Origin of the sequence: Streptomyces sp. NPDC006798 (genome assembly GCF_040635975.1) — a bacterium.
Taxonomy (GTDB): domain Bacteria; phylum Actinomycetota; class Actinomycetes; order Streptomycetales; family Streptomycetaceae; genus Streptomyces.
This window is the reverse complement of record NZ_JBEYIS010000001.1, coordinates 1-57,671: the sequence shown is the minus strand read 5'-3', so window position 1 is coordinate 57,671 and position 57,671 is coordinate 1. Positions and strand designations below refer to the sequence as shown.

The following is a 57,671-nucleotide window of genomic DNA, read 5'->3' as shown; positions in this document are numbered from 1 at the left end:
CGACATCAGCAGCGGTACGGGGATGACGTCCACGTCGGTCACGGCGGGCAGCAGCTCGGCGGTGACGTACACGCGGTCGACCCGGGCGTCGGGGCCGTGCGTGTCGCAGGCGTCCACCGTGGGGGCGAGGGCGTCGGCGGTTCCGTCCGGCCGGTCGGCGTGGTGCTGGGCGACGTCGTGGAGTCCGGCGGTGCGGAGGATTTCGTCCGGGCGGGTGTCCATGGACCGTCCCTGCGGGGTGAGGTGGGAGCGGTGGGCCCGGTGCGGCTCGTCGGCGATGTCGTCCAGGACCGGCAGCGGGGGTTCGTCCAGTCCACTGGGCTCCGGATAGCTGTTGGTGTCCCCGCCCAGCAGCGCGGGGATGCGTACGGTGTCGCAGTCCGGGGTGGTCCATCGCTTGTCGGCCCAGGTGGTCAGCCACTCGGTCTCGGCCATGCGGGCGGAGCTGGAGGCGTAGTTGAGGTGGAAGGAGCCGACGACCATGGGCAGGGCGTCGCGGCCGGCGGGCAGGTAGCGCATGGTGAGGGCGGTCGGCGGCAGGGTCCACAAGGGGCCGGTCTGCGGCCATTCCCGTACGGTGCGGAACGCGGTCTGGTCGGCGAAGACGGCGGTGCAGGAGCCGGGGCCGAGCCAGCCCCGCATGCCGAGGATCTCCTCCAGCTCGTACATGACCCCAGCGCCGTTCTCGTCCGCGCCGGGCATCTCCTGGCGGAGCACGAGCGCCGGGTTGTCCCTGGCGAGGAGTTCATGCGCCTTCCGGCGCAGGGCGGGGTCCTGCTTGCCGTTCCGTTCCAGGTTCCAGCAGTGTGCCGTGATCGTGGACATCCGGTTCCTTATCGGTTGCGGGTGTGGGTGGGTGCCGCCCCAGGGGTCCGGGACTGGTGTCAGCCGGGGCCCGGGGCGGCGGTTCAAGGGGGTACGGACGGGTTCCGTCAGCGCCGGGCCCGGTTGGTCTTGACCGCGATGCCGGCGTACGCCGGGGCGTCGAATGCGCGGGCGGGGTACGGGGTGAAGTGGCGGACGTTCGATCCATAGGCGGACCACTGGCTCACGGCCGAAAGCCCGGCGCCGAGGCGGGTGAAGCCGCCGAAGAAGGCGTCGATCTCGGTACGACTGCGCGGGCGTACCGGGATGCCGTGCCGCTCGTAGACGGAGACGACCTGAGGAACCTGGATGGGGTTGAGGTCGGAGGTGAGGTGGGTGACCGAGAGCGTGCTGCCCACCGGCAGCCAGTCCCTCAGCACGGTCATCGCATCCGCGACCGCGGCATCGTCCGTGTTCCACGGCAGCACGTCGTGCACCGTGACCGCGATTGGCCGCGTGAGGTCGAGCGCCCCGTGCAGCTCCGGCCGGGCGAGCAGTGCGCGCATGTCCATGAGGTCCGCCGCCACCACGGTCGTCCGGTGGGGTGGGCCGGGGTCGAGCCAGGACTTCGCGTGGGCCAGGACGCCGGGGTCGCGGTCGGCGTAGACGACGGGGCAGCCTTCCGGGACTAGGTGGTGGAGGTCGGGCCGGTTCGGCAGGCCGCAGCCGAGGTCGAGGAACTGCCGGGCGCCGAGGCGGAGCGCGGCTTCGGTGGCCACTTCGGTGAACCACCGGTTCGTCCGGGCGGCGAGCATCACCCAGGGCGCGACCATGTAGAGGTCGAGCGCCGCGTCGCGATCGCACTGGTACGTCTCGGCCCCGCCGAGCAGGACCTCGTACACCCGCGGTCCACGGGGGAAGGCGAAGTGCTCGGGCCCCAGCTCCTCCAGGCCCGCCGGGCAGGGCACCGTCGTCATGCCGCCACCCACACCATCTCCGGAGCCCTGTCCGGCGTCCCGCCGCCGGGTGGCGGTTCAGCCATTGGCGGCCAGCCCAGACGGCGCCGCAGGGCGGCCCACGCCTGCGCGTGCGGCGGGAGCCCGACCGCGGCCCGGCGATCGTCGAGCTGTCCGGGGTCCTCCACCAGTGCCGGCACCGGGCCGTCCGGCCCCATGCGGAACTGGGTGCCGTACCGCTGGCGGTCACCGGCGTTCACCGCGCACCGGTCGTGCAGGCGGGCCCACTGCTGGATGGTCGCCTCGCCCCGGGCGACCGCACCGCCCAGCAGCCCCAGCGCCAGGCGCTGAAAGTCCGCGAGCCCGTCGGCGCGCAGCGCGATCTCCCACGCGGCGGCCAGGGCCTCCTCGCCCACCAGGTCCCGGGTGGGCCATCCCCACTGCGCGACGACCCTCCGCAGCACCATGGCGTTCTCGTAGTCCTGGTGCCGGGCCCGCGCGGCCTCGACGGTCGGGACGCGGAGGCGAAGGAGCCGCTGGCTGTCCCGGCGGGCCAGCTCCACGCGGTGGACGAGGTCCTGGGCGATGTGCTGCCCGTCGGGCGGTGGGGTCATCGGTCGCCCCCGAACTCCAGGGCGTTCAGCAGACGACGGGCGGACTTGAGAGGGATGGGCCCGGTCGACACCACCGGCTCCCCTCCGCAGCGAAGGCAGTCGGAGAGGAAAAGCAGGTCGAGGAATCCGCCGCCCGTAGCCTCGCGGAACGCGCCCTGGAGCCGCGCGACGACCTTCTGCGCCTCGGGCCAGTCGTCAAGATCCCTGTCCGACCGGGGCGGTCGCGGGGGCGCTCCCAGGAGCTGGGCCAGCCGGTCCGCCGCCGCGACGGTGAGGTCGCCGAGCACGACCTCACCGTCCGCCAGACCGAGATCGGGAGCGTCCAGTCCATGGACTGCCAGCGCCCTCCGCAGCCGGTCGCGGGTCTCGTAAGCGCGCTTCATGCCCCTGCGCAACAGGTTCGTCAACTGGAGGACGGTGTCCGCATCGACGGTGCCCAGCTCGACCCGGCTCGCGGGATCGTGGGGGCTGGGATGGACCGAGAGGGGCAGCCCCACTTCCCGGCAAGCCGAGTTCAGGTCCCTGATCGCCCAAGGGAGAGACGTTGATATCGGGCGCGGTTGAGGGGCTAAGACGTTCACGCGGGTACTCCAGGTAGTGCCGGTTCGGGGAACGGAGGAATGCGCGAAGGCGCGGAGGAGGCCAGGGTTGCGAACCCGTCGGGCGACTTCGTCGGGGGCCGTGATCGTGCTGCTCAACGGCGGAGCACCGACGGCGCTTGTACGCGGAAGGCTCACGTCGCCCCCCGTCAGTCGTGTCGCCGACGATGTCCAGGAGGTCGCTGACGAGACAGGCCAGAAGCCGGGCGTACGGCTCGGTCGGCACGAACTTCGTCCCGCCGCCCTGGGCGTCGAGCCGGAACGCTGCACCGACGAGTTGACGAAGGAAGTCGTCCGGCCGGCCCTTCGCTCCGTGCAGTGCGTCGGTCACCAGCGGCCAGAGACATGTACGGAGAGTGCGGACGAGGTTCCGAGTCTCCTCTGGGGACAACGACTCGGCGCCCCAGCCGAGAACCCGTTCCAGAACATCGTCCACACCGTCTTCGATGAAGGACTTCCGCAGGCTGTCGCCCAGCCGTAGGAGCAGGTCCCGGGGTGCAGGCCGGGCGGGTTCGACCGGTCGTGTCTCGTCCATACCGTTTCGCACGGGCAGGGCACCGTCGTAGGTCGACACGGGTGCCACCCCGGGGGAGGGAGGGAGTAAAAGGTCGCGGGTCACTGCGCCCTCCTGGAAGTCTCCGGAAAAGCGAGTGAGCACCACTTCGTCCCTCCGCCGGCGCTCACTCCCCACGCCTTGGCCATGCTGGCGATCAGCGGGAGTCCACATCCGTTCTCACCGATCTCGTCGGCCTCGCCGAGCGAGGGGACCAGTTCGTCAAGTTGCTTGTGGAGACGTTGGGGCAGCTCTCGCATCATGGGACCGGTCACCCAGGGGCCCGCGCCCTTCACGGCTTCGAGAGTCGCCCGTGCCGCGCTGAAGGGGCCCGGCGGGTACATCCTGAGCGCCCCGAGCAGCCGCTGTAGAATTCCCTGGCCATGAGGCGACTGCCACTGCTTCACCTGCAGACGGCGCGGCTCGCGGCGGACCAGACCGTGATCGAGCCGCGTCATGCCGGCTCCCCCTGCCCGGCCTCGGCAATCCGGAGTTCGCACCAGGTACGGGTGCCGTCCTCGCTGGTCCCCCAGGCACTGGCCAGATACTCGATCAACACCATGCCCCGGCCGTGCTCGTCGTAGGAGTCGCCCCGCCTGCGGACACGCGGCCGGCTGTGGGACCCGTCGGCGACCTCGATACGCACGGTCGCCCCCGCATACGAGATCGAGAAGCCCACGGAGGAGCCGCTCCCGTTCTCGATGGCGTTGGTGACCAGCTCGCTGATGATCAGTTCGGCGCTGTCCACGGCCTGCCGCAAACCCCAACTGCGGAGGGCCGCACGTCCGATCCGGCGCATCTGCGAAACACGCCGCGCGTCGCCGGGGCGCATCTGCTCTCCGACTGCGGGGTGGTAGCACTCGAAATCGACGGCATGGCGTCCGGCTGGCAGACGGGGTCGCCGAGGGGCGGCAGCCGCTACGGCCGTCACCGTGCTCGCCTCATGAGGAACCTCCGGCTCGTCGACACTCCGATTCCCACCCGCACGGCACTCGGACGGCCACCGCTGGATGGCTCAGGCACAGGACCCCCTGCTGGTGGGCAGGCGGTACATCCCGTAGGCCGCCCTCTTCCGGGACAAGCCGGGATCAGTGCTCCCCTGGTCGTTGGGTTCGGGGTCCAGCGAAGCGCGCTGATCACCTGTGGTGAAGACTGCACCGGGGATGCACTCGGGCACGGGAGTGCACACAGGTTGCACGGCGAGGAGACAGCGATGGAGAGGGTGTATGGCGGATCGGTTCCTGGCTCAGCACGATCCCTCGAAGGCCGCCACTATGTGATCACTGGTGGTTCGCGTGGACTGGGAGCCACTGTCGTCCGGTCACTGCTCGGCGAGGGCGCCCGGGTGTCCGTGTGCGCCCGGCAAGCGGAGGGACTCGACGCGCTGAACGCCTCAGTCCAGCAGGACGGCCACCCTGCTCTGTTCACCCAGGCCCTGGACGTGGCCGAGCCGACGGCTCTGGAGGCGTTCATCGACGCCGCCGCAGCGGAGCACGGTGGGCTCCACGGCGCCGTGGCCTGCGCCGGCGGGGCCTCGGGCCGGGGTATCGGAGCGGCTTCGGCGGACGACTGGCGCAGGACCTGGGAGCTGAACGCGGGACACGCGGCCACCCTCGTCTCCAGCGCGGTGCCCCATCTTCGCGCTGCGGACGGCGGCTCCATCGTGGTGGTCTCGTCGATCTCCGGCTGGAAGCCCGGCCCCCAGGCCCAGTACGGCTCCGCCAAGGCAGCGCAGATCCATATGGTCGCCTCGCTGGCGCGTGAGCTGGGGCCGGACGGCATCCGGGTGAACGCGGTGTCCCCCGGCTCGATGCTCATCCCGGGCAAACGCTGGGACCGGATACGGCGGGAGGACCCCCCGGCCTACGAGCGGTTCCTGGACGAGTTCCCCGCGCGCTCCCTCGTCGCCCCGGAGGAGGTCGCGGAGGTGGTCACCTTCCTGCTGTCCGAGCGTTCCCGCGGTATCTCGGGGGCGAACATCCCGGTGGACCAGGCACAGAACGCCCCTACCGCTGACGGCTATTAACGGTCTGAACCATTCATGCAGGCAGCAGAGCAAGAAAGGTACCGAAAAAGTCGAGCGAAGAGTCGAGAAAGGTTGGGCAACGACCGAAGTTCAACCAGCGAATAGATGCCTGCCCCGCAGAGTCACGAGCAAGGGGATCCATTCAATCGGAATGCCCTATTCCGGTCCTTTGAGTGCGAATATTCCGCTGACCTCACCGACGAGTCGACGCACTTCAAGAGCCAACTTGAGGACCGGCGTTCTAATACTACCTGCAGCATACTCGGCCTCACATTTGGCAAGCAGTATCGGCCAAAGAAGTTCCGCTAGCCTGACCTTGTCTTCAGCCACTCGCAGCCGACCAAGGGGAACCTTGATGTCATAATTCCTGGCGCGAGCCTCCTGGAGCTGATCCCGAAGATCCTCTTCCCAATTCGACTCCTCAGCACGTGGATTCGATTGGTTAGTGGCAATTTTCGTAATGGCCGGAACTAGCTCATCATCTGAAAAGTTGGCAATCTCACACTTGTCGTCACCCCAAACGTGAACATGTACCAGCGCATCGAGCTCCCCTTGCCCAATATCAGCATCTTGATATCTCACTTCCTCCCGGATGGCCTCTTGCAGCTGCCGCCGCACTTTATCCCGCTTGGCTTGGGTTTCAAAATCATTCTCAGCATCCATAGCGATCACGAGCGCTGTCAGCGAGGCATCAAGCATCCACCGATCGTGAAGCCTGCGACCAATGCGTGGTGTGACACCATACCGCGCAATTAGATGTGCGTTAATCTTCGATCCCTTTGTCCGCTGCACTCGCACTTGCTGCGGCTGAGCGAGCCCAAATTCCGCCAAAATTCGCGGCACGTGGTTAAGCTCGGTTTCACCTTCGACTAGCAATATCACCTTCGGGTGGGGCGAAATACCCAGCTCAGCAAGCGCCCTCTCCAGGGTCTTCGCTTCCTCATAGCGAGGCGTCAATCGATCATGCTGTGGAGTCCACCATGACGCTCCCGTAAGATCCGGCAAGGGTTCGACAGCGCCACCTGCAGCAAGATCTTCATGTGCACGCAAGAGGACCTCCGCACCAACGCGTCGCCACATGGCCTCAAGCGGTTCCCCCCGCAATTTCGACCAACCCTTATAGCTGGCGTGACGCATAAGGGGCAACCATTTGACAAGCGGCTCACTATGGGCTTGCGCTAGCAGAGTATCCGCTTTCCCCTTCAGGCTGGACGGATCAACACCAGCACACCGAAGCGAATCACTCACGTTCAATACAGCCCTATACTGACGCAGACCATCTTCGTCTACACCCGTAGGCATCTTGATCTGACCAAGAATACCTGGCAGGTATCGCGTCGCCAAGGCCGCCAAGACAAGCGTCAAATTCCGTCGGCGCCTCCAGTTTGCATCACCAGAAGCGGGAACATGGCCCCGCTTGATGAAAGCGTAACGATTGAGGGCCATCTTTACGTCAAACAACTGCCAGGCCGAGTAGACGAAGCCATTCCACCAACTTCCATGCTCTTCAGTCGGCTGACGCCTGTAAGGCCAAGCTACCGAATACCCCTCATCGACTGGATCTCGGAGACGCCCATCAACCGCAGCTTCAGTAACCCAACCCCGAGGATTCATCTCATAAATGGGCTCGATAGCGATTCGACGACCTTCAGACGGCGTGTCACTTACACGATAGAGCGGCAGAAGCAAACGGTGACTGTGAAGCTGCTGAAGAATATCAAGTGAAAGCTTGTAGCCGCATTCTTTCGCCTTCTTGATAAACCCCTCAGCGGTTAGCAGGCCATCCTGAGTAAAGATGTACGGAATTCCGAGTAGAGCGAGAGATCCGCCAAGCGGCGGAACGGTACCTTGCGGCGCGTTCGTCACCATCACATCATAGAAGTCGCCAGCGAACGAGCCCGATCGAGAGACTTTCGCTTGGTGCGTCTACCGCGGCGGGTACCTCAGCAAGAAGACCATCAATGCAGGTGGACGCTGTCGCGCGAGAGAGACTTCGCGCCCCCTGCGGCCACAGTCGGTCGGTTTCGAAGCCGTCAGTGGTCACGGATTAGACAGCACACCGCAACCGCCCAGTTGGCCGCAGCCGACCCTGCTCATCGACGATCGCGCAGGTAGCCGGGCCCAAACGGCGCCAACCACTCAGGCGCTCACCCCGAGCACCGGCTTCGCTCTGCGCTCGAACTCGCGCACCGAGGGCTCCTGCCGGTGCGGGACAAGCCGCAGCCGGAAGTCCCGCAGGGCCTGGACGGAGCGCTCCGAGTGCACCCCTTCGAGGCCGTCCAAAGCCCGGGTGGCGGTTCCGAGCGCCTCGTCCAAGCTGCCCTGCTGGAGGCGGGCGGTAGCGAGCACGGATCTGCTGATCGCCTGCCGTCGGCGACGTTCCACGTTGGCGTCCACGGATGCCTCGGCGAGCCGTTCCGCCGACGCCGCCTCTCCGAGATCCCGGTGGCAGAGCGCGGCCTCGGCCTCCAGATAGTGGGCGTCGAGGAAGCGGACCCATACGGATTCCTGGGACGCGCCCCTGCTTTGGTCGAGGGCGTTGGTCGCCGCGTGCAGGGCCGTCGTGGCGGCCCTGCCGTCACCCAAGGACGCGTGCCCGCGGGCGGCCATGGCGTGCAGGCGCATCAGTCCGAGGGGGCTCCCGGCCGACTTGGCGGTGGCGAGGCCCGCTCGTGCCAGTGCCACGCCCTCCTGCGGGTGGCCGAGGCTGGTGCACAGGTGGGAGAGGCCGGCGAGGATCTGTCCGCCGAGTACACGGTCGCCGCCCTCACGGCACAGACGTAACGCCTGGGTCATGTGGCGCTGGGCGATGCCGTGGTCCGCCGAGTCGTACGAGCTCCAGCCCGCCATCGCCGCGAGCTTCGCCGCAGAGATGAAGAGCTGTTTACGCTGGTGGTGCGCGGTGCCTCGCTTCTGGAGCATCGGAACCACCTCGATGGTGAGGTAGTTGACGATGCTGGTGTGGACCCCGACCCCGCCGTACGTGTTGTCCATCTGGTCGAACATCTCGATCATCGCGTGGACCTGTTCCACCTGGCCGCCGCCGGCGACCACAGCCAGCGTGGGTGCCTGCTCTTCTTCCAGCAACCAGAGCAGCCATTGCCGTTGGGGTTCGACGAGCGCGGACGCGACGAAGGGCACGCTCCCAAGCAGACTCCGCCGGGAGACCGCGGTGGACCCGAGCTCCGCAAGCGTGTGCAGTGATTCACCCACGTCTTCACAGTAGGCGAGAGCACGCGCGACGACAGGTCTCTGGGCAGTGGTCGTCATGCCGATGTCTGTCGGGGTGACCGTCCTCTTCAGCATGTCCGAGAGAGCGGCGGCGATGAACTCGGGGGCTCTGCCCCGAGGCTGCATCCCCTGGAGCCACCGCGTGACGGACGCCTTGTCGTAGCGCATCACCACGCCTTGGCGGTGAGCGAGTTCCACGACCCGCCTGGCCAGAGCCGCATGCGAGCAACCGGCTTCTTTCAGTACGGCCTGAAGCGCCGTGTTGGCACCTGCTCTCGCTGTCCCACCGCTCATGTATCGATGATGCCCAACCGGCCACGCTCTGTCGTCGCCAGCCCACCGTTCGGGCCTGTTTACAACCCCCGTACAACCGAACAACCGCAGCGCCCTCTCCTAGACCGGAACGCTCCCGCTGAGACTGGGGCAGCCGGGCGTGACAGCACCGGCCATCGCGTGAGCGCACGCCGACAGCGAGGAGAGACGGGCATGTCGCGACCGGTCGCTGTGATCCTGGACTGCTTCACCGTGGAACCGAGTGGTCTGGGGGTTCCGCCGTACGTATCGACGTACGTGCGCACCGTCTGGTCCGCTCTGCGGGCGGCATGGCCCGAGGCGGACGTACGGTACGTGACCATCGATGACATCCGCTGGTGCCAGTCGGTAGGGATCCCCGGCGTACGGCCCCCGTTCTCCGACCCCCTCACCTACTCCGCGACGTTCAACCGGGACGGAGCGCTCGACCTCGTGCGGCGGGCTGCGACGGTCGTCGTCATCGCGGGTGACAAAGTCCCGTCGGTCCATCTGCACGCCGTCAACGCCGGGATCGAGGAGATCTCCGAGGCGCTGGAGGGTACTCCCGGCCGCCGCGTGCTCCTCGGCCCGATGGCGGCGTACGTCCTGACTCCTCCCCTCGCCGACGAGTACGCGGGGCTGTTCGACGCCGTGCACACGCATACCGTCACGGCGGCGAACCTCACCTCGGGCAGCCGGGCCCCGGCGGCGTACGGCGTTCTGCGAGGCCAGCGGGGAGAGTTCGCCGGGCTGGTGGAGCAGATGCGGTGGCAGCCGATCGCGGAGCTGGAGCTGTACCGCGGCTGCACCCGGAGGCGGTTCTGCTCGTTCTGCAACGAGCCCGGGAAGTCCCCGCTCGTGGCCTTCCGAGAGGTGGAGGACGTGATCGAGGAAGCGGGCCTCCTGTACGACGCGGGGGTGCGTAACTTCCGTCTGGGCCAGCAGACCTGCTTCTTCTCATACCGGAACCGCGACGAGGTCGCAATCCACGGGCTACTCTCCGGCATCCGGGACCGGTGCCCCGATCTTGAGGTCCTGCACATCGACAACGCCGACCCGCTGGCCGTCGCTGCGCCGGTCGGACTGCGGATCGCCAAGCTGGTCTCGGAGTTCTGCACGGAGGGCAACTGCGCTCCGATGGGAATCGAGTCCTTCGACCCGGTGGTCATCAAACGCAACGATCTCACCTGCTCGCCGACCATCCTGCGACGGGCGGTCCAGCACGTCAACGAGGCCGGCGCGGAGCGCGGACCGGGCGGGCTCTCGAAGCTCCTCCCCGGTCTGAACCTCATCTACGGTCTGCCGGGCGAGACGCATGCGACACACACAGCCAATCTCGATCATCTGACCGCGCTGCTGGAGGACGGGCTGCTGTGCCACCGGACGAACGTCCGTCTGGCCCGCGCCTTCCCGGGCACCCCGCTGGCCCGTGAGGGCATACCCGACGATCTTCCGTCCTCGAAGCACTACGACGCCTGGAAGGCGGACATCGATCGCGAGTGGGACCAGCCGATGAAGCGGCGGGTCTATCCGACCGGACTGACGATCCCCCGCCTGCACTCGTACTTCGTGAACGAGCAGGGAACGTGGTTCCGCCGTCTCGGCTCCTACTCCATCCAGATCGTGGAGCGGGGGTCCACGGTGCCCGTGGGAACGGCAGCCGAACTGCGGGTGACCGGACACGCACCGCGGTTCATCTACGGGGAGCGCTGTGAACTCGCAGACTGAGGGAGTGCTGGACCTGATCAGTCGGTACGACCGGGAGGCCCTCAGGTCGGTACGAGTCGGTCTCCTCCTCCCCTGGGCGAACGTCGCGGTGGAGGAGGAGCTTCCCCGGTGCGGCCTGGTGAACACGGTCTTCCACCACGCCCGGCTGGTGTCGGCGTCCGGGGCGACGGCCGTGGGCACGTCGTTCTGGCACGGGCTGCGGGGCGCGGCGGCGGAGGCTGTGAGGTCCATGGTCCATCTGTCGCTGGACACCACGATCCTGGCCTGCACCTCGGCCGGCTTCACCAGTGGGCCGGCCCTCCCCGCCGGGACCGTCACGGCCTTCGATGCCCTGGTGGAGGGGCTGAGGGCGATGAAGGCCCAGCAGGTGGTCCTCGCTACGCCGTACCCCGATCGTGTGACGCGCGCCGAGGCGGAGGCCCTGCGCGACGCCGGATTCGCCGTGCTCGCCCACGCTGGTCTCGGACTGGATGACGGATACGCCGACGTACCGCCGGGGGAAGTCCGTAGGGTGCTGCGGGAACTGCCAACCGAGCCGCTGAGTGCCGCCGACGCGGTGGTGCTCTCGTGCACCGGCTGGCGCACGCTGACCTGTGTGGAGCCGCTGGAGCGGGACCTGGGCAAGCCCGTGCTCTCGTCCAATCTCGCCATCGCGCTGCACGCGGCCCGACTCTCAGCCGGAGTGATCTCTTGACGGCACTCACCCGTACTCAGCCCGCCCCCGCGGAGGCGGAACGCGTCTTCCACCTGGTCCGACGCGCTGCTGGTCTCTCCGATGTGAAGGCGGAGGTGGAGGCGAATCACGACGACAACCGCTGGTGGCCGACGTCGATCACCGATCCGCGCGTACGCATGGCGGTCGCCGGCTGGTCCAGCAGGGTCTCCTACCGCATGATCGGGACCTACAGCCGGGTGGTCGGCGAGGCCGTGTCCACCGGATTCGACGGTCTCGTCGCCGCTTCGGACGACGAACTCGCCGAGTTCCTGACCCCGCTGGGGCTGGTTGGTTCACGGGTTCGGTACTTCCGGTCGCTGACCAATCTGCTGCTGCGGTGGGAGGAAGAGTCGATCGACCCGACTGTGGAAGGTGCCGACTGCGATGCCCTGATCGCGGCCTTCGCCCAGGAGGTGCGGGGTGCCTCCTACAAGGTCGCCCAGTGCGCCCTGCTCTACGCCCGGGGCTACCACTGCGGCGTGATCCCCGTCGACTCGGGCATGGTCACCAAACTGGCCCCCGCCCTGGGGATCGACCTGCCCTCTGGGCCGATCGCCCACGAACGCTTCCGGTACCTCCTCGAAGCTGTCACGGTGGAGCGGGCGGACGATCTCCGGTCGCTGGCCCATGGCTCGGAGTACGCAGTGTCCATCCCGGAAGCGTCCGTGCCGAGCTGGTGGACCCATCTGGTCCTGATCTACTTCAAGAGGCTCTATCTGAACGGCCCTTCCCCACGGCTCTGCTCCCTTCGGCCGCTGTGTGCCGACGTCGTCAATTGCCCGCACACCCGTGCGACACCGGGCGGCTGAGCGCCGTGGGCCGTCTCTCGGTCATCGGCAACATCTCCCGCGACCGGCCTCGGTATCCCGACCGCGCCGCGCACGAGCAGCTCGGCGGGGCGGCTCTCCTGGTGGCGCTGGCAGCCGTACGGGCGGGCATGCCTGCGGCGCCTGTCGCCGTCGTCGGGGACGATCTCGCGCATCTGCCCGGGGCGGTGGTCCTGGAGGGCCTGGACTGGACGGCGCTCGGCATACAGAACGGGGTATCCGCCTCGTTCTCCCTGAACTACGACACCGCTGGCGGGCTGGTCTCCGTCGTCACCGAGTACGGCGTGGCCGTGCAGGGCACCGAACACGCCCTCCGACATGTCGAAGCGCACCTGGATGACGCCTACCACCTGTGCTGCCGCCGTCCGCTCGATGTGGCCCGGCTCCTTGACGTCCTCGTGTCCCGCGCCGGCCGCTTCAGCGTCGACTTCTTCCTCCCGAGCGCTCAGGAGCTGATCCCTCGGGCCGTGCCCTGGCTTCACAGTGCCGCGTTCGTGTTCGTCAACCTGTCCGAGTACCGGCTTCTCGCCGAGGCCGTCGACATCTCCGCACTCCCCGAGCTGGTGATCACGGACGGTCCCCGGGGCGCCCGTGTGCTCGTACGCGGCGTTCCCATAGCGGCCAGCAGCCCACCGATCCCGGTCGATGGCGAGGTGACCGGGGCCGGCGACACGCTCGCCGGAACCTATCTCGCCCGTCGGCACGCCGGAGCCGAGCCTGACATCGCCCTCTCCGCCGGGGTCGCAGCGGCGTCCGCTCACATCCGGTCCCTGCCGTTGCCCGTACCCACCCCCCTCGTAACCCACGCAGTTCATGACGCTCGACCCACCGACGGGAGTTTCCGGTGTACTACGTCGCCCACCGACTGTTCGCCGCCCATGACCGGCTCCTAGCCGCCCGGCTCGCTCGGGTCCTCGCCGCCAAGACGGGACCGGACCAGGTCTTCCTTCCGTTCTGCGACACGGACGAGGAAGACCTGGTCGCCGAGGTGAAGGGCCGACGCCTCTTCGAACTCGACCGGGAACGCCTCGGCAAGCTCACCGCCATGATCGCCGTCCTGCACGGCCCGAGCCTGGACGACGGAGTGTGCATGGAGATGGGGTACGCCCACGCCCTGGGTGTCCCCATCATCGCCGTGACCACGGACTTCCAGACATACTCGTTCGACGAGGACGGCCCGCGGTTCGACTTCCCCGACCCACTCGTCCAAGAGGTGATCACGGACCTGGTCCGTGTGGCCCGACTCGGCACCTCTCCCGGCAGCACGGACACGGCGAACTCCAGGTATGCGGTGTTCGCCAGCCGCAACGACCGGCAGCTCGATCAGGCTCTGGAGACTGCGGTTGACCATGTGCTGGCCCAGGACGTCCCTCGCCCTCCGGCTCCCGCGCTCCCTGCGGGTGATGCCACCCTGGCCTTCGTGGAACAGTCCCCCTACACACCGGTCGTGGGCATGCTCACCGCTCTGGTCCAGCAGGCCGGCTGGGCGACCAAGGAGTCGAGCCGCTTCACCGCTCACGACCCGCTGGAGGCCGCCCGGACGGACCTCGACCGTTCCCGGGCAGCCGGGCTCCTCGTCACGGATGTCTCCGGACCGGAGACCCCTCCCGGCGCCGCACTGCTCATCGGCGCGGCGGCAGCCCGAGGGGCACGCGTCATCGCCTACTACCCCCGTACGGTGCTGACACACGCTTCGGGACGGGAGCCCAACTGGCGCAACCTCATGATCCAGTACGCCGCCGAGGCCCGCTTCGCCAACCCGGAATCGCTCGTGCACTGGCTGCGCCGATGAGCAGACACCTCACGGTGGCCGGACGCCGCACCCTCGTCGTCGAAGGCTGCGACGGAGTCGGCAAAACCACCCTCGCCACCCTCCTGGCCCAGGACCACGACTTCACCGTCGTCCACTCCCCCCGCACCCCCGACCACTTCGACCTCGCCGGCCGCTACCGGGAACTGCTCGACCGTCCCGGCCTCGTCGTCCTCGACCGCTGCTTCCTCAGCGAACTCGTCTACGGCCCACTCCTGCGCGGCCGGTCCCGCATCACCTGGGCCCAGGCCATCGACCTCGCGGAAGCTGTCGTCGCCCGCGACGGCGCCTTCCTCCACCTGACCGCACCACCGACCGTGATCCAGCAGCGGCTGCGCCAGCGCGACGGCCAGTCCGCAGAGCTGGCCAAGGTGACGGCCCTCGTGGCCGGCTACCAGCGGGTTTTCGACGCACTCGCCGCCTACTGCCCCGTCGAGACCATAGACACCACCAGAACAGGACTTCCCTCGGCATGCCGGGCATCACCAGTTCCCCAGCAGACACCCCCCGGGGCTCACTAGGCTGCACGGCAACGCCGTCACCGCCCGGAGGGGACCCCGTGGACATCCGCACCGCCCAGAAGCTGGCCTGGGAGAACAAGCTCGCCAAGGGGTTCAACACAACCGACACCGCAATGGAGTTCGGCCTGCTCACAGCCGAGGTGGGCGAGGCATTCACGGCTTGGCGCAAGCGCCTCCCCGGCATCGGCGAGGAACTCGCGGACGTCTTCCTCTACCTGGTGGCGGTAGCCGAGATGAACGACATCGACCTGGGCGAAGAAGTGGCCCGGAAAATCGACAAGAACACCCATCGGATCTATGAAAGGGACGTTCATGGAACGTTGATCCGCACCAGCGAGGAATGAGCCCTCTGGGACCTCGTCAACGAAGGAGCCGCACCGCTAACGCCAGGCGTTGCTTTATTCAGTCGCATTAGAGGGGCTCGGTTGAGGAAGATTCTCCCCGGTTGAGAACCTCGGCGAACTGGAGGTAGTGAGGCACATGCCTACGAGGTCAGGCTTCGATCAGCGTGCGGTCGCACTGGTGGAGCTGCGGGGAACACGAGTCGACTGCGAACTCTTCGAAACCGCGGCGGCGGATCAGGGCTGGGTGGTTCTGGACAGTCGTGGGGGGAACGTCCCCGATCTCGCTGACACCTCCCGCTTCTACACCATCGAGGTGCGTTTTCCGGGAAGCCGCATCAATGCGATCAAGGGAGCCCGCGAAAGGGTCGAAGTCCTCTCTGATTCCCTGTTACTGGATCTCAAGGTCCTGATCGTCGACCGCGTAGAGCGGGATCCGGAGCTGCTCCCTCAATGGTCCGCCTATATACGACCCACGATCCGCCCGTACACCGCCGTACTCTCGCGACGCGACAGATGGGCGGAACGATGGGCAGTCTGGTGTGCGGAACACATGGGCGCACAGGACACCGGACGCCTGGTCCAGGCGTCCTCCGTCTCCGCTGCCTGGCGTCTCGCTGCCCGGCATCTGCCCGGCGCCAGGACGCCTTCGGGGCAGGTGGCCGCCCGCGGGTCCTGGGGAGTCACGGAGCCACCTGCTTCCGATGTACCGCTCAGACGCCGTGAATCGAGTCGGATGCCCAATCGGGGGATCGTGGCGTTGGTGGCGGCCCTGTGGGTGGGCGCCCGTATCGCCGACCGGTACGAGCTGGGCTTCGGAGCATGGTGGGGCTTCGCCCTGGTCTGGCTGGGGGCCTGCTGGAGTCTCACAACAGCAACACGGCGCATGGCGCCTCAGAAGCCCCGTGGGGCGATCGTCGCGGTCAGCCTCGCCGCCACCCTGTTCGCCGCGCTGCTGGGCGCCGGAACGGTCCGCGCGGAACCCGCCGAAGGCGTGGGATCAGGGCTCATCCTCTACGGCGCGCTGGCCACAGTAGGGCTCAACGGCCTCCGGTTGCTGATCCGGCAGTGGACCTGGCAGCGCTTCGCACCATGGCTCATTCCTGCCCTTCTCGCCCTCCTGGTGAGCCTTCGGACTCCACCCGGATTCGGGTTGTACGCCGTCTACCTCGATGCCTTCGGCGTTCATACCGAGGATGTCCAGGTTCCCCAGGCTTACCAGTTCCTCGCCGCTCTCAAACTCCTGGCCTGCATGAGCTTGTTGTTCGCCATCCCGGCACTGCTCGGGTACGCGAAGCATCTGCACCTGTACGTGAAGGAACGGGGCCCGGTAAACCTGCTGCTTTTCGCAGCGAGCCTGGCATTCCTGGCCATCGGGGTCGTCGGTCTGGGGGTCGGGGCGGCGGGCCGGGCCGGCGAGGAGGCGCTGGAGCGGGCGAAGGCGGGTGGCGCTCCTTCGGTGTACTTCGGGGTCGAACCGCAGTGGGTCTGCGCCCAGCCGGTGGGGAAGGTGTCGGACATTCCTGTCGACGGCGGGGAGCTACGGCCGGAACGCCCGTATCTCAGGGTCGGCGACTCGGGCGGCACCATGGTGCTCTGGGACCCCAGGGCGAAGCAGGCGTTCAAAGTGCCACTGGACAAGCTCCACGTTGTGCCCCAGGAGACGCGGCCCGCCTTCTGCAGGACAAAGCTTTGAACCAGTGCTTCTGGCTCGTGTTATCGACCTTCCGCGGTTGATGGCAGGCAGATACCCGCGCACGCGCCTGGCTTCGACTCGTTGCTCGGTACCGGGTGCCGGTCCTTCCGGCCGCGGTGTCTCGCCGCTTTCTCAGCCTGTCCTTTAACACCGACGCCGTCCTCGCCGTGCCCACACCGAGCAGCGAGGTCCGCCTCTTCGAACTCAACAACGGCACCTTGTCCCAGGCCCGCCTCGCGCGTGAGGTCTGGGACTACGAGCGCTACGCCGGGCGCCGCGTCTGGGAAGGCGCCCGCGGCACCATCGGCGGGACGTATCCGTTCTGGCAGCGCCACCGCTGCACCCGCTCGAAGACGTTCCTGCGACTGCATGTCGCCCTGGCGGGAAGGCGGAGCGCTTCCTCGACGACCGCCTCCAGGCGCTCACCGCCGACGTGCGGAGCATCACCATCAACACCCTGCCCCAGCTCCAGCGAGGCGAGCCCTGGTAGGAGATCGGCGTCGATGACCCGCACCGGCACCGCGCCCGCTACCCCGAACCGCCCGGCCGCTGACCGCGGCGCGTTGCCGGGGCCGGGGTCGTACCCGGTGCGTGCGGGAGGCGGCGGTCGCCATCGAGTGCCGGGAGCGGGAGCCCGCGCGGCCTGCCCGGATTGCCTCAGTCACACGGAAGGCCGCGTGGCTCTCCCGCTTCGGCACTGGCCTCAGGGTCGGCCCCGTCTAGCGGCGAGGACCTGTCCGCACCGCCGACGACGGCCAGGGGCCACCGCGTCGCGCGGGCTGGAGAAGTGCAGCAGTGCGGACTCGGCGGCTGTCGGTGCCGTCGTCGTGCTTCTGGTCCTCGCCGTCGTTCGCGCCGCCGACCCCGACGATCTGACTGTTCTCGTCGCGCTGGACGTGGACTGTGCGCTTCTGCTGCCCGTCCTCGTGGTGTCGGAGCAGGACGGCGGCAGGAACCCGGCCAGCGCGACGGGTCCGGCCGCTGCAGGGTGATCACCTCGGTGATGGCGGCCATCTCGCTGGCTTTCAGACATCCACCCATCGGCGGGCTGGGGCGTCGGCTCAGCTCCCCTCAGCGCTGTTCCATGGAGCACGGCTAGGATCACGCACGGGGAGTGCGGGACCGATGAGGGGGATCGGATGGCGGAAGACATCAGCCCATTTGCTGCGACAGCATCCGCGATGGGCTATCTCTACCAGCTCCGTATCGCTCTGCTGCGCTGCACAGACTTGCTGGAGAGCGGGGCAAGTTGGACGGTGGCCATCGAGGCTGGCGACGACATCGAGTGCGTCCAGGATGAGAAGACTGGCTTGTGGCAGCTCAAACACCGAGCTGAGGGCACCCGAATCACCGACGGCACCAGCGATCTGTGGAAGAGCCTGCGAGTCTGGGCTGTCGCAGCCAGGGCCGGGGCGATCGATCTGGACACCGCTGATCTTTTCCTTCTCACCACTGCTGAGGCACCCCCAGCCAGTGCTGCGATGCATCTGAGCCAGGCCCCCGGCGATCGCCGTGACCCTGCCGAAGCGCACCGTCTGCTGAGGGAGGCTCGTAATGCCGCCCGCAGCAGGCAGCAGAAGAAGGCAGAGGCGAACCCGGACACCACGGCCAAGCCGTCCGAGCTCTACCAGGCATGGGACGCGCTGGGAGAACCCGAACAGCTGCGACTGCTGGAACGCATCCAGATCCTGCATAGGGCTGAGGACATCCACGCAACGGGCACCAGGCTCCAGGGCCGCGCGGCGATCGCCGTCGGCCGTCAGTTCGCGACCTCATTTCTGGAGCGTCTTGAGGGCTGGTTCTTCCAGCGCGTCATTGCCCAGATGGGAACTTCCGCAGGCCCCGTCACCGGCATCGAATTTGACGAGGCGTTCAGCTCACGCCGCGATCAGTTCCGCCCCGACAACCTGCCGATCGACGACGATGTGATCAAGCTGCCGGATGAGTCCCACCTCCACTCGGACAAGACGTTCGTCCGACAACTGAGCCTGACAGGTATTGGTTCCGCCCGCGTCCGCATCGCGGTCCGCGACTGGCTCCGCGCCTCCACCCAGCGAGACCGATGGTCCAACGAAAACTTGCTGCGCCCCGGTGAGATCGACATCTACGAGCGTCGTCTCACCGAGGAGTGGGAGGTCCGCTTCGAGGCGATGCGGGATGACCTCGGTGAACAGGTGGCTGAGGAGGCGATGACCGCCGCCGCGAAGGCGCTCTACCGATGGGTGGAGCAAGAGGCTCGCTACTCGATCCGACCCGGCTGCGAGGAACCCTTCGTCACCACGGGATCGTTCCACATGCTCGCTGACGGCCTCGATGTCGGCTGGCACCCGCAGTACGCAGCCCGCCTGATGACGCTGCTCGAGCCCGCGGGGTCCCGCTCATGACCTATCCCCGGTTGGGGCGCGGAGAGCGGGCCCTGTTCAACCCGGCGTTCATGGGACTCGTCTGCGCACGGGCGGTGCGCGAGCACCGAGTCCACAACGAACGCTGCCCCCTGGCGATCGCCGTGACCGCCACCGTCATGGCACTACAACCCGGAATCCGCGCCGTGCTGCCCAAGACCACAAACGCCAGCGTCGCCAGATGGGTTGAGGACAATGCCGAGATCCGGATCATGATGGCCGCGAACACCACCGCACTGGCCCCAGTGGTTCGCGCCGGACTGCTCTTCGCCACCCAGACCGACGTCCTTACAGCCCACCCGGACGCGACCGTGAGCCTGGCAAGCCCTCGCGCCATCCCTGCCCAGCCCCGTGGCGAAGCGCCCATCGCGCTCGCGATCCAGAAAGCGGCCGGCATGTTCGGCCGATGGCTGCCAACCGCCGGCAGCACCTCCACCACACTGACCCTGCTCGGAGTGCGTCCGTGACCTGCCAGATCAGCAGCATCGTCTTGTACGGCAAGCAGCCCGACCAGGTGGAGATCCTCCCCTTCACTCCAGGCAAGCTGAGCATTGTCACCGGCGACTCCCGCACCGGCAAAACATCCATAGCCACCATCACCGACTACTGCCTGGGTAGCACCAACTATCCGGTCAAGGCCGGCGTCGTCCGCGACTACGTCCAGGCATACGCAGTCCAACTGGTAGCAGGAGAACGGCAGCTGTTCACTGCCCGTCCGGCCTCCACCACCACAACTGCGGCGCCGCGCCTGTGCCTAATCTTCCAGCCAGTAGGCTCCCCACCACCGGCCATCGACGAGCTCGACTTCACCATCCCGCTCGATGTCGCCCGCAACATGATCACCGAGTTCTGCGGCATCGACCGCAGCGTACGCATCCCCACACGTGGCACGGTGCTCAACCCGTCGATCCGACACGCCCTCTTCTTCTGCTTCCAGGGGCAGAACGAGATCGCCAATCCCGAGCAGCTCTTCCACTCACAGGGCCAAGAGTGGAGGTCCTCTGCGATCCGCGACACGCTTCCGTACTTCCTCGGCGCGGTCGATCCCGCCCAAGCAGAACTCACCGCGCGTCTGAAGACTGCCCGTCGGGACCTCAAAACCCACGCACAAGAACTCGCAGAAGCCAGCCAGCGCACCCCCGCCCCAGGCATGGCTCGCGCACTGGTAGCCGAGGCTGTCCAAGCCCAGCTCCTTCCGCCCCAGCCCGGGGAACCGGATCTCCCCACTACCCTCGCCCTCCTCAGCGAAGCAATCGAGTCGGCTCCCCAGAACCTCACCGACCTGCCCAGCGAGGACCCACTGGCGCTCCTGGAGCGTGAACGGGAGGGCTTGCGGACCCAGTACAACCGAATTCGCGCCCAGATCGGCGATCTGAAGGCACTGCTGTCCGACAGCGGGGACTACCTCGGTACCGCCCGCGACCAGCACTACCGCCTGGCCTCCCTCGGTCTATTCACCATCCGCCCCGATGACCCGGAGCAGGCGGCCTGCCCGCTGTGTGCCTCCCCGGTCACGTCGGCCCATGAGATCGCCACCCAAATCCGCGACGACCTCGCACGCCTCAACGACGACGTCGAATTCGTCTCCGACGACACCGCCCGCACGCGCACCCTGATCGAGGAAGCCCAAGAACAGCAGCGCGACATCAACGCCGCGCTGGTTCGCAACCGGCAGGCGCAACAGGAACTTGCCGCCGGTATGAGGCAGGCCAACGCGCTGGCCAATCAGGCCCTGCGCGCCGCGAGTGTCCAAGGACGCATCAGTCTTTACCTCGAAACCGCCGCCCTTGCACAGACCGCACCCGCCGTGCGTGACCGGACAGCCGCTCTCACACAGCTCATCGGGGAACTCGAGGACGCCCTCGGAGAGGACACCCAGGCTGACCGCCTCGCAAGCTTTCTGTCCCGGATCAACCAGAAGATCACCACCAAAGCCCGTGCCCTGCGCCTCGAACATTCCGAACACCCGATCCGCCTCGACCTCGCAAAGCTGACCGTCGTCGCAGATACCCCGCGCGGCCCTGTCCCCCTCAGCGATATGGGAAGCGGTGAGAACTGGCTCGGCTATCACATCGCAACCCTGCTGAGCCTGCACGAATGGTGCACAGAGCAGAACCGCCCCCTGCCGCGCTTCCTGATCCTGGACCAGCCATCTCAGGTGTACTTCCCCTCCGACTACGACGGGACTGCTCCCGAACTCGTTGGCAACGATCGAAACACGCTCCTCCGGGCATACCAGGTCATCGCCGACACGGTCGAGCTGCTCTCCCCCGGCTTCCAAGTCATCGTCATCGAGCACGCGGACCTGGACGGAGAGCCCTTCCGTAGCGCTGTCGTGAGGCGCTGGCGCGGCACCGGAACCGGACTGGTCCCAAGTAGCTGGATTGACACCGCCGGGTAATGGCCGTGGGGGCTCAGCACGACTACGACCAAGATGTGCGGGTGGAGTCTGGGTGAGGTGGCGGCTGACGGGTCCGGAACGGTGCGGCCGCCGGGATGTCGGCGAGAACCTGATGGTCCTTGCTCATGTGGACAGCATGGGGCCGAGAACCGCAGATCGAGAGGGTCAATGCCGTGCAGCACGCCCATGCACGAAACCCCGGGTCTCAACGGGCCCGGGGGGTTCGCACACTCTGGCTCAGCGCCGGACCGTCAGGCCCACTCCACGCCGATGTTCCGGATGGCGGTCCAGATGCCAGGCCGGGGCCGCGGCTGGTTTCGCCGACGACCCTGACGAAGGGTTGCACATGAACCGGTACGGCACTGAAGCGGATCCGGTGGCCGGGGGTCGATGACGCTGGGCTTGTGCTTCATCCACCGGTTTCGAACAGCGCCCCGTACGCGGTCACTCGGTAGGGGATTCGCCTGACGCGGACACGGCCTTCGGCTGATCCTGTGCTCCGACCAAAGACGCACTGACCAGCACAAAGGCCGTGGGGGAATGAGTTTGCTGCATCACGAAGCCGCGCGGGGTCCGTTCGTGGTGGCGTCACACTTCCGGGACGACTTCTTCGACTGCCTGACCGTCCGCGGGGACACACTGTTCGAGCTGACGGAAGCGCTTTTGTGCAAGGACGGCCCGGTGACCGCACCGGTGGACCTGGCCTTGACGGCCGAACACCGGCGCGGGCACGGCGCGATGTACTCCGCGCTGAACCGCAGGGACATCCACGTGCCCAGGCTGCGGCAGGTGCTGGTCGGCCTTCCGCAGCCGCAGGCCGCCGATGGGCGTCTGGTCCTCGCCATCGATGTCACCCACTGGCTCCGCCCGATGCCCCTACCAGTCCGGACCGACCGTTCTGCCCCGTCTACGGCCGCGGCGGCCGTTCCTCGGACCAGGTCGTGCCGGGCTGGCCCTACTCCTTCGTGGCTGCACTGGAGACGGGCCGCACCTCATGGTGCCAGCTCCTGGACGCCGTCCGTCTGGGCCCGGCCGACGACGTCGCCGAGGGTCACCGCCGCCCAGGCCCGCCGGACCGTCGAGGACCTGATCGACATGGGCCGCTGCAAGACCGGCGACCACGATGTCCTGGTCGTCTTCGACGCCGGCTACGACGCCCCGCGCATGGCCCACCTCTTGGCGGGGCTCCCGGTGGAGGTCCTCGGGCGGATACGGACGGACCGCGTCATGCGCCGACCGGCGCCCTCCCACGAAGAGTTCCATCTCGCCCCCCAAAGCGGACGCCCATCGAAGCGCGGCGGGGAGTTCCGCTTCGCCAAGCCGGAGACCTGGGGCACGCCGGACGCGGCAACCACGCAGGTCACCGACCGCTATGGCACCGCCCGCGCAATGGCCTGGGACCGCATCCACCCCCGCCTGACCACCCGCTCTGCCTGGATCGACCACATCGCCGAGCTCCCCGTCATCGAGGGCACCCAGATCCGCCTCGAGGTCGACCGACTGCCTGGCGAGAACGAGCCCCTCCCGATCTGGCTGTGGTCCTCGGCAACCGGCCTGGCCGGCGATGACATCGACATCCGCTGGCAGGCGTTCCTTCGCCGCTTTGATCTGGAGCACACATTCCGGATGATCAAGCAGACCCTGGGCTGGACCCGCCCCAAGCTCCGGGCCTGCGCGGCCGACCGATGGACCTGGCTCGTGATCGCCGCCCCACGCCCAGCTCCGTCTCCTCCGTGAGGAAGCCGCTGACCTCCGCCACCCCTGGGAACGGCCCGCTCAGCCCGGCCGTCTGACCCCGGCCCGCGTCCGCCGGGGGTTCAGAATCCTCCGCCCGCACCTGGCCTGCCCGGCTCGTGCACCGAAACCGTCCCGGCCGGGCCCCGGCCGCCCTCCCGGCTCCAAGAACCGACACCCCGCCACCCTCCACAACGTCGGCAAGACCGCTAAACGGCCCGAGAGCATCAAAGAACGTTCACGGGCCGGTGGATAAAGTACAAGCTCAGTCTGCCCCTTGCCGCATGACGACGTCTCGGATGACGATCGGAGCGGATACTCGATCCGACAGAGCGTCCAGGAGGTCGGGGCGGATCACGACCGCGCAGCCGGTCAACCGCGGCCAGGGCAGGCGATAGGCACTGCGCTCGTACTCGGTGCGCCAGCAGATGAGGCGCAGGGCCGGACCTCGATCGTCCTCCAGTGTCAGCGGGGCTCCGGGCGTCAGTCGGAGTGCCGTGCGGAGCCCCGGGGTGGGTGCCAGTGTGAAGCCGGGTAGTCCCAGGCCGTGGGCGGCGTCTGCGGCGGCGGTCATGGCGAGGTCGAGGCCGAGGAGCGGAATCCCTTGTGGGACGTCAGCTGCGTGGTGCTGCCACGGCGGTCGGGTCCACTCGTCGATGTCTCCGTCCGAGAAAGGGATCGCGTCGCCGTCCCGGTTCCTGTGATCCGCCGCTTCCGGACCTGAGAAGCTCACGATGGTCAGACCGGTCTTCCGGGTGTGCGGTGACAGGAACTTCCGTTCCTCCACGGAAGCGAGGATGCGCCAGCCCAAGAGGGTCTGTCCGGTGAGGGTGACGGCTTGCGTCAGTGGCCGTGTGGAGATTGTCTCCGTGGTTGTTCCGGTCAGCGAAGTGTCCTGGCCGACCAGGTCGTCCGGGCCGGGTGGCAGGGGAAGGTCGGGGCGTGGCCAGCGTGCCTCTTCGAAGGCCAGCGGAATGCGGGGGTCGTCGGTCAGTACGGTGGCCAGCTGGTCCTCCCAAGCTGCTGGATCGCTCACGCCCAGGCCCTGCGAGAGCCTGTGCGCTCGGCTGCCCGACGCCACCGTTTGGATCGCCACTTCGACGGTCTCCTGGATGGCGAGGTAGGCGTCCGGCAGCTCACCCTCGTCGGCGCTGCGGTTGGCGCGGGACTGGGTCTTGTTCCTCTCGATGCTGTGCTCGGTATCAACCTCGCGGCGAACCCTGGCGAGGACCGCTCGGATCAGTCCGGGCTGCAGTTGCTCGGCTTCGTTCAGACGCGTGCCGGCCACCTCTGCCAGCATCTCCGTAACGAGATGGCCTTTCGGGTCGTCTCCCTGTGCGGCGGAGGTCCACAGGCGGCTCGGCGGGTTCAGCCCAGCCTGATCCGATGCTCCCATGGGAATGGTGGCCTCCTCGGTGAGCAGTCGGCGGGCGAGGGCGCGGACGGTGAGCAGTGGTCCTCGGGCCAGTTCCTTGAGCGCCTCCTGGCAGTGGTCCACGACAGGTTGGGCTTGCGGCCCCTGTTCTTGGAGCAGGCACAGCAGCCACATCAGGGTCGCCGGATCGGAGAGTTGCTCCAGCGCGAGGGCCATGGCGGGTGCCGTGGCTTCGGGGCGCAGTGTGACCAGAGATCTCGTCGCAACCATCGCTCGGCGTTTGCCTTCTCGGTCCGCGTGTGCGAGTGCGGCCAGTGCCGCGGTCGCGAAGGCGTGATCGAGATCGCCGGGTGCGGGGGTTCCGTTGTCGTTGCCGGGGGCGGGGTAGGGGTGCTGGGGGTCGTCGCTGTCGTGGACCCGTGGTGCTCTGCTCTCGATGACCGTTGCGGCTTCGTCCCAGAGGGCGAAGGCCAGGTCGAGCGAGTCGTTCGGGGACAGGCCGCAGGCTTGTTGGGCGAAGGCGAAGATCAGTGCCTGGGTGATGCCGTGGGTCCCGTACCGGCCGGCGCTCACCGCTGCTTCGGCCTCTTCGGTGATGACGCGGTGGGTGAGGGTGCGATCGAGTTGCGCGGCGATACGAAGGGCGTCGAGGGCTGTTTCGCCTCCGAAGTTCAGCCATCCGCCTTGTCCGCGGGTGCGTACCCAGGTCAGTGCGTAGGCTTCGGCGGCGAGTGCGTCATGGCCGTTCTGGCGGAGCTTGTCCGCGAGTTGGCGCAGCAGAAGTGGGCCGTCCCGGAAGTCGAAGGGGCCGGCAATGGCACGCAGGACTTGTGCGGCCTCGTCGGTCTGTCCTCGGGTGGTGAGGTTGAGCAGGCCGTCGCCGACGAGGTCTGTCATCTGTTCGAGAGTGCGTTGTGGTGCGTCGGCCTCGTACGGGGTCAGGTGCCATGCGCGCAGTACCCGGATCAGGCCGACCGGTTCGGAGGGCGCGGGCGACGGGGCGGCAGGTGAGGTCGGGGCCGGGGCCGACTGCGCGGGGACAGGTGTGCTGCGGCGGGGCTGGGACTCGTCGGTGACCGGTGGTTCGGGCAGGCGGGTGAGCTGCGGGGCGCCGACGCGTTCGGCGACGGCGTTGAGCTCTGCGACCAGCTGTGCGTCGGCCAGTCTGGTCTGGTCGCTGGTGGAGTCGCGGTTGGCTTGCCGTTCGTCGGCCCTGCTCAGTGCGATGCGCAGCAGTTGTGGAACGCCGTCGGGCGTGGAGGGGCAGACTGTCCGGGCGAGCCGGTCCAGAAGTGCGGCGTCGGCTTGGAGGAGCGGGGTGTCCAAGGTGATGCGGAGCGCGGTTGCCACGACTGGATCGGCGGTGTCGTTCCACGCGCGCCAGAGGTCTTCTCTGGCGCCGTGGAGGATGGTGTTCGGGCCGTTGCAGTCGCTGAGCAGGCCGGTGGCTGCGAGATCGGCAAGGGCCGCGGGGTCTGCCCCGGCCAGGACGTTCCACCACCGCGGGCGGGCAGCGTTGGTCTCCTTGCCGTCGGTGTGAAGGACAAGGCGTTCGCACAGTGGCTGGATTCGCGCCACCCGCGCCCGCCCCCGGGCCGGGTCCGCGGTGACCAGGGCGGGCAGCGGATCCAGGACCTCATAGACGGTGATGTCCTTGCGCCAGCCGTAGGCCACTAGGAAGTGGCAGGCCGCCAGCCAGTGTTCCTCGGCCTCGGCGAGGTCGTCGGCGGCGAGGGCGAGGCGCGCGTGGATGAGGAGGTAACGGGCGAGGTCGCTGTAGAAGCGTCCGCCGGCTTGCTGGAGGAACTCGTTACGGACGGCTTCGGCGACGCCGGCCCGCCGTCCGGGCGTGGTGTGCTCGACGGCGATCGTAAGGAGTGTGTCGACTGGCAGTGGTCCGCCCATCTCGCCGCGCAGGCTGACGCTGATTCTCCGGCTGACGTGGATGAGGGTCTTCCACGCCTGCGGCCAGTCCTGGTCGGACACGAGGGTGGCCGCCCGGCGTACCGACTCTTCGATGAGCGGATGGATCGAGTAGAGGTCGCACGCACGGGGTTCGCCGGCGAAGGGGCTGAGGTTTGCGGTCAGGAGCCCGAGGGCTTCGATGACCAGGCCGGACCGGGTGGGTGCTTCGGCGGCTTCGGCACGTGCGAGGGCGATCGCGAACCGCAGCCAGCAGGGGTACCAGCCGGCCCCCTGGACGAGAGCCGGTACCGCGTCCAGGGCGATGAGATCGGTCCGGGTCGTGATCGCCAGGGCATCGAGCCACCTGGCCACGGGCTCGGGGCTCCACCGGACCTGTTCGTTCTGTACGCCGCGGGTGAGGGCGAACAGGGTGTCGCGGGCGGTCGAAGTCTCGTCTACCGCAAAGCCGGGGGCGAGATCGGCGGCGGCGACCCCCAGTGCGAGCAGCCGGTGCGCCGCTCCCGGCAGGTAGCTCAGGCCGACGGCCTTCTGCGCCCAGTCCGTGGCGTTGCCCGCCTCTCCGGGCACCGCGCCTGCGGCGATCTGCTCGGCGAGTGCGAGGCATACTGGGCCGCCCGTTTCAAGGCGCGGCACCAGGTCGGTGACGGCCTCGATCCCGACGGTGTCGAGGAGTATCTTCACGACGGCGTCGGCCGCTGCCTGGTCACCCCGTTCGTCGAACCACTCGGCGATGCGGTCCAGCGACACCGGCCGGTCAGTCCTGTCCTCGGGGGACTCCTCGCCTATCGCCTGACCGGTAGCCGACAGGCGCAACCGACCACGCAGATACGCGAGTTCGACGGACCGGTCGGACTCCGCCCCGTAGGAGGTGTTGTCCGACTCGGCCTCGTGGTCGTGTGCCGTGATGTACGCGTGCCAGGGTGCCACGGCGCCTGCCGCGTCGAGGACGGCGCACATCTGCAGACCTGCCCGGGCGGGCATGACGGTCTGGCCGTCGTGCAGGAGCCGGTCCGACAGTGCCTGAGCCCCCATCAAGGCGATCGGCACGTCAGCGAATTCCACCAGGTCCGAGTCGAAGCGCTCGAACTCGTACGTCTGCGCGGCCCTGGCGAGTTCGACGCACCGCGCGACGACCGGCCAGTTCGCCGTCCGCGCGGCACAGCGCACGCCGGTGGCCAGGTTATCCCTGATCGCCGAGGCCGGGTGGGCGGTGGCGACGGCCCGGGTGACGAAGTCCCGCCCGATGTGGTCCACCACCTCCGTGTCGCGTCCAGCTTCGGCGAGGATCTGCAGGAGGCGGCGAAAGGCCCGCGAGTCGTCGAACAGTCCCTTCCCAGTCAGCCAGGTGGCGATCAGCGCCAGCGTCGATTCCAGGGCCCCAGGGTCGCTGCCGTAGCCCAGGCGCAGGTAGCGGGCGAACGACTCGTGGTAGACGCGGATTTCACCGGGTCCGGCCGTCACGGAGAGCACCGGGGCCAGCACCTTCAGCGCGCCGTCGATCCTGTGCGCCCGGTCCGGGATGATCTGCCCGAGCTCCTCGCGGGTGACGGACATTCCGAGCAGGGCGATGATGTCCGCGACAACATCGGCTTCCGCGCCGAGCGTGTCGTGGAGGTGGGCGTAGTAGCCCTCCAACGATCCCTGGTAGGCTGGAAGTGCCCGCACCACTGCCGCGGCTTTCGTGATCGTCTCCGGTCGGAGGGCAACCTCGCGACAGAGGTATGTCGCGTACAGGGCGTTGCCGCCAGAGCGTTCCTGCAGCGCGTCCAGGAAGTCGGTCACGTCACGGTTGTCGGTCAACAGGGCTTCAGTGCGCTCGTCGTCCACCGCCGGAACGAGCCCGAGCCGCTCCGCGACGGCGCGGCACTCGTGCGCGGTCAACGGCGGCACGGCGACGGAAGCCACCTCGGCGTCCTGGAGGGGGACGAGATGGTTCCCGGGCTGGCTGAGGACGATGAGGACGCTACCGGGCGGAAGCGACAGCGAGCCGAGGACCGCGGCGAGGGCCAGGGACGGATCGGCTCTCCTGGTCCTTCCTCCTTGTACGCGGGTGACGTGGTCCAGTCCGTCCACGACGAGCGCCACGCGCCGGGTGGGGTCCTTGCGCAGAGCGGTGTCCACAGCCGTCGTCAGTGCTTGCGCATCGGCGGCAAAACGCGGGCGCTGCTCCTGGACAAGGTCGGGGTCCGACTCAGCCAGCCGGCCCAGCAGGCTGCCGAAGACCGTTTCGGTGACCACCCGGGTCAGCTGGTCACCGTCGGCGTCGCCGAGGTAGCAGTAATGCTCGGCGACCAGCCATCCGTCACCGGCGAGTTGGTCGACCAACTGCTGGCATGCCCAGGACTTACCCTGTCCCGGAGGGCCCGTGACCAGCAGGACTCCCCCGTCGGCTGCCGCTGCCCCGGCCGCTTCCGCCAGGACGCCGACCGTGGCGGGCCTGGCCACTTCCAGGGCTCGGTCGACAGGGTTCGCGCGCACGACGGCGCCAAGGTCGCTGCGCAGTTGGGCCTGGCGCAGTAGCTCGCGGGGTGTCACGTCGGTTCCGCGCTGCCGGGCGGAGCGGACTGCGCGGATCAGCGCCTCGGCTACGTCCACCGGTGAGCGTCCCTCGTTGGGATAGATCCCCGCGCCGAGCTCGCCACGCACCCGTTGGAGGAGAAGCTGTTCGGCCGGCCCTGGCTGCAGGAGGTCTGTGGTCATGGCCGGTGCGCCCACCTCCACCACCAGGTGCTCGCACAGCCACTCCAGATCCTGCTTGGACACGGCCCTGTCACCGCTGGTCAGGAACCCGAAAATGTTGCCCGCCGGGCGCCGACCCCGCGCGGGCAGGTCGTACCCTCGCCAGAGCACTTCCGCGTCGAACCGCAGGAGTGTGCTGTTCATCCCCGGCAGGAACGGCATGTCGGAGGAGCGTGCTGGCACCATCACCGCGTTCAGTGCCTCGTGATCCGGAGGTGCGTCGCGCATCACGATGCGCAGCCGGTGGGCGGCGGCGCCCGCTCCGGGGCCATCCCGGTCGGCGACGGCAGCCGCCACAAGGCGGTCCAGCCTCAGTCCCCGGTCGTCGGTCGTGAACGTGGCGTAGCCGAGGGGGTCCTTCTCGTCCGAGTGCTTGAACTGCGTCCGCTCACGGGATCCGTCAGCGTTGATCACAGTGAGATCATCGAAGCGGTCGTCCGTCACCAGCTTCTCGTCGACATGGACCCTGGCGATTCCGCCGAGCAGCAGGTCGACAAAGCGGCCTGCCTCCATCAAGTCCTGGTACTCGTAACCGCGGTGCGCGGCAGTCAAATCACTCATGTCGGCAGCATTCTCCACCGTCGAACACCCTGCTTGTGCGGAACTGGCCAAACAGCTACGAGGGATCCCAGTCTGAACAAGGCAGCGGCCGGTCCACGGCAGCGCAGGGCGTGTCCGCGCCGCACTGGCCCCGAACCGACCGAGGAACGACCAAAAGCAGTGCCTTGCACAGGAGCTGTGCCACCGGCAGGACGGGCCGTCGTGCATACTCTCTGGACCGCTGCGGATCGCCGGAGAGCCTCTCGTCCCTGCCCCATGCCGGCCACCGTCAGGGCCTGGCGGACTGAATCGCTTCCTGCAGGGCACTCACGCCCCGCTCGGCGTGCGCTCGGACGCTGTCCCAGGCAGCGGTGAAGTCGCGGACCGGGAAAGGAAGCCCAAGCGCATGGTGGGCTGTGACGAGTTCCGGCCGCGGTTTCGGGTGGACGGCGGAATTGCGAATGACGCGGATCTGGTCTAGGAGCTGCACGGCCTGGCGGACCGCGCCGCAGTCGAGCGCGGGCAGCCTGCCCGCGAGATGCCCCTCCAGGCGCAGCAGACCTGAGCCCGGGGTGCGGCCGGGAACCTTGAAGTCGCGCAGGATGTCGGTCAGGACAATCAGCCCGGAGTTGTAAGCCGCTTCATCATCGGCGTCCAGGGCGAGAAGGCTGGAGCGGTCCATGGGTGGCGGGATGACCAGGGCTTCGCCGACGACCAGCTCGTAGGTGACGTCGAGGAAGTTCAGCGCGCGCAACACAGCACGCGGCTCGGCGAGAGACAGCGCTGCCGACGGCGCGGGTGGCGACAGGTGGGCGGCGACAGCGGCGAGGTACCGGTCGAGGGTGTCGAAGTCGGCATCCGGCAGAGCACCGAGCTGGCCAGTGAGGGTCGTCTTACTGAAGCGCATTCCGGGCCACTCGCGATCAGCGATCTGCGCCATGCGCTCCACGAGGGGTCCGGCGCCATCGATTCCCTTCAGGACATCACCGAGGTTCACGTCGATGTTGGGAGGATCGAAGGGGCTATCGAGGATCTTGTCCTGTTCACGGGTCATATGCTGCATATACGCCAACAGCCCGCAGCCAAGATCGCGGGCCATCTGGTCGTGTTGCAGATGATAGAGACCCGCCATGGTCAGGTACACCGGCCCGTCGGATTGAGGCGTGTAGCCGCGTCCCCACCACCCGACGGCCCGGTAGCCGTCCTGAACATGACCCTGGCCGACCACAGGGAAGCTGTGGAGCACTTTCATCGCGTCGTGGCCGTGCTTACGCATGCGGTGGGCGACGTAGAAGAAGTTGGGGAAGCGCTGGTGATCGACGAACGTCGTCCACGCAATGTTAAGAAGGAGTCGTTGCTCCTCGGTAAGCGGGGCTGTCAGTGCTGCCATGGCGTCTGCCTCCGGGTGGGCGGCCATCAGGATAGAGGGACGGCCCAGCTGGAGCAGACATCTTCGGGGTCCGCAGGCACCAGACTCGCTCTCGGCCTACTGAGAGTGCTGTACGTCACCGACCAGCAGGAGCATGCCTGCTCACACACTGATAATCAGCCAATTCCAGGATGGGGTGGGGTCCAGGGCGGCATTCCGCCGAAGATGCCGTGACCTGCACAACCACGCGACGTGGTGAGCTCAATGTTTTTCCTTCTCAGTAAGATACTTCCTGATTATCCGTCCTAGCACTTCACCTTCATGGGCACGCTCGTTGAAGACCGCCCGCTGGAAGGATTCGTAGTCCTTGATCTCCAAGAATGCTGTCATCCATTTCGCATGCGGGTGGCGATGACCACAGCACATTAGACGGGTACAGACTCGTCGAGACGTGCCAAGCTTTGGTGTTCTCCAGGGGTGGTGCGGATACCCCCTCAGCTCCTCCTTGCAGCGCGTAAGGATCTGGAACAGCTCTGCCTTATTCCGATGCCGCTCGCTCCCGTAGTGCAACCCAAACCACTCACGGCGATCCGGATCTGCTATCTCCCGCTGGACGCGCTCTACCCTCCTCGTGATCCCGGCGTACACCTCGGGCCTCATAGCCCGCGTCGCGAAGCCTGCCTTCGGATACCTGTGGTGTAGATCCAAGTTCGCTACCCAGTTCCTCGCAGTACGGCCCTTCTTCCAGCGATTGCAGTCATCACAGGCTGGAACAAAGTTCCACCAGATGTCTGCTCCTCCATCTGCGATGGGCTTCTCATGATCGATTGTCGAGGCAGCCGATCGGCCACAGTACGTGCACAGTCCGCGTTGCGCGGTCAGGACCATGAGCCATTGCCAGGTCTTCTGCTGGGCCCTCTCACCACGACGGATCTTGTCCACCACACGCCCCCTCTGACTCAGTTGTGGGATCGTAAGAGGTCGCGCTGACACTTGGCGCGTGTTCATCAACCTGACTCGAGGGAGGGCGGTCACCGGGCACAGAGGAGCGGAGTCAAGGGTGATGTACTCCGTACTCACTGCCTCGCCCAGCAGACTCCACCTCGTCAGACCGCTAGCTTGACGGTGCTCTGGTCTATCGAATCGGCCCGAACGGGCAAGGCCAGCAACGCCGTAAAGGTGACTTGGATGCCGGACCTGGTAGTCATCCGGGAGATCCGCCGAATCAGATCGACCGTCGCCGGTGCCCCGTCGTCCGTCTCAGCCATAAGGGAACGCAGCGACAGGGCGAACTCCCATGAGCTGGAAACGAAGCAGAAGCTGCCGAGCTCCGGTGCCGTCGCGAGCCGGAAGACGAGGCGGCAGTCCGGTGTCGGCCCCTCCCCCGCCCTGGCCCTCGCCTTGCGGTCGCTCAGCTCGCCGGCGCATCCGCACGGGCGGCTGGCATCGGCGCCCGGTTCCAAGAACTGTTCACCGTCACAGATGTGCGCCTTGGGTCCTTCACCCAGCACCATGCGGTTGACCGCGGTTGCGAGCTCCGTAACCACGACGGTCACGGTGTCACCACTGAGCACGACCTCGAAGCCATCGCCGTCCTCGCTCGTTCGCGGCTCAGCGGTCCGGAAAGCCTCGGCAACCGATTCGGCGACGGACGGATCGCAGATGGTCAGAAGCCACGAGGAGAGAGGCACCGCTTCCTTCCCCGGGCCGGATTCCGCCCACAGACGGCCGACGCACGCCGCCTCCGTATCCGCCCACGTATCGATCACAGCACCCTCCCGGCACAAGAAGACTCGAACCGGAAGGGTGCACGCTCAGTTCCTGCTTGGTGGTGCCGGGCTGATCGGTGTAGGAACCCTCCCCCGCCTCAGATGATCCGTTCGAGGTGCGGGCCGTGGAGGATGCCCGCGTGCCAACGGCGCGGTGCCGAGAACGGCCAGAGCGTGACCCGGACGCCAAAGTCCTTGAGGATCTCCTTCTTGGCCAGGTTGTCAGGGGCCTTGCGCCACTTGTCCTCGATGGTCTCGCCCGTCGGTCGCGTCACCATGCCGGGAGCACGCACCGGCAGGCGGCGCAGCATCGACAGTTCCCGGCCCATCTCGGCGTAGCGGTCCCGGAACCAGGCCGCGTCGTCCGGTGCGTCGTAGAGCCCGGCCTCGCGGTCGTCGCGAAGACGCCGGCGAGCAGCTTCGACCTCCGCGATGCGTTCGGGGGTGCCGTCGCCCGCGTCGTAGACGGTTTCCATGATCATGCCCTTGCCGTACTGGGCGAGGAACCAGTTCTCGATGCGGGCATCCAGGCCCTTGACCGTGAAGGACGGGGAGGGCTTGCAGTGTTCGGCACCGATGAGGCCCCTCCAGCGGGCCTTGCACTGGTAGCGCCGTCCGCCTCGTTCCTCCGGGGTGGGGTGGGTGTTGAGCTGAGTGTGGCACTGGCCGCAGAAGACGATGCCGGTGAGCAGGTACTTATGGTTCGAGACCCGGTCGCCGGCCGGGTGCGCCCTGCCCCGCTGCCGGATCACGCGCTTGAGGGCCTCGTGCGTGGGCCGGTCCCACAGGGGTTCGGCGATGCGTATCGGGTGGCCGTCCTCGCCAATGACCGGGCGTTGGCCGTGCATGAGGTATCCCAGTGCGGCTTCGGAGAGGAGGATGTCGCGCAGTCCGGAGGACTGCCAGGGGCGGCCCGAGGGGCGGCGGCCGTAGAGCACCGCCCGGTGATCGCTCGGGGACAGCTCCCCCGCCCGGGTCAGCCGGACGGCCTCGGACGACGGGGTGAACACCTCGGGATCGGAGAGGATCCGCCGGGCCACGGTGCGGATCACCGTGGAGGCGTGGGGGTGAAGCGCGACGTGGTCCACGGCCGCCGTGGGCGCCAGGCGTATGAACTCGTAGCCGTACGACGGCTTGGCCTTGACCCGGCCCTTCTGCCGGGCCTTGATGGTCGCCTCGCGGTTGCGGCGCTGGATGGCACGCAGCTCCATCTGCGCGCCCCAGGCTTCCATGGTGAAGCGGTTCTCGTCGTTCGGGTCGTCCAGGTCCCAGGGACCGTCATGGCCGTAGGTCAGCAGCAGCTTCCCGGTGTCCCGCATCATGTAGCCGGTGTTGAGGCAGTCCACGAGGTTACGGCCGAGACGGTCCACGGCGGCCCCCACGATGCCGTCGTACGGTCCGCGCTCACCCCGCAGCCAGGGGCCGAGCCTCGGGCGGGTCATCGGGTCGGTCGCGCCGGAGACCTCCCAGTCGTCGGCCCAGGCCATGACGTGCCCGCCGACGGACTCGACAGCGGCGAGCACGTTGTCACGCTGGCGCTCCGGCGAGCTGGTGGCTGCGGACATCTGGGAGAGGCGGCGGACTCCGACGAGGCATCGACCACAACCGTCATAGGGACGTTCGATCATGTTTCGAGCCATACCATGCATACCGCAGCCTCCGCCGGTGTGTACTTAACGGCGGTAGGTCTCCAGCAGCCGGAGCCAGATCTCGCTGATCGTCGGGTACGACGGGACCGCGTGCCAGAGCCGGTCCACGGGGACCTCTCCCACCACCGCGATCGTCGCCGAGTGGAGGAGTTCGCTCACCGCGGGGCCGACGAAGGTGGCGCCCAGGAGGATACGGCGGTCGAGGTCGACGACGAGGCGGGCGCGGCCCCGGTAGCCGTCGGCGTAGAGGGAGGCGCCCGCGACCGAGGCGATGTCGTGGTCGACGGCGCGGACGCGATGGCCCGCGGCCTCGGCTTCGGCGAGGGAGAGGCCGACGGCCGCGGCCTCGGGGTCGGTGAAGACGACCTGGGGGGCGCCCGCCGTGTCGGCGGTGGCGCTGTGGGCGCCCCAGCGGTCGGTTTCGAGGAGGGGGACGCCCTGGGCGCGGGCGACGATCGCGGCGGCGGCGATCCGGGCCTGGTACTTGCCCTGGTGGGTGAGGAGGGCGCGGTGGTTGACGTCGCCGACGCCGTAGAGCCAGTCGCTGCCCAGGACCCGGAGGCTGTCGTCGACGGAGAGCCAGGAGCCGGGGGCGAGTCCGACGGTGTCGAGGCCGATGTCGTCGGTGCGCGGGGCGCGGCCGGTCGCGAAGAGGACCTCGTCGGCCTCGACACGGTCGCCGTCGGCGAGGACGAGGGTGACGGGGCCGCTGCCGCCGTCCCGGACGACCGCGGTGACATCGGTGTTCAGCCGGATGTCGGCGCCCGCTTCGGTGAGGGCGTCGACGATGTGTTCGCCCACGAAGGGCTCCATCCGGGGCAGCAGTCGCCCGCCGCGGACGAGGAGGGTGACCCGGGCGCCGAGCGCCTGCCAGGCGGTGGCCATCTCGACGCCGACGACACCGCCGCCGACGACGGCGAGCCTGCCGGGTACGGCGCGGGCGCTGGTGGCCTCTCGGCTGGTCCAGGCCCTGGCGCCGGCCAGGCCTGGCAGGTCGGGGAGGACGGCGCGGCTGCCGGTGCAGACGGCGACGGCGTGGCGGGCGGTCAGGACGTGGTGTTCGCCTTCGGCGCTGTCGACGACGACTTCGCGGGGGCCGCGCAGTCTGCCCCGGCCCCGGTAGAGCCGGGCGCCGGTGGAGTCGAGCCAGGCGACCTGGCCGTCGTCCTTCCAGTGGGAGGCGTACTCGTCGCGGTGGGCGAGTACGGCGGCGGTGTCCAGCGGTCCCTGGACCGCCTGGCGGACTCCGGGGACCCTGCGGGCGTCGGCCCGGGTGATCGCCGGGCGCAGCAGGGCCTTGCTGGGCATGCAGGCCCAGTACGAGCATTCGCCGCCGACGAGTTCGCTCTCCACGACGGCGGCGCTGAGGCCCGCCGCCCGGACCCGGTCGGCGACGTTCTCGCCGGTGGGGCCGGCGCCGATCACCACGACGTCGTACTCCACGGAATCCGGCCTCGCAGCGTCCATGATGTCCGGTGTCCTTCCCTGTCCGACGTTGTCACAGCCCGTAAACAGCTTGTCCGGTTTCTGTCGATCATCACACAGGATCGCGGCTCCTGTCGGGGACACGGCGGCGGTCCCGGGGACATGGGCGGGGGATCGACGGGCAGGAATAGCCGGACCGGGGGCGCCGTTGTCACCGGAGCCGGAGCGGGCGAAAGCGCCCGGACAAGACAAGGAGCATGTTATGAGCACGGTTGAGCTCACCAAGGAGAACTTCGACCAGGTGATGTCGGAGAACGACTTCGTCCTGATCGACTTCTGGGCTTCCTGGTGCGGCCCGTGCCGGCAGTTCGCGCCCGTCTACGAGGGCGCGGCCGAGCGCCACCCCGATCTGGTCTTCGGGAAGGTCGACACCGAGGCCCAGCAGGAGCTGGCCGCGGCGTTCGAGATCCGGTCCATTCCCACCCTTATGATCGTCCGCGACCGGGTCGCGGTCTTCGCCCAGCCGGGCGCGCTGCCGGAGGCGGCGCTGGAGGACGTGATCGGCCAGGCCCGGGCGCTGGACATGGACGAGGTGCGCAAGTCGGTGCAGGAGGCCGAGGGCGCTCGGGGCGGCGAGTAGGGCGCGGGCAGGGGGCCGCGGCCCGCACCGGGCCGGTGCCGCCCACCGGGCCGCCGCGCGGTGCGGTGCCGTAGCCGCCGGCTCCGTACCGGCGCCGCCGCGGTTCAGTCGCGTGACGGGTCCACGACTCGTACCGACAGGCCGTAGTCCAGTTCGGCACCGTCCACGAGCAGTGCCTCGACGGTACGGGTCACCGGGTCGATGTCGGCGACGACGCCGTGGCCCGCGTACCGCGGATAGCCGGACGCCCCCCATTCGCCGGTCGCCTCCACGACGGCGGAGCGGATGGCGTCCTGGGCCAGCTGCGCCGCGTCGTGTCCCACCACGTGCTCGGGCACGAGGAGGATCTCGTAGCGCTGCGGTTGGGTAGTCATGCGAGTGACGGTAGAGCGGCGGAACCGTCGCCGCACCCGCACCGGGGACGGTCCGCCCCCGAAGGGGCCGTCAGGTGGAGTCACGGCCTATCGCCCTGGCCCCCATCAGATCGTGGACGACGGGTTCGTCGGCGGGGTCGCGTACCACCCGGTCGACGAGTTCGGCGAGCCGCCGCCCGGTGACGAGATCGATGTGGACGGTGCTGAGCCGGGGGCGCTGGAGCCTTCCGAGGAGCAGATCGTCGGCGCCGATGACGGCGGTCTCGGCCGGTATCGCGATGCCTTCGTCCTGGAGGGCGCGCATCAGCAGTACGGCGTAGTCGTCGTTGTAGGTGAAGACCGCGTCGAGCCCCAGCCGCCGCCAGCGGGCGGCCAGCGCCGCCGCCGGTTCCTCCTCGTACGGCAGGGGCAGCGCCTCGATCCGGGCGCCCGCCGCCGCGGCGGCCCTGCGGGCGCCTTCGATCCGGGGTTCGGAGAACCGTTCGAGGCCGGTCTCCTGGGGCATGACGACCCCGATGGCGCGACGGCCCCGTTCGACCAGATGGGCGACGGCCCGGGCGCCGACCTCCCGCTGGTCCATCACGAAGCAGTGCGCGCCGGTGACCCGCCGGGAGCCGAGGGTGACCACGGCCCGGGCGCCGGAGCGCTTGAGGACGTCGACGCCGTGCGGGGTCAGTCCGACCTCGCCGAGGGCGACGACGGCGACCGGCCGCAGTTCGGCCCAGGCGCGGGCCGCCTCGTCACCGTCGAGTCCCAGACTGCCGTACTGGACGACGGTGTAGTCGAGACGCCGCAGGGCCGCCTGGAGTTCGGCCAGGAAACGCCCGTAGAGGGGTCCGGCGGGCAGGGTCGCGGGCGGCAGGACGACCATCCGGGTGTGTCCGGCGCGCAGGCTCCTGGCCGCCGCGTGGGGTACGTAGCCCAGTTCCTCGGCGGCCTCGCGGACCCGGCGCCGGGTGGGCTCGCTGATCCGCACGGACGCGGTGTTGTTGAGGACGTACGAGACGGTGGCCCGGGAGACCCCGGCTAAGCGGGCGACATCGGCGCTGGTGGGTACGGAACGGTCCGCGGTCTGTTTGGGTGTCTGGCTCATCGCCCTCGGCATCATTCCAGAACGACCCTGCACAACGTCGGCCGGTTGGCCGGATCCGACGCCGGGGATATCGCGCCAACTGCCGTACGGGCGAGGTGTGTTCCGGCGGGCACACCGGTGGGGCCCGGTCCGTTCGGGCCCGGGTGGTCAGGATCCGAAGGCCGTACGGAAGGCTTCGAAGGCGGCCCGGGCCTTGGTGCGGTCCAGTACCGCGAACTCCACCTGGTCGAAGTGGCGGGCGAACCGGCCGTCGCCGGTGAGCAGCGCCCGGAAGGTCCCGGCGACGGTCGCCGGGTCGTTGCGGAAGACTCCGCAGCCCCAGGCGCCGAGCACGATCCGGCGGTAGCCGCGGTCCACCGCGACCTCCAGTACGCGTTCGGCGCGGGAGGCGAGCGCGGCCGGGACGAGGTGGGCGCGTTCCGGCTCCCGGCGGGCCACCACCCCGGCGTTGGGCGCGGGCGAGGTCAGGAAGCCGATGTGCCGCGGGGCGTCGAGCGGCCGGTCCCGGTGGTCGCGGAAGACGGGGACGGCGGGCGAGTGGATCACCCGGTCCGAGTAGAGGGGGTCGCGGTTCTCGCGGTGATATTCGTAGTACTCGGGGGCCCGCAGCAGGGTCTCGTAGAGCGCGGAGGCCCGGCAGAGCGCCTCCTCCTGGGCCTGGGCGCCGTTGACGTAGCCCCCGCCGGGGTTGCGGGCGGAGGCGAAGTTCAGTACCGCGACCGGTTCGGGTGACGCGTCGGCGAGCCGCAGGGCCGCCGACGTGCTGCTCGCGCCGGTGACCCGGAACTCCGTCACCCGGTCGGTCCCGGGGGTGACGGCCAGCGGTCCGGGCCCGTGGAGCCGGGTGCCTTCGAGGGCCTCGGCGAGCCGGTCCCCGAAGGGGACGAGACGGCCGCCGGAGGCGGGATAACGGCCCGCCGCGATGAATTCCTGGTTCTCCCGGGCGATCGCCCGCAGTCGTGCGCTCATTCCCGTCATCCTTGTTGACCTGCGAAGACGGCGGCAAATGGATTTCGGCGACGGAGTGCGACCGGCCCGTCGCGGCGCCGGGGCGCCCTTGTGCGGCCGGGTGAGGGTGGCTTTAGGTTGGCAGGGGTGCCTTCACAAGAGGAGCCGTCATGCGACTGTCCGAAGCGGGCGACCCCGCCCGGCCCATCAAGGAAGCGGAGGCGGAGGATCTGCTCCGCTGCATCTGCTTCAAGACCGGCCCTCCCCGCGCCGTGGGCGTGGAGCTGGAGTGGCTCGTACACGAGAAGCACGACCCCCGCCGCCGGGTCCCGGCCGACCGGCTCACGGCGGCCCACGAGGGGGCCCGATCCCTGCCGCTGGCCTCGGCCGTCACCGTGGAGCCCGGCGGGCAGCTGGAACTCAGCTCGGCCCCGGCCGCCTCCCTGATGGAGTGCGTCGACGCCGTCGCGGCCGATCTCCGCGCCGTCCGCGCCCTGCTCGACCGGGACGGTCTGGCCCTCACCGGTACCGGACTCGACCCCTGGCGGGCACCCCGCAGACTGCTGCGCGAGCCCCGTTACGACGCCATGGAGGCGTACCTCGACCGGACCAGTCCCTGCGGCCGGGTGATGATGTGCTCGTCCGCGTCGATCCAGGTCTGCCTGGACGCCGGGGAGGAGGAGCCGGGGCCGCTGGGTCTGGGCAGACGCTGGCGGCTGGCGCACCTCCTGGGCGCGGTCCTGACCGCCGCCTTCGCCAACTCCCCCGTCCTGGAGGGCCGTACCACCGGCTGGCGCTCCACCCGGCAGGCCATCTGGGCCCAGCTCGACGCGGTCCGGCCGATCGCGCCGCCGCTGGACCGCGAGCCCCGCGACGCCTGGGCCGCCCATGTGCTGGACGCGCCGGTGATGGTGGTACGCCCCGCGGGCGACGGGCCCTGGGAGCGGCCCCGGGGGCTGACGTTCCGCCGGTGGATACGGTCCCGGGCGCCCCGGCCGGCCACCCGCGCCGACCTCGACTACCACCTGACGACGCTCTTCCCGCCGGTCCGGCCGCGCGGCCATCTGGAGCTGCGGATGATCGACGCCCAGCCCGGCGACGACGGCTGGCAGGTGCCGCTGGCGGTCACGGCGGCCCTCTTCGACGATCCGGAGGCCACCGAGCTGGCCTATCGGACCGTGAAGCCGCTGGCGGAGCGGGCCGGACCGCGGCCCGCGCCGCGCAATCCGCTCTGGCTGGACGCCGCCCGGCACGGGCTGGCCGACCCCGAGCTGCGGGGCGCGGCCGCGGCCTGTTTCGGCGCGGCGCTGGAGGCGCTGCCGAGGACGGGCGCGTCGCGCCGGGTGCAGGACGCGGTGGCCGGGTTCCACGAGCGCCATGTGCTGCGCGGCCGATGTCCCGCCGACGACCATCCGCCGCCGTCCCCGGGGAAGGAGCCACGAGGGTGACCACCGACGACACCGCTTCCGACCGGCGCGGGCCGTCCGAGCCGGACGCGCCGGACGCGCTGCGGGACCGCGCGCTCGACGCGCTGACCGCCGCCCGGGCCAGGACCGCCCTGCTCACCGACGCCGTCGACGACGGCGAGCTGACCGCCCAGCACTCGCCCCTGATGTCGCCCCTGGTCTGGGATCTCGCGCATATCGGCAACCAGGAGGAGCAGTGGCTGCTGCGCACGGTGGGCCGCCGGGCCGCCCTGCGCCCCGAGATCGACTCCGTCTACGACGCCTTCGAGTATCCGCGTGCCACCCGCCCGGCCCTGCCCCTGCTGCCGCCGCCGGAGGCCCGGCGCTACGCGGCCGAGGTCCGCGACCGGGTCCTCGACGTCCTCGGCTCCGCCCCGCTGGTCGGCGGCGGGCCGCTCACCGACGCGTCGTTCGCCTTCGGGATGATCGCCCAGCACGAGCAGCAGCACGACGAGACCATGCTCATCACCCATCAGCTGCGGCGCGGCCCGGTGGCGCTCACCGCGCCCGAGCCGCCGTGCCCGGCGGCGGGCGGCGTACCGCTCGCGCTCACCGGGCCGGCCGAGGTCCTGGTGCCCGGCGGCCCGTTCACCATGGGCACCTCGACCGAGCCGTGGGCGCTGGACAACGAACGGCCCGCCCACCCCCGCGACGTCCCCGCCTTCTTCCTGGACACCGCCCCGGTGACCTGCGGGGCGTACCGGGCCTTCATCGACGACGGCGGCTACCACGACCCCCGGTGGTGGGAGGCGGAGGGCTTCGCCCAGATCCGGCGGCACGCCGTCGAGGCGCCGCTGTTCTGGCGGCGCGACGGCGGCGGCGGATGGCTGCGCCGCAGGTTCGGGGTGGTCGAGCCGGTCCCCGACGACGAGCCCGTCCTCCACATCAGCTGGTACGAGGCCGACGCCTACGCCCGCTGGGCCGGACGGCGGCTGCCGACGGAGGCCGAATGGGAGAAGGCCGCCCGGCACGACCCGGCGACCGGCCGGTCCCGCCGCTTTCCCTGGGGGGACGCCGACCCCACCCCGGAGCGGGCCAATCTGGGCCAGCGCCATCTGCGGCCCGCACCCGCCGGGAGCTATCCGGGCGGGGCCTCACCGCTCGGCGTACGGCAGCTCATCGGCGATGTGTGGGAGTGGACGGCCAGCGATTTCCTGCCCTATCCGGGGTTCGTCGCCTTCCCCTACCGGGAGTACTCGGAGGTCTTCTTCGGACCGGCCCACAAGGTGCTGCGCGGCGGCGCCTTCGGGGTCGATCCGGTGGCCTGCCGGGGCACGTTCCGCAACTGGGACCTGCCGGTACGCCGCCAGATCTTCGCCGGATTCCGTACCGCGCGGGACGTCTGATGTGCCGCCATCTGGCCTATCTGGGGCCGCCGCTGCCGCTGGGCGAGGTCCTGACCGCGCCCCCGCACTCCCTGCTGCGCCAGTCGTGGGAGCCGCGCCGCCAGCGCCACGGCACGGTCAACGCGGACGGCTTCGGGGTGGGCTGGTACGCGCCGGGGGATCCGGTGCCCGGCCGCTACCGGCGCTCCGGGCCGGTCTGGGCCGATCCGTCCTTCGCCGACCTGGTCCGGGTGGTCCGCGGCGGCGCCTTCCTGGGAGCCGTACGCGACGCCACCGTCCCGGGCCCCGACGGCGAGGCGGCGGCGGCACCGTTCGCCGCCGGGCCCTGGCTGTTCAGCCACAACGGCGCCGTCACGGGCTGGCCCCGGAGCGTCGCCCCGCTGGCGGCGGCGCTGCCCGCGGCGGATCTGCTGGCGCTGGAGGCCCGCTGCGACGCGGCGCTGCTGTGGGCGCTGGCGCTGCGGCGGCTGCGCGACGGCGACGAGCCGGGCGACGCGCTCGCCGCGACCGTCCACGAGACGGCGGGCGCGGCCCCCGGCTCCCGGCTCAATCTGCTGCTCACCGACGGCATGACGGTCACGGCCACCGCCTGGGGCGATTCCCTGTGGTATCTGGCCGGGCCCGGCGCGCCCGGCGGGGGCACGGTCGTGGCCTCGGAGCCGTACGACGACGATACGCGCTGGCGCGAGGTCCCCGACCGCACCCTGCTGCGGGCCACCCGTGCCGAAGTTCTCCTGACCCCCCTCAAGGAGCCTGCCACGTGAGTCCGTTCGTTCTGACCCGCACCCTGCCCGAGGACGCCACCGGCGCCGCGCTGCGCGCCGATGTCCGCGAGGGGCTGACCGCCGTGCCCAAGACCCTGCCGCCGAAGTGGTTCTACGACGCCCGGGGCAGTGCCCTGTTCGACGAGATCACCCGGCTGCCGGAGTACTACCCGACCCGCGCGGAGCGGGAGATCCTGCTCGACCGCTCCGCCGGGATCGCCGCGGCGAGCGGGGCCCGCACCCTGGTGGAGCTGGGCTCCGGCTCGTCCGACAAGACCCGTCATCTGCTGGCCTCCCTCGGCGGTCCGCTCGGCTATGTGCCGGTGGACGTGAGCGAGAGCGCGCTGACGGGGGCGGCGCGCACCCTGCTCGCCGAGCGGCCTGAGCTGGACATCCACGCGCTGGTGGCGGACTTCACCGCCGGTCTCCGGCTGCCGGACACGCCCGGCCCCCGGCTGGTGGCGTTCCTCGGCGGGACGATCGGGAATCTGCTGCCGGACGAGCGCGCGCGCTTCCTGGCGTCGGTACGGGCGCTGCTGGCGCCCGGGGACACCTTTCTGCTCGGTACCGATCTGGTGAAGGATCCGGCGGTCCTGGTCCGGGCGTACGACGACGCGGCGGGGGTGACGGCCGAGTTCAACAAGAACGTGCTGCGGGTGCTGGCCCGGGAGCTGGACGCGGACGCCGATCCGGACGACTTCGACCATGTGGCGCTCTGGGACCCGGACCGGGAGTGGATCGAGATGCGGCTGCGGGCCCGCTCGGCGCTCACCGTGAAGTTCCCGGAGCTGGGGATCGCGGTGCCGTTCGACGCGGGCGAGGAGGTCCGTACGGAGGTGTCCGCCAAGTTCCGCCGGGAGGGCGTACGGGACGAGCTGGCCGCGGCCGGTCTGCGGCTGACGCACTGGTGGACGGACCGGGCCGGAAGGTTCGCCCTGTCGCTGTCGGCGCCGGAGTGAGCGGCCCGGAGCAGACGGGGACGGGGGCGCGCCGTGCGCTCCCCCGCCCCCGGCGTCACCGGTCCGGGCTCAGAGCGTCGCGGAGAGGGTCTTGGTGATCTCGTCGGACACCTGCTGGGCGTTCCGCTCGATGTCGCCGCCCTGGAGGACCTCGGTCATATAACGCTTGATGGGGTTGTCCAGCTCGACATTGGCCCAGCGGGGCGAGTTGGGCGTGGCCTTGCTGCCCGGGGCACCGGCGCCGCGCGCCATGGCCATATTGCTCTCGCCGGAGACCACATTGCCGAGGGACTTCTTGTTGGGCACGTAGTTCATGGTGCGGGCGAGGTCGGTCTGCCACTTCTCGCTCGCGAGGGCCTTGATGACCTCGACGGCCTCGGCCCGGTTCTTCGCCTTGTCCGGGATGATCAGGTCGGAGCCGCCGGTGAAGACGGCGCCCGGCTTGTCGGACTCCTTGCCGGGTATCGCGAAGTAGCCCAGCTTGCCCTTGAGGGCGGGGTTGGCCTTGAGGATCTGGGCGGTGGCGCCGGGCGTGTCGATCAGCTGGGCCACATCGCCCTTGGCGAAGACCTCGGCCTGCTTCGGGTTCCGCTCGTCGCGGTTCTTCGGGCCGCGGCCGAGGGCCTGGAGCTCCTGGTAGAACTTCATGCCCTTCAGGGCGGCGGGGCTGTCCAGCTCGCCCTGCCAGGAACCGCTGCGCTCGACGGCGAGTTCGCCGCCTTCTTCCCAGACGAAGCCCGCGAAGACGTACCAGTCCTGGCCGGGCAGATAGATGCCCTGGTTGCCGCCCTTGTTGAGCTTCTTGGTGGTGTTGATCCACTCTTCCTGGTTGGTGGGCAGGTCGGTGACGCCCGCCTCGCGGAAGAGGTCCTTGTTGTAGATCACCACGCGGTTGGCCGCGTACCAGGGGATGCCGTACTGGGCGCCGTCGATGTTCCCGGGGTCGGCGAGACCGGGCAGCCAGTCCTCCTGGCCGAGGTCGCGGGTGGACTCCACGGTGAGATCGGTGAGCGCGTCGGTCTCCGCGTACTGGGCGACCTGGGTGTTGCCGACCTCGATCACATCGGGGGTGTCCGTACCCTCCAGGGCCGCGTTCACCTTCTTGCCGATGCCCACCCAGTCCTGGAAGGCGAACGTCAGATCCACGGACGGATTGTCCCGTTCATACGCCTTGGTGAAGCGTTCGATGAACTCGTCCGACGCGCTGTCCTTCATCAGCCAGATCTTCACCGTGGTCTTGTCGGACCCGGAGATGACGCCGCAGCCGGTGAGCGAGGCGAGGCACACCAGTGCGACGGAAATGGGGACAGGGCGGCTTCTCACAACGTTCACCTTATGGCATGAAAATGTGAACCCGATGGGGGGTATCGCGTTCAGGGACGCGCAGGGCGTGGCTGGATTTTGGTATGCACCAAAAGGTGAGGTCAACCCCCGAAGAGACCTCAACCCGGACACCTCGCCCATCGTCCATTTCCGGAACGGAGTGGAGTGAGCGTACCGAGAGGAGAGCAACCCCCGTGCCGAATCACACTTACCGGGTCACCGAGATCGTCGGAACCTCCCCCGAGGGTCTCGATCAGGCCATTCTTAATGGGATCAACCGCGCGAACCAGACACTTCGCGGGCTGGATTGGTTCGAAGTCACCCAGGTGCGCGGCCATCTGTCCGACGGCCGCGTGGACCACTACCAGGTCGGGCTGAAGGTCGGTTTCCGGCTGGAGGACGGTGCCTGACGGGTCGCCGCGCCGCCGCGCCGGACCCTCGCGGCGGCCCTATGTTTTTGGCCACAGGCATATGCGGATGGCACCTCCACTTGTGAAATCCGCATGTCGGGGCGGCAGGCGCGCCGAGGTGCCGCAGCCGTCGGCAGATCCGGGCACGACCGCCGCCCGCCGGACGCCGGAGCCCGGATAGCCGGTCCGGAACTCCGGCTCCCGGCGCGGCCCGGCGGCAGACCGCCCCGGGCCGGGCGGGGCGGACCGCCGGACTCCGGCCGGTGCCCGGCGGACGAGGGGCCCGGCCGAAGGGAAGCGCCTAGAATCAGCCAGCGTGCCGAACTCTCATGACCCCTTTGTCCGCGTTCGTGGCGCGCGGGAGCACAATCTGCGCGATGTCGACGTGGATCTCCCCCGGGACGCCCTCGTGGTCTTCAGCGGTGTCTCGGGTTCCGGCAAGTCGTCCCTGGCGTTCGGAACGGTCTACGCGGAGGCGCAGCGCCGCTACTTCGAATCCGTCGCCCCCTACGCCCGCCGGCTGATCCACCAGGTGGGCGCCCCGGCGGTGGGCGAGATCACCGGGCTGCCGCCCGCGGTCTCGCTGGAGCAGCGCCGGTCCGCCCCGTCGTCCCGTTCGTCGGTGGGCACGGTCACCACGCTCTCCAACTCGCTGCGGCTGCTGTTCTCCCGGGCCGGTGACCATCCCCCGGGCACTGAGCGGCTCGACTCGGACGCCTTCTCGCCGAACACCGCCGCCGGGGCGTGCCCCGGCTGCCAGGGGCTCGGCCGGGTGCACGAGACGGACGAGGGCCTGCTGGTCCCCGATCCGTCCCGGTCGATCCGGGAGGGCGCGATCGCCGCCTGGCCGGGCGCCTGGCAGGGCAAGAACCTGCGGGACGTCCTGGACGCTCTGGGGTACGACGTGGACCGGCCGTGGCGGGAGCTGTCCGCGGCGGACCGCGAGTGGATCCTGCTCACCGACGAGCAGCCGGTGGTGACGGTGCATCCGGTCCGGGACGCGAACCGGATCCAGCGGCCGTACCAGGGGACGTACCAGAGCGCCCGGCGCTATGTGCTGCACACCTTCGCCACCTCGAAGAGCCGGACCCTGCGGGCCCGGGCCGAGCGGTTTCTGCGCTCGGCGCCGTGTGCCCGGTGCGGCGGGGCCCGGCTGCGGCCCGAGGCGCTGGCGGTGACCTTCGCGGGCCGGACGATCGCCGAACTCGCGGCCCTGCCGCTGGACGGCCTGGCCCGGGTGCTGGCGGCGGCCGACGGGGACGCGGCGGCCCGGGTCCTGACGGCGGATCTGCTGGCCCGGATCGCCGGGGTCACCGAACTCGGCCTGGGCTATCTCTCCGCCGACCGGCCCGCGCCCACCCTCTCCAGCGGCGAGTTGCAGCGGCTGAGGCTCGCGACCCAGCTCAGGTCGGGGCTCTTCGGTGTGGTCTACGTCCTCGACGAGCCGTCGGCGGGGCTGCATCCGGCCGATACCCGGTCGCTGCTGACCGTCCTCGGCCGGCTGAAGGCGGCGGGCAACTCGGTCTTCGTGGTGGAGCACCATCTGGACGTGATGCGGGCCGCGGACTGGATCGTCGACGTGGGCCCGGGCGCGGGCGACCGCGGCGGCCGGATCCTGCACAGCGGCCCGCCCGAGGAGCTGGCGGCGGTGGCGGAGTCGGCGACGCGCCGTTTCCTCTTCGGCGGCGGCTCCGGCGGCGGTCGTCCACCGGGGGATCCGGCGACGGAGACCGCGCCGGCGGCCCGGCGACCGCGTGAGGCGTCGGAGTGGCTCTCCCTCGGCCCGGTGCGCCGGCACAATTTGCGCGGTGTCCGGGTCCGGATCCCGCTCGGTGTGCTGACCGCCGTCACCGGGGTGTCGGGTTCGGGCAAGTCGACGCTGGTCGGGGAGATCACCGGGGACGTGCCCGGGGTGGGCCGGCTGGTGACCGTCGACCAGAAGCCGATCGGCCGTACGCCCCGGTCCAATCTCGCCACCTACACCGGGCTCTTCGACACCGTCCGCAAGCTCTTCGCCGCCACCGACGAGGCCCGCTCGCGCGGCTACGGCGCGGGCCGGTTCTCGTTCAATGTCGCGGGCGGGCGGTGCGAGGAGTGCCAGGGCGAGGGGTTCGTCGCGGTCGAGCTGCTCTTTCTGCCCAGTACGTACGCGCCCTGCCCGGTCTGCGCGGGCGCCCGGTACAACGAGGAGACCCTGGCGGTACGCCACCGGGGGCTGACCGTCGCCGAGGTGCTGGATCTGACGGTGGAGGCGGCGGCCGACCGGTTCGCGGACGTCCCGGCGGCGGCCCGCAGTCTGTCGACCCTGCTGGACGTGGGCCTCGGTCATCTGCGGCTGGGGCAGCCCGCGACCGAGCTGTCCGGCGGCGAGGCGCAGCGGATCAAGCTGGCGAGCGAGTTGCAGCGGTCGCGCCGGGAACGGACGGTGTACGTCCTCGACGAGCCGACCGCCGGACTGCACCCGGCGGATGTCGAGGTGCTGATGCGGCAGCTCGACGGGCTGGTGGCGGGCGGGCACTCGGTGGTCGTGGTGGAGCACGACATGACGGTGGTCGCGGGCGCCGACTGGGTGGTGGATCTGGGGCCGGGGGGCGGCGGCGCGGGCGGCCGGGTGGTCGCCGAGGGCACCCCCGCCGAGGTGGCGTCGGCGCCGGAGAGCCGTACCGCCCCGTGGCTGGCCCGGGCCCTGGGCGTACGGCCCGCCGCCTGACGGGTCCGTCGCCTGACGGGGCCGCCGCGACCGGGCCGCCGTACGGCCCCTCCCCCGGCCCGGCGCGCCGGGTACGGCCGCACATCCGTCCCGGCGCGCCGCCGGGCGGGGTCAGCGCCCGGAGCGGCGGGTGGCGCGCAGCCACTCCTTGTTCATCGCGGAGATCGACGGCAGCGGGATGCCCTTGGGGCAGGCGGTGGCGCACTCACCGGTGAGGGTGCAGCCGCCGAACCCCTCGTCGTCCATGGCGGCGACCATGTCGAGGACCCGGCTCTCCCGCTCGGGCGCGCCCTGCGGCAGCACATTGAGGTGATTGACCTTGGCCGAGGTGAAGAGCATCGCCGAGCCGTTGGGGCAGGCCGCCACACAGGCGCCGCAGCCGATGCACTCGGCGTGCTCGAAGGCGGTGTCGGCGTCGGCCTTGGGTACCGGGGTGGCATGGGCCTCGGGCGCCGAACCGGTGGGCACCGAGACATAGCCGCCCGCCTGGATGATCCGGTCGAACGCGGAGCGGTCCACGACCAGGTCCTTGACGACGGGGAAGGCCGCGGCCCGCCACGGTTCGACGTCGATGGTGTCGCCGTCGGCGAAGGACCGCATATGGAGCTGGCAGGTGGTGGTCCGCTCGGGCCCGTGGGCGTCGCCGTTGATGACCAGGCTGCACGCGCCGCAGATGCCCTCACGGCAGTCGTGGTCGAAGGCGACGGGGTCGTCGCCGCGGAGGATCAATTCCTCGTTGAGGGTGTCGAGCATCTCCAGGAACGACATGTCGGGGGAGATGTCGTCGACCTCGTAGAGGGCCATGGCGCCGGGTGCGTCGGGGCGCCGCTGGCGCCAGACGCGGAGGGTGAGCCTCATGCGTAGCTCCGCTGGGTGGGGTGGACGTATTCGAAGACGAGGGCTTCTTTGTGGAGGACGGGGGCGGGCCGGTCGCGGGGGAATTCCCAGGCGGCGGCGTAGCCGTACTCCTCGTCCCGGCGGGCGGCCTCGCCGTCCGGGGTCCTGGACTCCTCGCGGAAGTGGCCGCCGCAGGACTCGGCCCGGTGCAGGGCGTCGAGGCACATCAGCTCGGCGAGTTCGAGGTAGTCGACGACCCGGTTGGCCTTCTCCAGCGACTGGTTGAACTCCTCGCCGGTGCCGGGGACCTTGATCCGCCGCCAGAACTCCTCCCGGATCTGCGGGATGCGCTCCAGCGCCTTGCGGAGTCCTTCCTCGGTCCTGGACATCCCGCAGTACTCCCACATCACTTCGCCCAGCTCGCGGTGGAAGGAGTCGGGGGTGCGGTCGCCGTCGACGGCGAGCAGCAGCCGGAGCCGGTCCTCGGTCTCGGCGACCACGGCGACGGCCTCGGGGTGGCCGGCGTCGGGCCGCTCCCCGGGCGGGGTGCGGGCGAGATAGTCGTTGATGGTGGACGGCAGGACGAAGTAGCCGTCGGCGAGGCCCTGCATCAGGGCGGAGGCGCCGAGCCGGTTGGCCCCGTGGTCGGAGAAGTTGGCCTCGCCGACGGCGAAGAGGCCGGGGACCGTGGTCTGGAGGTCGTAGTCCACCCAGAGTCCGCCCATGGTGTAGTGGACGGCCGGGTAGATCCGCATGGGGACCTCGTACGGGTTCTCGGCGGTGATCCGCTCGTACATGTCGAAGAGGTTGCCGTACTTCTCGGCGACGCTGTCGCGGCCCAGCCGGCGGATGGCGTCGGCGAAGTCGAGATAGACGCCCTGGCCGCCGGGGCCGACGCCGCGGCCCTCGTCGCAGACGTTCTTGGCGGCCCGGGAGGCGATGTCGCGGGGCACCAGATTGCCGAAGGAGGGGTAGATCCGCTCCAGGTAGTAGTCGCGTTCGTGCTCGGGGATCTCGGCCGGGGGCCGGTCGTCGCCGCGGGCCTTGGGGACCCAGATCCGGCCGTCGTTGCGGAGCGACTCGCTCATCAGGGTGAGCTTCGACTGGTGGTCGCCGGTGCGGGGGATGCAGGTGGGGTGGATCTGGGTGAAGCAGGGGTTGCCGAAGTAGGCGCCCCGGCGGTGGGCCCGCCAGATCGCGGTGGCGTTGGAGTTCATGGCGTTCGTCGAGAGGTAGAAGACGTTGCCGTAGCCGCCGGTGGCCAGGACGACCGCGTCGGCGAAGTGGGTGGAGATCTCGCCGGTGATCAGGTCGCGGGCCACGATGCCCCGGGCCCGTCCTTCGATCACGATCAGATCGAGCATCTCGGTCCGCGGATGCATGGTGACGGTGCCCGCCGCGATCTGCCGGGCCAGAGCCTGGTAGGCGCCGAGGAGGAGCTGCTGGCCGGTCTGGCCGCGGGCGTAGAAGGTCCGGGAGACCTGGACGCCGCCGAAGGAGCGGGTGTCGAGGAGTCCGCCGTACTCCCGGGCGAACGGCACGCCCTGGGCGACGCACTGGTCGATGATCTCCACGGAGATCTGGGCGAGCCGGTGCACATTGGACTCCCGGGCCCGGAAGTCGCCGCCCTTGACGGTGTCGTAGAAGAGCCGGTGTACGGAGTCGCCGTCGTTCCGGTAGTTCTTGGCTGCGTTGATGCCGCCCTGGGCGGCGATGGAGTGGGCCCGGCGCGGGGAGTCCTGGTAGCAGAACTGCTCGACGTGGTAGCCCTGTTCGCCGAGGGTCGCCCCGGCCGCGCCCCCGGCGAGCCCGGTGCCGACCACGATGACGGTGTGCTTGCGCCGGTTGGCCGGGTTGACCAGCTTGGCCTCGAAGCGGCGGCGGTCCCAGCGTTCGGCGATCGGCCCGTCGGGCGCCTTGGTGTCGGTGATCGGGGCGCCGGTCTCGTACTCCGTGTAACTCATCTCAGCTCACCACTCCGGTCATGACTCCGACGGGGACGGCCACGAAGCCCGCGGTCAGTACGAGCGCGAGGCCGTTGGCGACGGCCTTCAGGGCCCGGTCGCGGGTGGCGCTGCCCGCGCCGAGGGTCTGCGCGGCGCTCCAGAAGCCGTGCCGGATGTGCAGTCCGACGGCGGCCATCGCCGTCAGATAGATGACATTGCCGTACCAGGTGGAGAAGGTCGCGACGACGTTCTCGTACGGCTTCCCGGGCTCGGCGTTCTCGTTCACCGTGAGGGTCGTCAGATCGAGGATGTGCCAGACCACGAAGAGGGCGATGATCACTCCGCCCCAGCGCATGGTGCGGGTGGCGTAGCTCGCCCGGCGACGGCGATGCGCGTAGCCGGTGGGGCGGGCCTTGATGTCGCGCCGGCTGAGCTGGTACGCGCTGACGCCGTGGGCGGCGATCGCGGCCAGCAGCCCGATCCGGACCAGCCACAGGGCCCACTCGTGGTGGAGCACGGGCGCGCCCATGGTCCGCAGCCAGTGGCCGTAGGCGTTGAACTCCTCCGGGCCGAAGAAGACCTTGAGGTTTCCCATCACATGCGCGACCAGATAGCCGAGCATGATCAGCCCGCTGACGGCCATCACGGCCTTCTTGCCGATCGTGGAGCCCCAGAACGAGCGCGGGGGGCGGGTCCCCGGTGCCCGTTTTCGGTCCGTACGCGTTGCCAGAGCCATGCCCGGAACGGTAGACGCGTACCTGACCAGTGGTCCAAGACATGATCCGGCTGATCTCCATAGCCATTGCCTATGGAGAGGCTATTCTGGGGTCATGCAGCTCCAGCAGCTCCAGTACTTCGTGGCCGTGGCGGAGACCCGGCATTTCACCCGGGCCGCCGAACTGGTCCATGTGTCGCAGCCGTCGCTCTCCCAGCAGGTGCGGGCGCTGGAGAGGGAGCTGGGGGCGGAGCTGTTCAGCCGGGCGCGGGGCAATATCGGGCTGACCGAGGCCGGGGAGGCGCTGCTGCCGCTGGCCCGGCGGATCCTGGCGGACGCGGACACGGCCCGGCTGGAGGTGCAGGAGCTGGCCCGGCTGCGCCGGGGCCGGGTACGGCTCGGGGCGACCCCGAGTCTCTGTACCGGGCTGCTCCCGGATGTGCTGCGCGCCTTCCACGACCGGCATCCGGGGATCCGGCTGCTGATCGACGAGGGCGGCTCGCACGATCTGGTGCGCGGTCTGGGCGGGGGCGCGCTCGATCTGGCGCTGATCGTGCTGCCGCTGCCGCCCGCCTCACCGGCGCTGACCACGGTCGAGCTGCTGCGCGAGGATCTGGTGGTGGTGTCGTCGGCGGCGGCTTCGGCCCCGCCGGATCCGGTCCGGATCGCCGATCTGCGGGAGGTCCCGCTGGTGATGTTCCGGCACGGCTACGACCTGCGGGAGCTGACGGTCGCCGCCTGCCGGGCGGCGGGTTTCGAGCCGTCGTTCACCGTGGAGGGCGGGGAGATGGACGCCGTACTGGGCTTTGTCCGGGCGGGGCTCGGGGCGGCGGTGGTACCCAGGATGGTCGCGGACCGCGCGGGCCCCGACCTGCGGGTGACCCCGCTGGCCCCGCCGGGGCTGCGGCGGACGATCGCCCTGGCGCACCGGAGCGATGTGGCGCCGCCCCGGGCGGCCCGGGAGCTTCAGCGGGTCCTGCTGTCCACGGTGTCGGACGGCGGGACGGCGGAGGACTGAAGGGGCGTCCGGTACGAACACGTCGTACGGGGCCGTACGGGCGCAACGGCGCCCGGGGAACCCTACGGTCCCCGGGGCCGCCCCGGTTCAGATCGCGTCGGCCAGCGAGAGCGCGTGGAGCTTGTCCGGCGGGCCCGGGCGGGCGTAGTACCAGCCCTGGGCGGTGTCGCAGCCCAGTTCGCGCAGCTGGTCGGCCTGGACCCCGGTCTCCACGCCCTCGACGGTGACGGCGAGTTCCAGGCTGTGCGCCAGGGAGACGATCCCTTCGACGATCTTCAGATCGACCGGGTCCACGGGCGCCTGCTGCATGCCCTTGGTGAAGGACCGGTCGAGCTTGAGCACGCTGACCGGCAGCCGCCGCAGATTGGCCAGATTCGAGTAGCCGGTGCCGAAGTCGTCGAGGGCGATGTCCACGCCCAGTTCGGCGAGTTGCCGCAGGGGCCTCAGCAGCCCCTCGTCGGCTCCTATCAACGCGGACTCGGTGACCTCCAGGCAGAGCGCGCCGGGCGCGAGCCCCGCACGTTCGAGTACGGCGACGGTGTCGGCGACCAGACCGGGGTGCTGGAGCTGGGTGGGCGAGAGGTTGACGTTGATCCGCAGCGGTACGCCGTCGGCGAGGTGCTCCTGCCAGTGGCATGCCTGGCGGACCGCCTCCTGGAGCACCCAGCGGCCCAGTGGCACGATCAGGCCGGTGTGCTCGGCGAGGGGGATGAACTGGTCGGGGCCGAGTACCCCGTGCTGGGGGTGGGACCAGCGGACCAGCGCCTCGGCGCCGTGCACCCGGCCGTCGCCCATGTGGACCAGCGGCTGGTACTCGATGAAGAACTCGCCGCGTTCCAGCGCCGCGGGCAGGGCCGTGGTCAGACCGTGCCGGGTGATCGCCCGCTGGTCCAGCTCCGGATCGGCCATCTCGAACCGGTTGCCGCCGCGCGCCTTGGCCCGGTACATGGTGATATCGGCGCTGCGCAGCACCTCGGCGGTGGTGCGCTCGCCCGCCGGGCCCTCCACGATGCCGATCGAACCCCGGACGGTGAACTCCCGGCCGTCGACCAGGATCGGGGTGCTCAGGGCGCCGAGGATCCGGGCGGCCAGCTCCCCGACCTCGTACTCGGTGTCGGGTCCGGTGGTGAGGGCGACGAACTCGTCGCCGCCGAGCCGGGCCACCATCTCGCCGGGCGCGGTGGCGCAGCTCTGGAGCCGGTCGGCGACCTCGACCAGGAGCCGGTCGCCGGTGGCGTGGCCGAGGCTGTCGTTGATGGCCTTGAAGCCGTCGAGGTCGAGATAGCAGAGCCCGAACCTGGCCTCGGTGGCGCCGGTCGCCCCGGCCACCGCCGGGGCGTTGCCCGGTCCGGTCCCGGCCAGGGCCTTCTCCAGCCGCTCGAAGAAGAGCGTACGGTTCGGCAGCCCGGTCAGCGCGTCGTGCGTGGCCTCGTACCGCAGCCGGAGGTTGAGCAGCCTGCGCTCGGTGGTGTCCTCCAGCAGCGCCAGCAGATACTGCGGCCTGCCCTCCGGGTCCCGCAGCAGGGACATGGTGAGATTGGTCCACAGGACGGTGCCGTCGTCGCGGAAGAACGGCTTCTCGACCCGGAAGTGCTCCCGCTCGCCGCGCTTCAGCTCCCGGTAGAGCTGGGCGACGTGCGGCCGGTCCTCGGGGTGGGTCCACTCGGCGATCTTCCGGCCCCGGACGTGGTGTTCGAGGCCGCCGAACATCCGGGTGAGGGTTTCGTTGACCTCCACCACCGTGCCGTCGAGTTCGGCGATGCCGATACCGATGGCGGCGCCCTCGAAGACGGCCCGCAGCCGGGTCTCGGTGGCGTGCAGGGCGTGCACCGCGTCGGTCCGGGCGGTCAGCGCCGAACGGGCCACCGCCTCCTGCTCGGTGAGGGTGCGGTCCCGCAGTCCGGCGGCGAATCCGGCGGCCACCGCGTGCTGGAGGCGGGTGCAGCGGGTCCGGCCGTCCTCGACGGTCAGCTCCTCGTCGCCCGCGTCTCCGCAGTACAGCACCAGATAGGCGTCGATCACGCCGAGGGTGCGGGTCAGCGCCTCGGGGTCGGTGAGATGGGCCTCGACCAGCGCCGCGCCGACCCCGTGGGCCGGGTTGGGGTCGAACGGCCGGGCGTGCAGCAGCCCGCGGAGTCCGCGGGCCAGCGGCAGCAGATGCTCCTCGACCTCGTTACGGGTCAGGGAGGTCGCCGTCACGGGGAAGACGGCACGGCTCCAGATGGTCGCGAAACGGCGGAGTCTGTCCTCAAGACCGTCCGGGTCCGCCGCGGGACCCGTCGCCTGCGACGGCGCCATCACGCCTTGCGCCCCACCCCTGCGTAGCTTGAGAAGGCATATGGGTCCTCCTGCTCGGCTGGGGCGTCCGGCCGCCAGCGCGGCGTGAACACCAGTCCGGGCTCGACCATCTCGTACCCCTCGAAGAACCGAGCGATGTGCTCTTGTGAACGCAATGTCAGTGGACTGCGGATGTCACGGTAGACCCCCAGAGCCCCATCCGTCTGCTCCTGGGACACCGGGACACCGTCATATGCCGCATGGGTGAGGACGATCAGGCTCTCCGGCGGCAGCGCCGCGCCCAACTCCCGTACCGCGCCGTACGGGTCGTCCGCGTCCTCGACGAAGGGAAGCACGCCGAGCAGCAGCAGCGCCACCGGGCCCGGCGCCGCGAGCAGTTCGGCGACCTCGGGAACGTCGAGGATCTGCCGGGGTCTGCGCAGGTCGGCGGCGGCCACGGCGATCCCGGGGTCGCCTTCGGCCACTTCCCGGCCATGGGCGACGGCGACCGGATCGTGGTCCAGGTGGACGACCCGGCTGCCGGGGTCCGCGGCCCGGGCGACCTGGTGGACATTGCCGTACGAGACGATCCCGCAGCCGATGTCGAGGAAACGGGTCACCCCCCGGCACGCGGCCCAGCCGACCGCGCGGCGCATGAACGCCCGGTCGGCCTGGACGGTCTTGGGCAGTCCGGGCAGATACTCCAGGGTCCGGCGGGCGGCGGCCCGGTCGGCGGCGAAGTTGTGGGATCCGCCCGCGTAGTAGTCGTACATCCGGGCCACACTCGGCATCGAGGTGTCGATGCCGGGCGGGGCCCAGGCAGCACGCTCCATCGATGTCTCCAACCGGGTTCGACCAGCGGCCGTGCGGTGTCTCCGGCCGTGTCCGCGGCCGGTGTTCGAGCCGAGGCTACTGATCGGCCGTCGTTTGGGCGAGTCCGAACGGCGATCCACGGGCCGTTCTTCGTCACACCCCGGGGGTACGGGGAGCGGTCCGGCGACCCGGCCGGAGGGCGCGGGCGGCGACGGTCCGGCGGCGCTCCGGGCGGTCCCGGCCGGTCCCCGCGGATCCGGCGGCCGGGTCCCGCGGGGCCCGATGGCCCTGCCCCACGGGCCGATCGCGATCCTGACACCCTCTTGACGCGTACCTCGTCGCCGCCCGGTCCGCGGTCGGCGCGCGGGCGGGGCGCGGGTGGGGCGCGGGGCCGCGGCGGAGGGCCCGGCGGACCCCGGTGACGAAATCCCTCCGGAGGATGCCCCGGGTGTCGTCGTTGTTGACGGCAACGACATCGGCGGGGTGGAGCCGGGCGCTCCCCCGGCACTGACCGGTCGGGCCCGGTCCGGCCCGCCGAGCGGAATCCCCGTGGCGGTGTCCGGCTGCCGGTGCGTCGCGGACCCCGACGCCCTCCGGGGCCGGTGACCACGAGGAGACGCACCGGACGGTGTACGACCCAGGGATCGGCGGCAGGGTCTGTACGCGGCCGGAAACGGAACCGGAGCCCGGGGCTTCGGATCCGGCGTCGCCGGGCCCCTCCCCCGCCGGTCCCGGCGTGACCGCGCCCGGCCGCCGCCCACCGGGGACGGCCGGGAACCGGACACGGCCCGAACCTCTGTACGAGGCGCCCGCCGTTCAGCGGTTGACCTGGCGCCCCTCGACGGAACCGCCCGGCCCGGCCGATCCCGGCGGAGCCGTATCCACGAGGGCGGGGCGCCCCCCGTCACACCGGTCTCGCCGTCCGGTGGCCCACCGGCCCGCCGGACCACCGGGCGAATCTTCGCTCCGTCGCCTTCGCAAACGGGCTCGACCCGGGCCGAGGCGGGTCCGCGCGGGACCACGAAGCAAGCCGCGACGGGTACGGCGGTGGACGCGGCGGCGGCTCCGGCAGAGCGGCCGGAGTACCCCGGAGCCGGGGCGTGATGCCCGGCGGCGCGCCGGATCCGTCCCCCGCCCGGCGGACACCGGTGACCCGTTCGCCCGGCACCGATCGCGGCCGGATGGGGGCACTCCTAGCGTTTCGGACATCGAGGGGCTTATCCGGTGTCACGTGGAAACAGCTTCCGCGGCGCTCCTCGGGGACCCGGAGGAATGACCATGCGCGCGATACGTGCCGCGACCGCCGCTCTGCTGGGAGCGTCCGTGCTGGCCCTGGCGGCCCCCGTCGCCCTGGCGGGCGGCAACGGCGGGGATCCCCTCTTCGCCGTCGCGCCTTCGACGGTCGCGCCCGGCGGACGGGTGGTGCTTTCGGCGAGCGGCTGCGCGTCCACGGCGACCGCGACGTCCGGGGTGTTCGACTCGGCGTCGATCCGCCCGGGCGGCTCCACGACGGTGACCGTGGACCGGGACGCCCGCCGAGGCGCCCAGTACTCGATCCGGTTCAGCTGCGGTGACGCGCAGCGGACCGTGATCCTGACGATCAGCGGGGGCACCGCGAGCCCGACCATCAGTACAACGGTCAGGCCACCGGCCGCGCCCTCCCCGACGGTGCCCGCGCCCCCGGCGCGCACCACGGCCCCGGCCCCGGCCCCGACGGCGACCGCGACGCGTACGGCCACCGCGACCGCCGCCGCCACCACCCCGCAGGGGGTCCGCGGCGGACTCGGCGGCAGCGTGACGGGCGGCGCGGGCCCGGTCGAGTTCGCGGCCGGGGCGGCGCTGGCCCTGGCGGCGGCGACCGCGACGGCGGTGGTTCTGCGCCGCCGGACGGGGGTGCGCCGCCACTGATCCGGCCGGGTGGGCCGCCGGTGGCGGTGAGGCCGAGCTTGTCCCAGGTGAGCGGATGTGTCCGGTAGTAGGCGTTGGACTGT

At 69.9% G+C, this 57,671-nt stretch carries 45 protein-coding genes and 2 pseudogenes (1 of these 47 running past the window's edge); 23 read left to right on the top strand and 24 right to left on the bottom strand.

All coding sequences use genetic code 11. The features are described from left to right. From ABZ714_RS00235 to ABZ714_RS00205, 7 genes and pseudogenes are all read right to left on the bottom strand, one after another. Positions 1–825, bottom strand: partial view of an endonuclease/exonuclease/phosphatase family protein gene (locus ABZ714_RS00235; RefSeq protein WP_358822833.1) — the 5' portion only. It extends 90 nt beyond the left edge of the window; 825 of the gene's 915 nt are visible here — the first part of the coding sequence; the start codon lies at positions 823–825; its stop codon lies off the left edge, out of view. Positions 826–932: 107 nt separating this feature from the next. After that, a complete protein-coding gene (locus tag ABZ714_RS00230; protein ID WP_358822832.1) occupies positions 933–1,781 on the bottom strand; it encodes an SAM-dependent methyltransferase in 849 nt (282 codons plus the stop codon). Further along, positions 1,778–2,374, bottom strand: coding sequence for a DUF6624 domain-containing protein (locus ABZ714_RS00225; RefSeq protein WP_358822831.1), 597 nt, complete (start codon positions 2,372–2,374; stop codon positions 1,778–1,780). Before ABZ714_RS00225 ends, ABZ714_RS00230 begins: the two co-directional genes overlap by 4 nt. Then, positions 2,371–2,871 carry a hypothetical protein gene (locus ABZ714_RS00220; RefSeq protein ID WP_358822830.1) on the bottom strand — a complete coding sequence of 167 codons (501 nt, stop codon included), beginning with the start codon at positions 2,869–2,871 and terminating at the stop codon, positions 2,371–2,373. Before ABZ714_RS00220 ends, ABZ714_RS00225 begins: the two co-directional genes overlap by 4 nt. Before the next feature lie 283 nt (positions 2,872–3,154). After that, positions 3,155–3,508 (bottom strand): annotated as a pseudogene (locus ABZ714_RS00215) (DUF6415 family natural product biosynthesis protein); the annotation flags it as partial. 80 nt (positions 3,509–3,588) lie between these two features. After that, a complete protein-coding gene (locus ABZ714_RS00210) occupies positions 3,589–3,984 on the bottom strand; it encodes a hypothetical protein (protein WP_358822829.1) in 396 nt (131 codons plus the stop codon). Further along, positions 3,981–4,358 carry an ATP-binding protein gene (locus ABZ714_RS00205; RefSeq protein ID WP_358822828.1) on the bottom strand — a complete coding sequence of 126 codons (378 nt, stop codon included), beginning with the start codon at positions 4,356–4,358 and terminating at the stop codon, positions 3,981–3,983. Before ABZ714_RS00205 ends, ABZ714_RS00210 begins: the two co-directional genes overlap by 4 nt. A 381-nt stretch (positions 4,359–4,739) precedes the next feature. Between ABZ714_RS00205 and ABZ714_RS00200 the strand changes: the two genes are divergently transcribed. Then, positions 4,740–5,552 carry an SDR family NAD(P)-dependent oxidoreductase gene (locus tag ABZ714_RS00200; RefSeq protein WP_358822827.1) on the top strand — a complete coding sequence of 271 codons (813 nt, stop codon included), beginning with the start codon at positions 4,740–4,742 and terminating at the stop codon, positions 5,550–5,552. A 156-nt stretch (positions 5,553–5,708) separates the two neighbouring features. Here ABZ714_RS00200 and ABZ714_RS00195 read toward each other — a convergent pair whose 3' ends face one another. Beyond that, complete coding sequence (locus ABZ714_RS00195; protein WP_358822826.1) at positions 5,709–7,421, bottom strand: hypothetical protein; 1,713 nt, start codon at positions 7,419–7,421, stop codon at positions 5,709–5,711. Between the two features lie 270 nt (positions 7,422–7,691). Continuing rightward, entirely contained in the window at positions 7,692–8,693 is a 1,002-nt protein-coding gene (locus ABZ714_RS00190) for a hypothetical protein (protein WP_358822825.1), read from the bottom strand. Between the two features lie 576 nt (positions 8,694–9,269). Here ABZ714_RS00190 and ABZ714_RS00185 point away from each other — a divergent pair. The 13 genes and pseudogenes from ABZ714_RS00185 (at position 9,270) to ABZ714_RS00125 (ending at position 23,505) form a co-directional block, all read left to right on the top strand. Then, on the top strand, positions 9,270–10,802 hold the full coding sequence (locus ABZ714_RS00185; protein ID WP_358822824.1) for a radical SAM protein: 1,533 nt from the start codon (positions 9,270–9,272) through the stop codon (positions 10,800–10,802). Further along, the gene (locus ABZ714_RS00180) at positions 10,786–11,496 is read left to right on the top strand and encodes a hypothetical protein (RefSeq protein ID WP_358822823.1); all 711 of its coding nucleotides are present in this window, start codon (positions 10,786–10,788) and stop codon (positions 11,494–11,496) included. Before ABZ714_RS00185 ends, ABZ714_RS00180 begins: the two co-directional genes overlap by 17 nt. Next, complete coding sequence (locus ABZ714_RS00175) at positions 11,493–12,326, top strand: hypothetical protein (RefSeq protein ID WP_358822822.1); 834 nt, start codon at positions 11,493–11,495, stop codon at positions 12,324–12,326. The genes ABZ714_RS00180 and ABZ714_RS00175 overlap by 4 nt, the downstream gene beginning before the upstream one ends. Next, a complete protein-coding gene (locus ABZ714_RS00170) occupies positions 12,293–13,237 on the top strand; it encodes a PfkB family carbohydrate kinase (RefSeq protein ID WP_358822821.1) in 945 nt (314 codons plus the stop codon). The genes ABZ714_RS00175 and ABZ714_RS00170 overlap by 34 nt, the downstream gene beginning before the upstream one ends. Then, the gene (locus ABZ714_RS00165; protein ID WP_358822820.1) at positions 13,189–14,136 is read left to right on the top strand and encodes a nucleoside 2-deoxyribosyltransferase; all 948 of its coding nucleotides are present in this window, start codon (positions 13,189–13,191) and stop codon (positions 14,134–14,136) included. The genes ABZ714_RS00170 and ABZ714_RS00165 overlap by 49 nt, the downstream gene beginning before the upstream one ends. Next, on the top strand, positions 14,133–14,675 hold the full coding sequence (locus ABZ714_RS00160) for a hypothetical protein (protein WP_358822819.1): 543 nt from the start codon (positions 14,133–14,135) through the stop codon (positions 14,673–14,675). The genes ABZ714_RS00165 and ABZ714_RS00160 overlap by 4 nt, the downstream gene beginning before the upstream one ends. Positions 14,676–14,713: 38 nt before the next feature. After that, positions 14,714–15,019 carry a MazG nucleotide pyrophosphohydrolase domain-containing protein gene (locus tag ABZ714_RS00155; RefSeq protein ID WP_358822818.1) on the top strand — a complete coding sequence of 102 codons (306 nt, stop codon included), beginning with the start codon at positions 14,714–14,716 and terminating at the stop codon, positions 15,017–15,019. A gap of 178 nt (positions 15,020–15,197) precedes the next feature. Continuing rightward, positions 15,198–16,712, top strand: a complete 1,515-nt coding sequence (locus ABZ714_RS00150; RefSeq protein WP_358822817.1) for a hypothetical protein — start codon at positions 15,198–15,200, stop codon at positions 16,710–16,712. 827 nt (positions 16,713–17,539) lie between these two features. Continuing rightward, positions 17,540–17,704, top strand: a complete 165-nt coding sequence (locus tag ABZ714_RS00145; protein WP_358822816.1) for a hypothetical protein — start codon at positions 17,540–17,542, stop codon at positions 17,702–17,704. Positions 17,705–17,851: 147 nt separating this feature from the next. After that, positions 17,852–19,096 carry an ABC-three component system protein gene (locus tag ABZ714_RS00140; protein ID WP_358822815.1) on the top strand — a complete coding sequence of 415 codons (1,245 nt, stop codon included), beginning with the start codon at positions 17,852–17,854 and terminating at the stop codon, positions 19,094–19,096. After that, entirely contained in the window at positions 19,093–19,581 is a 489-nt protein-coding gene (locus ABZ714_RS00135) for a three component ABC system middle component (protein WP_358822814.1), read from the top strand. The genes ABZ714_RS00140 and ABZ714_RS00135 overlap by 4 nt, the downstream gene beginning before the upstream one ends. Next, complete coding sequence (locus ABZ714_RS00130; protein ID WP_358822813.1) at positions 19,578–21,515, top strand: DUF3732 domain-containing protein; 1,938 nt, start codon at positions 19,578–19,580, stop codon at positions 21,513–21,515. The genes ABZ714_RS00135 and ABZ714_RS00130 overlap by 4 nt, the downstream gene beginning before the upstream one ends. A gap of 540 nt (positions 21,516–22,055) precedes the next feature. Further along, a pseudogene (locus tag ABZ714_RS00125) lies at positions 22,056–23,505 on the top strand (NF041680 family putative transposase). A 9-nt stretch (positions 23,506–23,514) separates the two neighbouring features. Here the strand turns inward: ABZ714_RS00125 and ABZ714_RS00120 are convergent. The 6 genes from ABZ714_RS00120 to ABZ714_RS00095 form a co-directional block, all read right to left on the bottom strand. Beyond that, a complete protein-coding gene (locus ABZ714_RS00120; RefSeq protein ID WP_358822812.1) occupies positions 23,515–29,850 on the bottom strand; it encodes an ATP-binding protein in 6,336 nt (2,111 codons plus the stop codon). A gap of 268 nt (positions 29,851–30,118) precedes the next feature. Next, a complete protein-coding gene (locus ABZ714_RS00115) occupies positions 30,119–31,219 on the bottom strand; it encodes a hypothetical protein (RefSeq protein ID WP_358822811.1) in 1,101 nt (366 codons plus the stop codon). Between the two features lie 240 nt (positions 31,220–31,459). Further along, on the bottom strand, positions 31,460–32,143 hold the full coding sequence (locus ABZ714_RS00110) for an HNH endonuclease signature motif containing protein (protein ID WP_358822810.1): 684 nt from the start codon (positions 32,141–32,143) through the stop codon (positions 31,460–31,462). A gap of 161 nt (positions 32,144–32,304) precedes the next feature. After that, positions 32,305–32,967 (bottom strand): hypothetical protein, encoded by a 663-nt coding sequence (locus tag ABZ714_RS00105; protein ID WP_358822809.1) that lies wholly within the window; start codon positions 32,965–32,967, stop codon positions 32,305–32,307. A gap of 98 nt (positions 32,968–33,065) precedes the next feature. Continuing rightward, complete coding sequence (locus ABZ714_RS00100; RefSeq protein WP_358822808.1) at positions 33,066–34,532, bottom strand: recombinase family protein; 1,467 nt, start codon at positions 34,530–34,532, stop codon at positions 33,066–33,068. A gap of 108 nt (positions 34,533–34,640) precedes the next feature. Further along, a complete protein-coding gene (locus ABZ714_RS00095) occupies positions 34,641–36,083 on the bottom strand; it encodes an NAD(P)/FAD-dependent oxidoreductase (protein WP_358822807.1) in 1,443 nt (480 codons plus the stop codon). Positions 36,084–36,303: 220 nt separating this feature from the next. Here ABZ714_RS00095 and trxA point away from each other — a divergent pair, with 220 nt between their 5' ends. After that, a complete protein-coding gene (gene trxA, locus ABZ714_RS00090; protein WP_358822806.1) occupies positions 36,304–36,681 on the top strand; it encodes a thioredoxin in 378 nt (125 codons plus the stop codon). A gap of 104 nt (positions 36,682–36,785) precedes the next feature. Here the strand turns inward: trxA and ABZ714_RS00085 are convergent, their stop codons facing one another. The 3 genes from ABZ714_RS00085 to ABZ714_RS00075 form a co-directional block, all read right to left on the bottom strand. Then, the gene (locus ABZ714_RS00085; RefSeq protein ID WP_358822805.1) at positions 36,786–37,055 is read right to left on the bottom strand and encodes a hypothetical protein; all 270 of its coding nucleotides are present in this window, start codon (positions 37,053–37,055) and stop codon (positions 36,786–36,788) included. A gap of 70 nt (positions 37,056–37,125) precedes the next feature. Further along, a complete protein-coding gene (locus tag ABZ714_RS00080) occupies positions 37,126–38,148 on the bottom strand; it encodes a LacI family DNA-binding transcriptional regulator (RefSeq protein WP_358822804.1) in 1,023 nt (340 codons plus the stop codon). A gap of 147 nt (positions 38,149–38,295) precedes the next feature. Then, positions 38,296–39,117 (bottom strand): TIGR02452 family protein, encoded by an 822-nt coding sequence (locus tag ABZ714_RS00075; RefSeq protein ID WP_358822803.1) that lies wholly within the window; start codon positions 39,115–39,117, stop codon positions 38,296–38,298. Positions 39,118–39,266: 149 nt separating this feature from the next. On the opposite strand from ABZ714_RS00075, the gene egtA reads away from it, so the two are divergent. From egtA to egtD, 4 genes are read left to right on the top strand one after another with little or no spacing between them, the layout of a single operon-like run. After that, positions 39,267–40,544 carry an ergothioneine biosynthesis glutamate--cysteine ligase EgtA gene (gene egtA / locus ABZ714_RS00070; protein ID WP_358822802.1) on the top strand — a complete coding sequence of 426 codons (1,278 nt, stop codon included), beginning with the start codon at positions 39,267–39,269 and terminating at the stop codon, positions 40,542–40,544. Positions 40,545–40,603: 59 nt separating this feature from the next. Then, positions 40,604–41,908, top strand: coding sequence for an ergothioneine biosynthesis protein EgtB (gene egtB, locus ABZ714_RS00065; RefSeq protein WP_358822994.1), 1,305 nt, complete (start codon positions 40,604–40,606; stop codon positions 41,906–41,908). Next, positions 41,908–42,672 carry an ergothioneine biosynthesis protein EgtC gene (gene egtC / locus ABZ714_RS00060; RefSeq protein ID WP_358822801.1) on the top strand — a complete coding sequence of 255 codons (765 nt, stop codon included), beginning with the start codon at positions 41,908–41,910 and terminating at the stop codon, positions 42,670–42,672. The genes egtB and egtC overlap by 1 nt, the downstream gene beginning before the upstream one ends. Next, entirely contained in the window at positions 42,669–43,631 is a 963-nt protein-coding gene (gene egtD, locus ABZ714_RS00055) for an L-histidine N(alpha)-methyltransferase (protein ID WP_358822800.1), read from the top strand. Before egtC ends, egtD begins: the two co-directional genes overlap by 4 nt. Before the next feature lie 69 nt (positions 43,632–43,700). On the opposite strand, the gene ABZ714_RS00050 is transcribed toward egtD, so the two are convergent. After that, positions 43,701–44,954: an extracellular solute-binding protein gene (locus ABZ714_RS00050; protein ID WP_358822799.1), complete on the bottom strand. Its 1,254-nt coding sequence runs from the start codon at positions 44,952–44,954 to the stop codon at positions 43,701–43,703. A 194-nt stretch (positions 44,955–45,148) separates the two neighbouring features. Here ABZ714_RS00050 and ABZ714_RS00045 point away from each other — a divergent pair, with 194 nt between their 5' ends. Continuing rightward, positions 45,149–45,364 (top strand): dodecin, encoded by a 216-nt coding sequence (locus ABZ714_RS00045; protein WP_358822798.1) that lies wholly within the window; start codon positions 45,149–45,151, stop codon positions 45,362–45,364. 316 nt (positions 45,365–45,680) lie between these two features. Next, positions 45,681–48,074, top strand: a complete 2,394-nt coding sequence (locus tag ABZ714_RS00040; RefSeq protein WP_358822797.1) for an excinuclease ABC subunit UvrA — start codon at positions 45,681–45,683, stop codon at positions 48,072–48,074. A 111-nt stretch (positions 48,075–48,185) separates the two neighbouring features. Here the strand turns inward: ABZ714_RS00040 and ABZ714_RS00035 are convergent, their stop codons facing one another. From ABZ714_RS00035 to ABZ714_RS00025, 3 genes are read right to left on the bottom strand one after another with little or no spacing between them, the layout of a single operon-like run. Then, positions 48,186–48,932 (bottom strand): succinate dehydrogenase/fumarate reductase iron-sulfur subunit, encoded by a 747-nt coding sequence (locus ABZ714_RS00035; protein WP_358822796.1) that lies wholly within the window; start codon positions 48,930–48,932, stop codon positions 48,186–48,188. Next, a complete protein-coding gene (locus tag ABZ714_RS00030; protein ID WP_358822795.1) occupies positions 48,929–50,875 on the bottom strand; it encodes a fumarate reductase/succinate dehydrogenase flavoprotein subunit in 1,947 nt (648 codons plus the stop codon). The genes ABZ714_RS00035 and ABZ714_RS00030 overlap by 4 nt, the downstream gene beginning before the upstream one ends. A gap of 1 nt (position 50,876) precedes the next feature. Beyond that, a complete protein-coding gene (locus tag ABZ714_RS00025) occupies positions 50,877–51,593 on the bottom strand; it encodes a succinate dehydrogenase (protein WP_358822794.1) in 717 nt (238 codons plus the stop codon). Between the two features lie 94 nt (positions 51,594–51,687). On the opposite strand from ABZ714_RS00025, the gene ABZ714_RS00020 reads away from it, so the two are divergent. Next, positions 51,688–52,590 (top strand): LysR family transcriptional regulator, encoded by a 903-nt coding sequence (locus ABZ714_RS00020; protein ID WP_358822793.1) that lies wholly within the window; start codon positions 51,688–51,690, stop codon positions 52,588–52,590. A gap of 87 nt (positions 52,591–52,677) precedes the next feature. Here the strand turns inward: ABZ714_RS00020 and ABZ714_RS00015 are convergent, their stop codons facing one another. Both ABZ714_RS00015 and ABZ714_RS00010 read right to left on the bottom strand, forming a co-directional pair. Beyond that, positions 52,678–54,891, bottom strand: coding sequence for an EAL domain-containing protein (locus tag ABZ714_RS00015; RefSeq protein ID WP_358822792.1), 2,214 nt, complete (start codon positions 54,889–54,891; stop codon positions 52,678–52,680). Beyond that, complete coding sequence (locus tag ABZ714_RS00010) at positions 54,888–55,700, bottom strand: SAM-dependent methyltransferase (RefSeq protein WP_358822791.1); 813 nt, start codon at positions 55,698–55,700, stop codon at positions 54,888–54,890. The genes ABZ714_RS00015 and ABZ714_RS00010 overlap by 4 nt, the downstream gene beginning before the upstream one ends. Positions 55,701–56,958: 1,258 nt before the next feature. On the opposite strand from ABZ714_RS00010, the gene ABZ714_RS00005 reads away from it, so the two are divergent. Further along, positions 56,959–57,588, top strand: coding sequence for a hypothetical protein (locus ABZ714_RS00005; RefSeq protein ID WP_358822790.1), 630 nt, complete (start codon positions 56,959–56,961; stop codon positions 57,586–57,588). The last annotated feature ends 83 nt before the right edge of the window (positions 57,589–57,671 follow it).

Bases quoted from the DNA above. Each gene is read 5' to 3' on its own strand.
- ABZ714_RS00095 (WP_358822807.1), bottom strand. From the start codon at position 36,083: ATGGACGCTGCGAGGCCGGATTCCGTGGAGTACGACGTCGTGGTGATC.
- ABZ714_RS00115 (WP_358822811.1), bottom strand. From the start codon at position 31,219: ATGGCAGCACTGACAGCCCCGCTTACCGAGGAGCAACGACTCCTTCTT.
- ABZ714_RS00185 (WP_358822824.1), top strand. From the start codon at position 9,270: ATGTCGCGACCGGTCGCTGTGATCCTGGACTGCTTCACCGTGGAACCG.
- ABZ714_RS00135 (WP_358822814.1), top strand. From the start codon at position 19,093: ATGACCTATCCCCGGTTGGGGCGCGGAGAGCGGGCCCTGTTCAACCCG.
- ABZ714_RS00005 (WP_358822790.1), top strand. From the start codon at position 56,959: ATGCGCGCGATACGTGCCGCGACCGCCGCTCTGCTGGGAGCGTCCGTG.
- ABZ714_RS00120 (WP_358822812.1), bottom strand. From the start codon at position 29,850: ATGAGTGATTTGACTGCCGCGCACCGCGGTTACGAGTACCAGGACTTG.
- ABZ714_RS00025 (WP_358822794.1), bottom strand. From the start codon at position 51,593: ATGGCTCTGGCAACGCGTACGGACCGAAAACGGGCACCGGGGACCCGC.
- ABZ714_RS00230 (WP_358822832.1), bottom strand. From the start codon at position 1,781: ATGACGACGGTGCCCTGCCCGGCGGGCCTGGAGGAGCTGGGGCCCGAG.
- ABZ714_RS00085 (WP_358822805.1), bottom strand. From the start codon at position 37,055: ATGACTACCCAACCGCAGCGCTACGAGATCCTCCTCGTGCCCGAGCAC.
- ABZ714_RS00080 (WP_358822804.1), bottom strand. From the start codon at position 38,148: ATGAGCCAGACACCCAAACAGACCGCGGACCGTTCCGTACCCACCAGC.
- ABZ714_RS00140 (WP_358822815.1), top strand. From the start codon at position 17,852: ATGGCGGAAGACATCAGCCCATTTGCTGCGACAGCATCCGCGATGGGC.
- ABZ714_RS00075 (WP_358822803.1), bottom strand. From the start codon at position 39,117: ATGAGCGCACGACTGCGGGCGATCGCCCGGGAGAACCAGGAATTCATC.
- ABZ714_RS00205 (WP_358822828.1), bottom strand. From the start codon at position 4,358: ATGCGCCCCGGCGACGCGCGGCGTGTTTCGCAGATGCGCCGGATCGGA.
- ABZ714_RS00035 (WP_358822796.1), bottom strand. From the start codon at position 48,932: ATGAGGCTCACCCTCCGCGTCTGGCGCCAGCGGCGCCCCGACGCACCC.
- egtA (WP_358822802.1), top strand. From the start codon at position 39,267: ATGCGACTGTCCGAAGCGGGCGACCCCGCCCGGCCCATCAAGGAAGCG.
- ABZ714_RS00010 (WP_358822791.1), bottom strand. From the start codon at position 55,700: ATGGAGCGTGCTGCCTGGGCCCCGCCCGGCATCGACACCTCGATGCCG.
- ABZ714_RS00200 (WP_358822827.1), top strand. From the start codon at position 4,740: ATGGAGAGGGTGTATGGCGGATCGGTTCCTGGCTCAGCACGATCCCTC.
- ABZ714_RS00195 (WP_358822826.1), bottom strand. From the start codon at position 7,421: ATGGTGACGAACGCGCCGCAAGGTACCGTTCCGCCGCTTGGCGGATCT.
- ABZ714_RS00020 (WP_358822793.1), top strand. From the start codon at position 51,688: ATGCAGCTCCAGCAGCTCCAGTACTTCGTGGCCGTGGCGGAGACCCGG.
- ABZ714_RS00225 (WP_358822831.1), bottom strand. From the start codon at position 2,374: ATGACCCCACCGCCCGACGGGCAGCACATCGCCCAGGACCTCGTCCAC.
- ABZ714_RS00030 (WP_358822795.1), bottom strand. From the start codon at position 50,875: ATGAGTTACACGGAGTACGAGACCGGCGCCCCGATCACCGACACCAAG.
- ABZ714_RS00100 (WP_358822808.1), bottom strand. From the start codon at position 34,532: ATGTCCGCAGCCACCAGCTCGCCGGAGCGCCAGCGTGACAACGTGCTC.
- ABZ714_RS00160 (WP_358822819.1), top strand. From the start codon at position 14,133: ATGAGCAGACACCTCACGGTGGCCGGACGCCGCACCCTCGTCGTCGAA.
- ABZ714_RS00210 (WP_358822829.1), bottom strand. From the start codon at position 3,984: ATGACGCGGCTCGATCACGGTCTGGTCCGCCGCGAGCCGCGCCGTCTG.
- trxA (WP_358822806.1), top strand. From the start codon at position 36,304: ATGAGCACGGTTGAGCTCACCAAGGAGAACTTCGACCAGGTGATGTCG.
- egtC (WP_358822801.1), top strand. From the start codon at position 41,908: ATGTGCCGCCATCTGGCCTATCTGGGGCCGCCGCTGCCGCTGGGCGAG.